The organism is Allobosea sp. WAO (assembly GCF_001509835.1).
Taxonomy (GTDB): domain Bacteria; phylum Pseudomonadota; class Alphaproteobacteria; order Rhizobiales; family Beijerinckiaceae; genus Allobosea.
The window spans coordinates 509720-565531 of the sequence record NZ_JXTJ01000003.1 but is presented as its reverse complement, the minus strand read 5'-3'; the positions used below and the strand labels follow the sequence as shown (position 1 = coordinate 565531).

The window sequence follows — 55812 nt, the reverse complement described above, 5'->3', positions numbered from 1 at the left end:
CAGGCGATCATCACCTCGCCGAGGAAAACCGCGCCACCGACGAGATCGCTCCCGAAATTGCTGACCGCCTTGCCGATATTGACGAGCACGGCAACAAGGCCGGTAGGCCGCGCCGGCGGCTCGTACTCGGTGGCACGCAGATTGACCTCGCCCAGCAGCACCCCATGCTCGGGGCGGCGGCTCGCGAGCTCGACGCCGGCCCCCGCCGCCTCGCCGTTCTCCTTGAGGCGGGCGAGGAGATAGGCGCCGAGCGTGTCGAGGCGCTCGATGGCGGAGAGGTCGAGCCGGGCCTGCCGGACCGCGGCGACGCGCGCTCCCATTTCGGCAACCAGCTCTTCGAGACGCGGCGCGCGATCGGCGCTCCAGCTGCCGGCCAGGGCGACCGCCAACACGCCGTCATCATCGCGATAGATCGCCTGCGGTTCAGCGTCGTCGACGACGGCCATGAGGGTTTTCCCGCCCCTTTGCGATCGATTCTGTCACCCCCGGCCTGTATCGCTGCGCAACCTTGCAATGGCAAGCACTGCGAGCCCCGCGCCGACCAGCGCGACGGGCACCATGGCCAGGAAGACACCAGGGCCGAGCAGCCGATAGAGATAGCCGGACAGCACCGTCAGCGTGCCCATTGCGAGAGCGCCCACCGCCACCAGCCGGCCCTGTGCCGCAGCCCGGCGCGTCTCCGGCGCCAGGGCCGAGACCGCGGCGAGCGCGCCGAGATGGGCGCAGGCGAAGCTGATGCCGTGCAGCAACTGAAGCCCGATCGTGGCGGAAAAGCCCGGATCGAATGCCATCGCCCCGAAGCGCAGGCCCGCGGCCAGAGCGGCGACGATGATCCAGCGCAGGCCGCCGGCACCGCGCGCGGCGATGCTGCCGACGAACAGGAAGACGCCGATCTCGGCGACGACCGCGATCGCCCAGAGAAAGCCGATCCGTTCGTCGCTGAAGCCGAGGCTGCGCCAGTGCAGCGAGCCGAAGGCATAAAGCGCGGCATGGGTGGCGTTGACGCAGGCGGCGGCCGTCACCGCCAGCCAGAAGGTCGGCGAGAAGCCGCGCACCGATGCCCCCTGCCCGCTCGCCACTGCCGCCACTGCGGGAAGCGGCGGTGCCTGCAGGGCCGCCAACGCCGCCATCAGGCTGCATCCGGCCAGCACGAGCGGGATCGGCCAGGCACCATGGCGCGCCACGAGATAGCCGCCGGCGATATTGCCGAGCACGAAGGTGACCGAGCCCCAAAGCCGCACACGGCCATAGTCGCGCAAGCGGCCGGCGCGGACCTGCGTCGTGGTCAGGATATCGGCGAGCGGCACGACGCCCGAGAGCGCGACGGCCGCGAGCGTCGTCACGAGCGCGATTGGAACGAGCGTGTCGAGCCTGGACAGCCCGAAATAGGCGGCCGCCCCACAGGCGTTCAGCAGCGCCAGCAGCAGCACCGGCGGGATATGCCGGTCGGCGAGACCGGTGATCCAGGACGCCGCCAGCACGCGCACCAGGATCGGGGTTGCGAGGACATAGCCGATATCGACGTCGCTCAGCCCTTTCGAGCCGAGCCAGATCGGAAAGAACGGCAGGTAGAAGCCGATGCCGACGAAGTTCAGCCCGTGCATCAGCGACAGGCGTGCGGCAAGCCAGCGCCTGGAGCCGAACCCGGGAGGGGTGGAGGAGGACATGCGCTTGGCAGCGATTTCTTAAAGAATCACCAGCAGATTGCCGGGCGGGCATCTTCGATCGGCGAGATACGATTTGACCAGCCCATGGAGAGCAGCCTTGCCATGAGCGACGCGCGTTCGCTGACCCCGCTGAGCGAGGCGGACTACGAGGCCATCGCTGCGGCGGTGATGGAAACCGGCCGGGGCCGTTGGTTCCTCGCCGAGTATGGCAAGCGCAACCGACAGGCCGACACCGAGCAGGTGCTCGCCGCCATAGCAAGGCTCGAAGGTCTTTTCGCAGCACCGAAACCGGCCTTCGACACCGGTATCGGCTTTCCCGAGGCAGCGCGGGCGATCGCCGAACTGCGCGAGGATCTCGACCGCGCCGGCGTCGGCAACCTGTCGTCGTCGCGTCTGTCCGGGCGAATCCACGAGGCCGCCTCGAACATCATCGCCGCCGCCGAGGGCATTCAGGAAGCGGCCTGGACGCTGCGCGAAAGCGGGGCCGCCGCGGACATCTGCGACCGGCTAGACCGCCACGCAACCGAGATCTACAGCGCCACAGCGACCGTCGAGGCCTCCGCCGACCAGATCGAGAAGATGTCCGACACCGTCGCCATGCTCGATTCGAGCCTGCGCGCGGTCGTCGACGGGGCGAGCTTCGCCCTGGAGCAGCCGGCCGCGTCGGCGCATGACGAACCGCCGTCCGAACCAAGGGCGCTGCCGCTGACACGGCCGTCACTGACCGATCCAGGCGATATCGACATCGTCGAGATCGACACCCACAAGCGCGCGCCGCTGGCTCAGGATGGCACCTTGTCCGGCAAGGCACCGGGGCTGCGGCGGTTCGCCCGCCGTCCGATCGTCGACGAGGACATCGTCTTCAGCGATATCGGCTCGCCGGCCGAAGCGGTGCCGGCGAAGCCGGCGGTCAGCTCGGCCCGGCTCGAAATCAGCTACTCCGAGGCGGATCTGCGGGCGATCGATTCACTGCCAACCGAAGAACGGCTCAGATTCTTCGCCTGAACGGCAGCCGTTGGACCGCCAGGCGCCCACGTCCGCGCAAACTGGCGCTCCGTTGCGTTGCAGCGGCCCCTCAGCTCTCGCGCTTCAGCGCACTCTCGTGCCAGCGCCGCAGCAGGAGATGCGAGATCCAGCTCGTCACCAGGAAGATCGCGACGCCCGTCAGCGAAATCATGATCAGCGCCGCGAAGACCCGCGGGATCTTGAGCTGGTAGCCGGATTCGAGGATGCGGTAGGCGAGCCCAGAAGCGCTGCCGCCGGTGCCGGCGACGAATTCGGCTACGACGGCGCCGATCAGCGCCAGCCCGCCCGAAATCTTCAGCCCGGCAAGAAAATACGGCAAGGCCGCCGGCAGCTTGAGATAGCGCAGCGTCTGCCAGCGAGTCGCGCCATGCAGCTTGAAATAGTCGACCAGGTTGTGGTCGGCCGAGTTCAGACCGAGGATGGTGTTCGAGAGGATCGGGAAGAAGGCGACGATCCAGGCGCAGATCAGCAGGGACAGGTCGATATCGCCGGCCCAGATGATGATCAGCGGCGCGATCGCGACGATCGGCGTCACCTGCAGGATCACCGCATAGGGCAAGAGCGCCATCTCCAGCCATTTCGACTGGGTGAACAGCACGGCGAGCGTCACGCCGAAGAACACCGCGGCGGCCAGCGCCATGAAGGTGATGCGCAGCGTGATCCAGAGCGAGGCGGAGAGCGTCGCCCAGTCGGCGATCAGCGTCTGGCCGATCAGCAGCGGCCCGGGCAGCACATAGGACGGCACCTCGTTCCAGCGCACCAGGAACTCCCAGAGCCCGAGTGCCAGGGCACCGATGCACAGCGGCGCGAGCAAGCGCGGCCAGGCGCTGGCCGGCAGACCGAGCAGATGCGGCTCCCGGTCGAGGACCGGACGCGCCTCGGCATCGGTGCCGTCATGGGCCGGAGTGGCTGTGGCGGGGGCGCTCATGAGCCGATCGCCTCCTTGAGGCGGCCGGAAGCGAGCCTGCAGAGGCTGGCATAGTCGGCCGAGGTACGGAACAGATCGTCGCGCGGATAAGGCGCGTCGACCGCAAAATCGGCCATGACGCGGCCGGGGCGCGCCGCCATCACGACGATGCGCTGCGAGAGATAGACCGACTCGAACACCGAATGGGTGACGAAGACCGCGGTGAAGCGCTCCTTCCACCAGAGCTGGAGCAGGTCGTCATTGAGACGATGGCGGGTGATCTCGTCGAGCGCGGCGAAGGGCTCGTCCATCAGCAGGATCTTCGGCCGCATCACCAGCGCACGGGCGATCGAGACGCGCATCTTCATGCCGCCGGACAATTCGCGCGGATAGGATTTCTCGAAGCCTTTCAGGCCGACCAGCGCCAGCATCTCGGCGGCGCGCTCGGCCGCCTCGCGCTTCGGCACATGCTTCAGCGTCAGCGGCAGCATGACGTTGCTCAGGGCGTTGGCCCAGGGCATCAGCGTCGGGTCCTGGAAGACGAAGCCGAGATCAGGGCGGCCACCCGCCGCGCCATCGGAGGCCGCGCTGTTCCATTCGATCGTGCCCGTGCTCGGATTGGCGAGGCCGGCGATCATGCGCAGTAGGGTCGACTTGCCGCAGCCCGACGGGCCGAGCAGGCTGATGAACTCGCCGGCGCCGAGGTCGAGATCGACATCGCGCACGGCGAGCGTGCCGTTGGCGAACTGCTTCGAGACCCGGCGGACGCTGACCAGCGGATTTGCGCCGCTCGCCGAGGCCGCCGGGGATGTGCTCAGATAGGCCGTGTCCAAAGCCTGACAGTCCAATCGGTAAGGGCTTGTTTGGAATGGCGATAACCCGGATGAGCCGCGGCGCAAAGCGCGCTGCGGTCATGCCGGGCTGTCATCCCCAGAAGGTTCCCCGCTCCGGCTTGTAACCGTCGCAGCGGCGGAACCGGGCGGTCGCGGCGATCAGGCCTTGCCGACGCCCTTGTTGACGAATTCCAGGCTGTAGGCCTTGCGGAAGTCGACGCCGGCCGGAAGGACCCCGGCCTGGGTCATGCTGTTGTAGAAGCGCTCCCAGCGCGCATCGGTCATGGCGCCGATGCCGAGGGTGAGCGCGTCGCCCGACAGGACGATGCCGTTCTCGCTCATCGCCTTGAGGGCGTAGTCGAGCTTCTCCTGGTCGATGTCGGGGTTGTCCTTGAGTATCCGGGCATTGGCCGCGGCGATGCCCGGCCCGCCCTTCATGTACTCGGCCCAGCCCTCGAGCGAGGCGGTGACGAAGCGCTGGACCAGGTCCTTCTTCTCGTCGACCATCTTCTTCGAGATGGTGATGGTGGTGTTGTAGTTCTCGAAGCCGGCATCGGCGAGCAGATGCACAACCGGCTCGACGCCGGCCTTGCGGATCGCGAAGGGCTCGGACGAGAGGAAGCCCTGCTGCGAGAGCCGCTTATCCGCCAGGAAGGGCGCCATGTTGAAGGTGTAGGGCCGCACCTGCTCGTCGCGATAGCCGAACTTCAGCTTGAGGAAGGGCCAGAAGGCCACCCTGCCCTGCGCGCCGATCAGGATCGGCTTGTCCTTCAGGGCCGCGAGCGAATCATTGCCCTGGCCGGGATGCGAGATCAGGACCTGCGGATCCTTCTGGAAGATCGAGGCGATGCAGAGGAAGGGAATGCCTTCCTGCGCGAAATGCAGCGCTTCCAGCGAATTGCCCATGATCATGTCGACGCGGCCGCCGAGCAGGAGCTGCGTCGGGTTCTGCTGCGGGCCGCCCGGGCGGATGTCGACGTCGAGGCCGTACTTCTTGTAGATGCCGTTGGCTGCGGCGAGATAGAAGCCGCCATGCTCGCCCTGGGCGCGCCAGTTGGTCTGGTAGCTGACCTTGTCGAGCGTCTGCGCGTTGACGCGCGCACCGGGAACCGGGATCAGCACCGAAGCGGCCGAACCACCGATCAGACCAAGCGCGGCGCGCCGATCCAGGCGATACTTCATCGTCATGTCTGAAATCCCTTCCGCAACTGACCAGGGTGGCGGCTCGCGGCGGGCGACGCACGAGCGCTGGGCGGCGACGGGCGGAGAATGCCTCCTGCCCGGCCGGCGCACAAGCGCCAGACAGCGGCTCCGGCAGCGCTTGTCCATGCATGGCGCCGCCTGAACCGGCGCGATCCACAGCTAAGCCGCCTGCCCCGCCTCCCCGGCCTTCACGAAGGCGGGTTCCCGCGCGGGCTTTGCGATGTAGAAGACAGCAGCGGGACGGAACCCGAGCCTAGCAAGGACCAGACGAGATGAGCGCGCGCTTCTGGGGCGATCTGAACACCACCGATTTCCAGGGGCTTTCGCCCGACTCCACCATTGCCGTCCTGCCGCTGGCGGCGATCGAGCAGCATGGCCCGCATCTGCCGGTCTCGGTCGACACCACCGTCATGAATGCGATGCTGGCGCTGGCGATGCCGCAGGTTCCGGCCGGGCTCGACGTGTTGGTGCTGCCGACGCTGGCTATCTGCAAGTCGAACGAGCACCTGCATTCGCCGGGCACGCTCACCCTCTCCTGGGAAAGCGCGATCCGCAGCTGGATCGAGATCGGCGAGAGCGTGAAGCGCGCCGGGCTGCGCAAGCTCGTCCTCGTCACCTCGCATGGCGGCAATGTCGACCCGATGAAGGTCGTCGCCCGCGAGTTGCGGGTCAGCCACGGCATGCTGGCGGTCTCGACCTCCTGGAGTAATTTCGGCCTACCGCCCGGCCTGTTCGCGCCGCTGGACGCGCTGCACGGCATCCATGGCGGCGATGTCGAGACCTCGCTGATGCTGCATTTCCGGCCCGACCTCGTCGACATGAGCAAGGCCGGTCGCTTCGAGCCGCTGACAGTCACCATGGCCGAGGACTACAAATGGCTGCGGCCGACCGGGGCGCACCCCTTCGCCTGGATGGCGCAGGACGTGAACCCCTCCGGCGCGGTCGGCGATGCCAGCCTCGCCACCGGCGAAAAGGGCAAGACGACGGCCGAGTTCCAGGCGAAAGGCTTCGTCGAGCTCCTGGCGGATGTCGCGAAGCTTCCGCTGGCGACGCTCCACAAGGCGGGGTGAAATCCAGCCTTCACAGGAAGCTCGCGTAGCGAAGCATCCAGAATCCCCAAGCGACATCGACTAAACGCGTCATGCTCGCCCTTGTGGCGAGCATCCACCTCTTGAACACCGGACTTCGCCAAGGAAGACGTGGATGGTCGGAACAAGCCCGACCATGACGGTGGAGGCGCCGCGCCTCAGAGACGGCCGCAACCTCAATCCGGATCGAGCAATCTTGGCCCCGGCCCCTGCTGGCCGAGCTCGTCCCAGGGATTGTGTAAGGGGCAGCTCTTCACCGAGAGGCAGCCGCAGCCGATGCAGTCGGTGAGATGGTCGCGCAGATTGGTCAGGCGCTTGATGCGCCGCTCCAGCTCGACCTTCCATGCCGCGGAAAGCCGGCTCCAGTCCTCGGCCGTCGGGGTGCGCTCGGCCGGCAGGGTCTGGAAGGCCTCGCGGATCGTCTTCAGCGGAATGCCGGTCCGCTGGGCGACCTTGATGATCGCGACCCGGCGCAGCACCTCACGCGCATAGCGGCGCTGGTTCCCGGCACTGCGGCGGCTGCGGATCAGCCCCTCCGCCTCGTAGAAATGCAGGGCCGAGACGGCAAGGCCGCTGCGGCGCGCCACCTCGCCGACGCTCAGATCCTCGGCAAAAACCTTGCTTGCCTTTGCGACCATGGCACTTGACCTCAACCTTGGTTGAGGTCTTATACGAGGTGCTCCGCTGGTTCGCCAGCCCAAGGAGCGCCTTCCATGCATCGCCGGCTCACGCCCGCCATCCACCTTGCCGTGATCTACGGCAGCTCACGCGAAGGCCGCCTTTGCGACAAGGTCGCCGGCTGGACGCTGGCGCAGGTCGAAGGCGAAGGCCCGTTCTCGGCCGAAGCGGTCGATCCGGCTGTGCACGATCTTGCGCAGGTCAAGACGCGGCTCGCCCGCGCCGACGCCTTCATCGTGGTGACGCCCGAATACAATCGCAGCTTTCCGGCGCCGCTGAAGGCGATGATCGACGATACCGGCCCGGAATGGCGCGGCAAGCCCGTCGCCTTCGTCTCTTATGGCGGCGTTTCCGCGGGGTTGCGCGCCGTCGAGCAGCTGCGCCTCGTCCTCGCCGAGCAGCATGCCGCGACGATCCGCGACGGCGTCTGCTTCGCCAATGCCTGGAACCAATTCGACGAGACCGGCCGGCTCGCGGACGCCGAGCGCGCCGAGCGGGCGATGGCGACGATGCTCGGGCAATTGCACTGGTGGGCGAGCGCCTTGCGCAGTGCCCGCGCCGACGTGCCTTACGGCCAGTTCGCCGCCTGATTCTCCTCTCGACCTCATCCTGAGGAGCCGCGCAGCGGCGTCTCGAAGGATGTTCCAGAGAGCTCGGGAGACAGCTGGACCATCCTTCGAGACGCGCCCGGCGGGCGCTCCTCAGGATGAGGAGTGAGGGAGGTCGATGGCGTTTGCTAACGCCGCGATGCAGTTTCCTTCACAAATCCGAACTGGTCGCGGCGGCGCTTTGGCGGAAGGATCGGCAGGGACCGATCCACCTGCCTAGGAACCGCCATGCAGATCCAGCTCCTGCGCAACGCCCTGCTCAAGCTCACCTATGCCGGCAGGACGCTGCTGATCGACCCCGATCTAGGCGCCAAGCACAGCCGGCCTTCCTTCACCGGCCGCTCGCAAAATCCGATGGCCGACCTGCCTGAGCCGATCGAGAGCATCCTTGCCGGCGTCGACCAGGTCATCGTCTCGCATCTGCATGCCGACCATTTCGACGCGGTCGCGAAGGAGCGGATTCCGAAGGAGTTGCCGGTGCTTTGCCAGCCAGGCGACGAGGAGACGATCCGGGCCGCTGGCTTCACCAACGTGACCCCGCTCGAGCATTTCCTGCGCCTCGGCCCGATCGTGATCACGCGCCAGCCAGCCCAGCACGGTACCGGCGCGGTGGTCGCGAAAATGGGCCAGGTGATGGGGCTGGCCTTCGAGGCACCGGGCGAGCCGACGCTGTACTGGTGCGGCGACAGCGTGCTCTACCCGCCTCTGCGCGACGCAGTCGCGGCAACGGCGCCCGACGTGATCGTAACCCATTCCTGCGGCGCGAAATGGGACGACACGCCGATCGTGATGGACGCGGAGCAGACGCTGGAGCTCTGCGAGGCGCATCCGGGCGCCGTCGTGATCGCGACCCATATGGAAGCGCTGGACCACGCGACGGTCGACCGCGCCGCCCTGCGACAGGCGGCCGAGGCCCAAGGAATCGGGGCGGATCGGCTGCGCATCCCAGCCGATGGCGAGACGATCGAGATCAGGTGCCCGGCGCCGGCGGGTGCCTGAGCAGACTTTTCGTCATCCCGGACAAGCCGCCCCAGCGGCGCCGATCCGGGATGCACGGCTGAACCGTTCCGGCATGGATCCCGGGTCGGACGTCGTCCGCCCGGGATGACCTGGCTTGAATCCGGGGTTTCCCCCGTCCTCGGCTACTTGGCGTAGATGTCCTTGTAGGTGTCGCGCAGCAGGTTCTTCTGGACCTTGCCCATGGTGTTGCGCGGCAGTTCGGCGACGACGAAGACCTGCTTGGGCTGCTTGAACTTCGCGAGCCTCTGCTCCAGTGCCTTGGCGATGCCCTGCGCCGTGATGTCCGCACCGGGTTTTGCGACAACGACCGCGGTCACGCCCTCGCCGAAGTCAGGATGCGGCACGCCGATCACGGCGCTTTCGATCACGCCCGGCATCTCGTCGATCTCGGTCTCGACTTCCTTCGGGTAGACGTTGTAGCCGCCGGTGATGATCAGGTCTTTGCCGCGCCCGACGATATGGACGTAGCCGGCCGGGTCGATCTTGCCGAGGTCGCCGGTGATGAAGAAGCCGTCCTCGCGGAACTCGGCCTTGGTCTTCTCGGGATTGCGCCAATAGCCCTTGAAGACGTTCGGGCCCTTGACCTCGATCATGCCGATCTCGTCGCGGGTAAGCTCCTTGCCCGTCTCGGGATCGACGACGCGGGCCGAGACGCCCGGCAGCGGGAAACCGACCGTGCCGGCGACCCGATTACCAGCATAGGGGTTGGAGGTGCTCATATTGGTCTCGGTCATGCCGTAGCGCTCGAGAATGGCGTGGCCGGTGCGCTCGCGCCATTCGCGATGGGTCTCGGCCAGCAGCGGCGCCGAGCCGGAGACGAACAAGCGCATATGGGCCGTCGAGTCCTTGCCGAGGCGCGTGTCCTGGAGCAGGCGGACATAGAAGGTCGGCACGCCCATCATGCAGGTCGCCTGCGGCAGGTATTTGAAAACCTGGTCGGGGTCGAACTTCGGCAGCAGGATCATCGAGGCGCCGGAGAACAGTACCGTATTGGTCGCGACGAACAGGCCGTGCGTGTGGAAGATCGGCAAAGCGTGCAGCAGCACATCGTCCTTGCCGAAGCGCCAATAATCGACCAGCGCCAGCGCGTTGGACGAGAGATTGTCATGGCTGAGCATCGCTCCCTTGGAGCGGCCGGTCGTGCCCGAGGTGTAGAGGATCGCGGCGAGATCGTCGGCGCCGCGCGCGACATCGGCGAAGTCGGCGGATGCGGCAGCGGCCTTGTCGAGCAGGCTACCGGTGCCGACGCCGAGCGTCTCGAGCTTCGCGCCGGCCTTTTCGGCATAGGGGCGCAGCGCCTCGGCCCTGCCGGGGTCGCAGACGAAGACAGCCGGCTCGGCATCCCCGAGGAAATACTCGATCTCGGCCGGGGTGTAGGCGGTATTGAGCGGCAGGAAGACGGCGCCGGCGCGGACCGTGCCGAGATAGAGCATCAGCGCCTCGATGCTCTTCTCGACCTGCACGGCGACGCGATCGCCCGGCTTCACGCCGAGCGCGACGAGCGCGCCGGCATAGCGGCCGGAAGCCGCCACCATGTCGGCATAGCTGAAGACCCGGCCGTCATCGATCAGCGCAAAACGGGCTTCCGGCGCCGGAATCCGCGCCCGGACGAGATCGAAGAGGTGGTTACCCATGAGTGCGGGTCCTTTCAGGCAATGTCGGTTCGTGGTGTTCAGGCGCCGGCCGGGCGCAGGAGCTTCTTCACGGCGGACGAGGCGACGACCGTGCTGCGGCTGGCGAAAGCTTCGTGATTGGCCTCGATATCGGCGAGGTCGTAGCGGTAGTTGACCATCACCCCATGCGATTCGCGCAGGCCGCGCTCCGCCAGGTTGCCGCCGACATTGATACGCTCGAGCCTCGCGCCATTGCCGAGATGGAAGCGCGCGACGGGGTCGATCACCCGGCCCGAGCTGGTGCGCGCCCGCAGCATGTACTGCGCCATCATCTGGCCGAGCAGCTTGTCGCGCCGGGCGCGGCCGGCATCGTCGAGCGCCGCGATCTCGGCGGGCTTCGCCATCAACGCGGAGGCCTCCTCGTTGCCGAGGCCGAGCGCAGCCGGCTCGGCCAGCTCCTTGCCGAGCCAGCGCGCGAAACCGGGCACGGGCGAGAGCGTCACGAAGATGTCGAGCCCCGGCAGTTCGCGCTTCAGGTCCTCGGCCACCTGCTTGATCAGGAAATTGCCGAAGGAAATGCCGCGCAAGCCTTCCTGGCAGTTCGAGATCGAGTAGAACACCGCGGTGGTCGCGGCCGAAGCCGGCAGGACCTCGCGCTGGTCGCTGAGCAGATCGTCGATACGCTTGGGAATCTCGCCGGTCAGCGCCACCTCGACGAAGATCAGCGGCTCGTCGACGAGCTGCGGGTGGAAGAAGGCGAAGCAGCGCCGGTCGGCCGGCTCGAGCCGGCGACGCAGATCGTCCCAGTCCTCGATGGCATGGACCGCCTCGTATCGGATGATCTTCTCGAGCACATTGGCGGGGGTGTGCCAGTCGATCCGGCGCAGGACCAGGAAGCCGCGGTTGAACCAGGAGGCGAAGAGGTGCCGGAAATCAGCGTCGACCACCGACAGCCCCGGCTCGGTCGCCAGCATCGCCAACAGGCTTTCGCGCATCCGGACCAGCACATGGGTGCCGCCGGGCGCCAGGTTGAGCCGGCGGAAGAGTTCCTGCCGGCGCGGTTCGGAGGCGAGGTGAAGTTCCGACACGGCGCTTGCGTCCGGCGTCTCGCGATAGCGCGCGATCGCGGCTTCGAGCCGGTCATGATCGGGCCCGAAGCGATCCTGCAGCATCTGGAAGAAGGCGAGCCGGCCGGCAGCGTCGAGCCGTTCCCATTCCTCCAGCACCGCCTGCGCCAGCGCCATGCCCGAGGCCTCGCCGCGCCCCGAAAGCAGATGCTCGCAGAGCTTGGCCAGCGGCTCGCGGCGGCCGGACGAAAAGCGCTCGAAATTGATCAGCGCCCGTCCGCGATCCGCGACGCTCGTCAGGAGATCACCGAGAAACGCCATGTCCATGCCTGCCCCCGCTCCGATCTACCCGTATCCTATACGAGTTTCCCGCAGTGCAAACGCGCGCGCCGCCCTGCCTCAGCGCAGCAGGTCCCAGGCCTTGAGGAAGAAGTCCGGCGCGCCGAAATTGCCCGACTTCAGCGCGACCACCAGCTCGGGACCGTCGACGACGCGGGTCCAGGGCACGCCCGGATCGATCTCCGGCCCGATCTCCAGGGTGCGCACATCGAGCCCCTGCACCACCGCGCCCGAAGTCTCGCCGCCCGCGACGAGCAGGCGGGAAACGCCGCCCGCGATCAAGAGACGCGCCATCTCCGCGAAGGCGTGCTCGACGGTCTCGCCGGCCTTCTCGCGACCAAGCTTGTCCTGGACGGAGGCGACCTCGGCCGGATCGTCACTGGAATAGACCAGGAAGGGTTTGTCGGCCGGCTGGGCGAGCGCCCAGGCGGCGAGATCGGCCGCCTTCTGCGAGCCGTCGGCCAGGGCGAGCGGGTCGACCTTCAGCGCGGGAATGCCGGCGGCGCGGGCCGCCGCGATCTGGCCGCGGGTCGCGGTCGAGCAGCTGCCGGAGATGATGCCGGCGCGCCCGGCCGACGCGGAGAGATGCGTCGCGGTCTCGCGCCAGGGCAGCAGCCCCGCCTTGCGGAAGTTCTCGGGCAGGCCCATCGCGATGCCCGAGCCGCCGGTGAGCAGAACATGGTCGGAGATCGCCTCGCCGAGTACCATCAGATGGCCGTTGTCGAGCGCGTCGGTGACGACATAGCGCACGCCGTCGGCGGCGAGCTCGGCCAAGCGCTTGCGGACGGCGCTCGCCCCCTGCGAGACGGCCGAATAGGCGACGAGGCCGACCGGATGCTGCGTCTGCGCGCCCATCAGGCGCATCAGGTTGGAATCGCGCATCGGCGTCAGCGGGTGGTCCTTCATCGAGCTTTCATGCAGCGGCACGGCGCCGACGAAGAGATAGCCCTGGAAGATCGAGCGGCCGTTGGCCGGGAAGGCCGGGCAGACGATCGCCTGGCTGGCGCCGAGGCGCTGCATCAACGCGTCCGCCACCGGGCCGATATTGCCTTGCGCGGTCGAGTCGAAGGTCGAGCAGTATTTGAACAGGATCTGGCGGGCGCCGGCGGCGAGCAGCGCCTCGCAGGCGGCAAGCGAATCGGCGACGGCCTCGGCGACCGGATTGGTGCGCGACTTCAGGGCGACGACGACGGCGTCGGCCTCGGGCAGCTTCGCCCCTTTGGCCGGCGCACCGATGACCTGGAGAGTGCGCATGCCGGCGCGGTTTAGCATCAGCGCGACATCGGTCGCCCCGGTCATGTCGTCGGCGATCACACCCAGCAGCATGGTCTTGCGCTTCCTCGTCGGCTCTTCAGGTCGTTGGCGTCGCCCGGAGGATCGCCGAACGCGCGCCTGAATAACAGAGTTCCTCCGCGATGCGACAGACCTGACCGCGCCTCAGCCATGCATGCCAGGGCAACGCCGTGGAATGGCCACTTACTTGCATCCGCCGTCACCGCCGGGGCAGGATGCATGCAAGCTTGAAAAAAGCGCGAGGGGTCAAGGCGATGCTATCGGCGGCGATGCTATCGACGCGGACCGTGGAATGCGCCACGCTGGTTCCGCGTGGGACCAATCTGCATGGCTGACCGGAACGAAGCTGAGCAGGAAACGGCAAGCCGGCCGGGGCCGGCCGGTGCGCCGGTGCTTGCCGTCGATGATCTGTCGATCCGCTTCGACGGCCTGCCGGAAGGGCTTTCGCTGGTCGACGGCTTGAGTTTTTCGGTGGAGGCCGGACGCACGCTCTGCCTCGTCGGCGAATCCGGCTGCGGCAAGAGCCTGGTCTCGCTGGCGATCATGGGCCTGCTCGCCTCCCCTCCGGCACGCATCACCTCCGGCTACGTTGCGCTGGAGGGCGAGGCGATCCTCGGCGCCCCGGCGGAACGGCTGATGCGGCTGCGCGGCAACCGCATGGCGATGATCTTCCAGGAGCCGATGACCTCGCTGAACCCGGCCTTCACCATCGGCGACCAGCTGACGGAAGCCGTGCTCTGCCACCAGCGCATCTCCCCCGAAGAAGCCCGCCGACGCGCGATCGAGATGCTGCGCAAGGTGCGCATCCCGGCACCGGAATCCCGCATGAGCGCCTATCCGCACCAGATGTCGGGTGGCATGCGCCAGCGCGCCATGATCGCGATGGCGCTCGCCAACAGCCCGAAGCTCCTGATCGCGGACGAGCCGACCACCGCGCTCGACGTCACCATCCAGGCCCAGATCCTCAAGCTGATCCGCGACCTCCAGAAGGAGGCCGGCACGGCTATGATCCTGGTGACGCATGACCTCGGCGTCGTCGCCGAGGTCGCGGACGAGGTCGCGGTGATGTATGCCGGGCGCATCGTCGAGCAGGGGCCGGTCGAGCGGATATTCGAGGATCCGCAGCATCCCTATACGCTCGGGCTGATGGGCTCCCTGCCCTCGCTCGGGCCGCGGCAGGGCAAGCTCGCAGCCATCCCCGGCGCGGTGCCGCCGCCGGCGCGCTGGCCGCAGAGCTGCCGCTTCGCCTCGCGCTGCCCCTTCGTCGCGCCCGAATGCACGCAAAGCCGCCCGCCGCTGCGCGAGTTCGGCGGGGGGCACAGGGCCGCCTGCTTCCGGGCGCCGGTCGAGGACCTCGCCATGGTGGCGGCATGAGCGGTGCGGGCGCGGAGACGATGGTCGAGGCCGTTGGCCTCACCCGTCATTTCAAGGCGAAGAAGCCTTCGCTTTTCGCCAGGGCGCCGCTGGTCCGGGCGGTCGAGAACGTCTCCTTCCAGGTCCGGCGCGGCGAGACCTTCGCCATCGTCGGCGAGTCCGGTTGCGGCAAGTCGACCCTGTCGCGCCTGCTGCTGCGGTTGATCGAGCCAACCGCGGGCGCGATCCGCTTCGAGGGCCGGGACATCACCGTCCTTCCGGCCGAGGAGATGCGCCGGCTCAGGCGGCGCATGCAGATGATCTTCCAAGACCCTTACGCCTCGCTCAACCCGCGCATGAGCGTCGGCGAGCTGATCGGCGAGCCGCTGTCCGTGCATGGCATCGCCAGCGGCAAGGAGAAGGCGGCGCGCGTCGCCGAGCTGCTCGCCAAGGTCGGCCTGCTGCCGGACCATGCCAACCGCTACCCGCACGAATTCTCCGGCGGCCAGCGCCAGCGCATCGGCATCGCCCGGGCGCTGGCCTGCGGCCCGAGCCTGCTGATCGGCGACGAGCCGGTCTCGGCCCTCGACGTCTCGATCCGGGCGCAGGTGATCAACCTGCTCGAGGACCTCAAGGCCGAGTTCGGGCTGACCATCATCCTCGTCGCGCACGACCTCGCCGTGATCCGCCACACCAGCGACCGGGTCGCGGTGATGTATCTCGGCGAGATCGTCGAGCTGGCGGATGCGGCGACACTGTTCTCGCGTCCGCTCCACCCCTACACCCGCATGCTGATGGCGGCGATCCCGGTGCCGGACCCGCGCGCCCGCAGCGCCGAGCCGATCACGGAAGGCGACCTGCCGAGCCCGACCGATCCACCGCCCGGCTGCCGCTTCCATCCGCGCTGCCCGCATGCCCGCGAGCGCTGTCGGCAGGAGCATCCGGCGCTGCGGGAGAGCGCCGCCGGCCATGCCGTCGCCTGCCATTTCGCCGAGGAGATCGCCGCCGGCCAGCCCCCCGGGCTGGCGCTACCGCCGGAGAGCCAGAACCGCCGCCGCCGCATCGCGCTGTTCGCCGCAGCGCAGGCCGCAGCGCAGGCCGCAGGAGGCGCGGCACCACCGCAATAGAACGACAACAAGAGGGGACGTTACGATGAAACGCTTCGCATTGCTCGCTTCCGCCGCCCTTATCGGCCTCGCCGCCCTGCCGGCGCTGGCCCAGTCGCCCTCGACCCTGCGCATCGGCCTGCAGGAAGACCCGGATGTGCTCGACCCGCACAAGGCGCGCACCTTCGTCGGTCGCATCGTCTTCAAGGGCCTGTGCGACAAGCTGCTCGACATCACGCCCGAGCTGAAGATCGTCCCGCGGCTCGCCACCGAATGGTCGTTCTCGGCGGACGGGCTGACGCTGACGATGAAGCTGCGAAGCGACGCCAAGTTCCATGATGGCGAGGCCTTCGACGCTACCGCCGCCAAGGCCAATCTCGAACGGGCGATGACGCTGCCGGATTCCCTGCGCAAATCCGAGCTCGCCTCGATCGAGAGCATCAGCGTGGTCGATCCCACCACAATCGCGCTGAAGCTGAAGCGGCCTGACGCAACCCTGCTCGCGCAGCTCACCGACCGCGCCGGCATGATGCTGTCGCCCAAGAGCCTCGGCGCCGATATCGGCGCCAAGCCAGTCTGCTCCGGCCCCTACCAGTTCGTCGAGCGCGTCCAGAACGACCGCATCGTGCTCGACAAGTTCAAGGGCCACTGGGAGGCGGCGAACTACCATTTCGACCGGGTGGTCTACCGCGCCATCCCCGACACCACCGTCAGGCTCGCGAACCTGCGCGCCGGCGAGCTCGACATGCTGGAGCGGCTCGCCCCGACCGACGTGAAATCGGCGCAGGGCGACAAGACGCTCAAGGTCGCGAGCATGCCCAATCTCGGCTACCAGGGCATCACCATCAACACCAACCACACCGACGCCGCCAACCAGCCCATGGGCAAGGACAAGCGGGTGCGACAGGCGCTGTCGCTGTCGATAGACCGCAAGGTGCTGAGCCAGGTGGTGTTCGAAGGGCTCTATGCCCCGATCATGCAGCCCTTCCCGCCGACCAGCACCTTCGTCGACGCCAAGCTTCCGGTGCCGGAGCGCGACGTCGCCAAGGCAAAGGCCCTGCTCAAGGAAGCCGGCCAGAGCAAGGTCTCGGTCGAGCTCTTCGTCACCAACAACCCGGTCGACGCGCAACTCGGGCAGGTCATCCAGGCGATGGCGCAGGAGGCCGGCATCGACGTCCAGATCCGCTCGACCGAATTCGCCAGCCAGCTGCGCGACCAGCAGCAGGGCAAGTTCCAGATGAGCCGGATCGGCTGGTCAGGCCGCATCGACCCCGACGGGAACATCCACCAGTTCGTCACCACCAAGGGCAACCAGAACGACGGCCGCTACTCGAACGCCGAGGTCGACAAGCTGCTCGACGAGGCCCGGACCATCTACGACGTGGCCGAGCGCAAGAAGCGCTACGATGCGGCGCAGAAGATCCTCTCGGACGAGCTGCCGATCGTCTATCTCTACAACCAGACCGTCTTCTTCGCCCTGCGCTCGAACATCGAGGGCTTCGTGATCAACCCCGACGGGATGATCCGGCTCGCCGGGCTGAAGCGGTCGTAACGGCCTTGCTCCTGCCAGCATCAACTGCGCCGTCATCCCGGTGCGACCTTCGGTCGTCCGGGATCCATCGAAGGGCCTCGCGCCCTATCATGGATCCCGGCGCTCCGCGGAGCTTGTCCTTGGGCCGACCGAAGGTCGGATCCGAGGGCTGCGGCCGGGATGACGGCGAATCCGGAAGCGTCCCATGCTCGCCCTGATCGGCCGGCGCGTCCTGATCGCGATCCCGACGCTGTTCCTGGTGTCACTCTTCGTCTTCGCCCTACAAAGGGCGCTGCCGGGCGATCCGTTCCTCGTCATCGCCGGCGAGGAACGCGATCCGGAGGTGATCGCGCGTCTGCGCGAGATCTACCGCATGGACGATCCGATCGTCGTCCAGTTCTTCGCCTGGCTCGGACAGGTCGTGCAGGGCGATTTCGGTCGCTCGCTGCGAACCGGCGAGCCGGTGCTGAACCTGATCCTGCAGAAACTGCCGGTGACGATCCAGCTCGCCACCGCCTCGATCATCATCGCGATCGGCATAGGCATTCCCGCCGGCATCCTGGCGGCGCGGCGCAAGGGCACCTTTGTCGACTACTCGACGAGCGCACTGGCACTGTCCGGGCTGTCGATCCCGAATTTCTGGCTCGGCATCATGCTGATCCTGCTGTTCTCGGTCGAGCTCAAGCTGCTGCCGCCCTCGGGCTATGAATCGATCTTCAGCAATCCCTGGGGAGCGATCGAGCGGCTGATCATGCCGGCCTTCGTGCTCGGCGGCGGGCTCGCCGCCTTCATCATGCGCCATACCCGCTCGGCGATGCTGGAAGTGCTGCGCTCCGACTATATCCGCACTGCCCGCGCCAAGGGGCTCGACGAGAGCAAGGTCGTCAACAAGCACGCGCTCGCCAACGCGCTGGTGCCGATCATCACGCTCTCGACGCTGCTGTTCGGCGAATTGCTGGCCGGCGCGGTGCTGACCGAGCAGATCTTCACCATTCCCGGCTTCGGCAAGCTCATCGTCGATGCGGTCTTCAACCGCGACTACGGCGTCGTGCAGGGTGTGGTTCTGTGCACCGCCATCGGCTTCATCTTCATGAACCTCGTCGCCGACGTGCTCTATGTCCTGGTCAATCCGCGCCTGAGGACGGCCTGATGGCGGACGCTGCGCTTCCTGCCGGCGCCGCCGGCCGCTCCGCGGGCGCCGAAACGCCGCTGCGCCGGGCCTGGCGCAAGCTCCGGCGCAACCGGGCCGCGCTGATCGGCGGCACGATCGTGCTCGTCTTCGTGCTGATGGCGCTGCTGGCGCCATTGCTGCCGCTCGCCGACCCCTTGAAGTCGAACTTCCTCGCCATCCGCAAGCCGCCCTCGGCGCTGCACTGGTTCGGCACGGACGAGCTCGGCCGCGACCAGGTTTCGCGCCTGTTCTTCGGCGCCCAGGCCTCGCTGCTCGCCGGCATCGTCTCGGTGCTGATCGCGCTCGGTGTCGGCGTCCCGGTCGGGCTCGCCGCCGGCTGGTACGGCGGCTGGGTCGATGCGGTGATCTCGCGCATCACCGAGGCGCTACTCGCCTGCCCCTTCCTGATCCTCGCCATCGCCTTCGCTGCCGTCCTCGGCCCGTCCTTGACCAATGCGATGATCGCGATCGGCCTGTCGGCGGTGCCGATTTTCATCCGGCTGGTCCGCGGCCAGGTGATCAGCGTCAAGACCGAGGATTTCGTCGAGGGTGCGCGCGCCGTCGGCGTGCGCGATTCCGTCATCCTGTTCCGCCATGTCGCGCCGAACACGCTGCCGCCGATCGTGGTGCAGTCGACGTTGTTCATGGCGCAGGCGATCATCCTGGAAGCTGCCCTCTCCTTCCTCGGCCTCGGCCAGCAGCCGCCCTCCCCGTCCTGGGGGCAGATGCTCAACGTCGCCAAGAACTTCATGGAGCAGGCGCCCTGGATGTCGGTGGCGCCCGGCGCCGCGATCTTCCTCGCCGTGCTCGGCTTCAACCTCCTCGGCGACGGGCTGCGCGACGCGCTCGATCCGAAGGAGAGCTGATTGCGCCCCTCCCCCTCAGCCCTCATCCTGAGGAGCCATTCCACTAGGAATGGCGTCTCGAAGGATGCTCCAGATGTTTCCAGAGCCTCCTGGTCCATCCTTCGAGACGCCGCGTCACGGCTCCTCAGGATGAGGGCTGTGGTGCGCCCTGGCCGAGCCGCAAGAGGGGCGTCGCTGGAGATGCGAGAGCATGATGGATGCTGGCTCTACATCCTGCGCTGCAGCGACGGCAGATTCTATACGGGAACGACCAGAGCCAGCGTCGAGACGCGCATTGGGCAGCACAATGCCGGCGTCTATCCGGAGAGCTACACTTTCAGGCGGCGTCCAGTGACGCTGGTCTTCGCAGAGCACTTTCCCAGCATCACCGACGCGATCGCGATGGAGCGGCGGATCAAGGGTTGGTCGCGTCGCAAGAAGCAGGCGATCATCGACGGGAACTGGGAAGCCCTACCCGAACTGGCCAGGCGCAAAACATGAAGCTTACTGCGCGGTTCCCGAAGCTTCTAGATCATCCTTCGAGACGCGCCTGCGGCGCTCCTCAGGATGAGGGCTGAGATCAGGAACACAGCCGATTTCCCGCCTCAACTGCTCTTCCCGATAAGCATTGGATACCCCCATGTTCACCACACGCCCCGAAATCCTCGGCACCTTCGGCGTCGTCACCTCGACGCACTGGCTCGCTACCGCCTCGGGCATGGCGATGCTGGAGAAGGGCGGCAACGCCTTCGACGCCTGCGCGGCGGCCGCCTTCGTGCTGCAGGTGGTCGAGCCACATCTGGTCGGCCCCGGCGGCGACATGCCGGCAGTGTTCTATTCGGCGAAGACAAAGAAGGTCGAGGTGCTGTGCGCGCAAGGGACAGCGCCGCAGGCGGCGACGATCCAGGCCTACAAGGCGCTCGGCCTCGAGATGATCCCGGGCGACGGGCTGCTCGCCACGGTGGTGCCGGGCGCCTTCGGCGGCTGGATGGCGCTGCTGCGCGACCATGGCCGGCTCAAGCTGCGCGAGGTACTGGAGCCGGCGATCGGCTATTTCGAGAACGGCCACCCGATGCTGCCGCGCGTCTCCGACACCATCTCCGGACTGACCGAGCTGTTCAACGGCGACTGGCCGACTTCCGGGGCGGTCTACCTGCCGGGCGGCAATGTGCCCGAGGGCCGCGAGCTCTTCCGCAATCCGGCGGCCGCCGAGACCTACAAGCGCATCCTCGCCGAGGCCGAAGCCGCCGGCAGCGACCGGCAAGAGCAGATCCAGGCTGCTCATGACGCCTGGTACAAGGGCTTCGTCGCTGAGGCGATGGATGCCTTCTGCCGCGGCGAGGCCGTTCTCGATTCCTCGGGCCGGCGCCACAAAGGGTTACTCACCGCCGACGACATGGCGCGCTGGCAACCGCGCTACGAGGCGCCGGCGAGCACGACCTATCATGGCTGGGAGGTCTTCAAGACCGGGCCCTGGGGCCAGGGGCCGGTCTTCCTGCAGACGCTCAAGATCCTGGAGGGCATCGACCTCGCCGGCATGGGCCCGGCCAGCCCGGATTATGTCCACCATGTCGTCGAGGCGATGAAGCTCGCCTTCGCCGACCGCGAGGCCTATTACGGCGACCCCGATTTCGTGAAGGTGCCGCTGGCGACGCTGCTTTCGGAGGATTACGCCAACGGCCGGCGCGCGCTGATCGGCGAGCGGGCCTCGCATGAGCTGCGCCCCGGCATGATCGCGGGCTACGAGCGCCAGGTCGAGACCATGCTCGGCAATCTGCGCATCGCCGGCCAAAACGGCGGAACGGCCAGCGCGACCGTCGGCGAGCCGACCTTGGCCTCTATGGTCGCCGCCTCGCGCCGCGGCGACACCGTGCATATCGACGTGATCGACCGCTGGGGTAACATGATCGCGGCGACACCTTCCGGCGGCTGGCTGCAATCCTCGCCCGTCATTCCCGAACTCGGCTTCCCGCTGAACTCGCGGGCGCAATCCTTCTATCTCCAGGAGGGGGTGCCCTCCTCGCTGGCACCGGGCAAGCGGCCGCGCACCACGCTGACGCCGAGCCTTGCCTTCGAGAATGGCGAACCGCGACTCGCCTTCGGCACACCGGGCGGCGACCAGCAGGAGCAATGGCAGCTCGGCATGTTCCTGCGCCGGGTCCACCATGGCCTCAACCTGCAGGAAGCGATCGACCTGCCGCTTTTCCACACCCAGCATTTCCCATCGAGCTTCTATCCGCGCGAGGCGCGGCCGGGGCAGATCACTGTCGAGGAGAGCCTGGGCGAGGCCGCGCTGGCCGAGCTCGTCCGGCGCGGCCATGCGGTCGAACGGGCTCCGGCCTGGACGGTCGGGCGGCTGACGGCGGCCGAACGCAGCGCCAACGGGCTCTTGCGCGCGGCCGCAACCCCGCGTCTGATGCAAGCCTACGCAGCCGGCCGCTAGGAGTTCTGCATCCATGACATGGTCAATCGTCGCGCGCGATGCAGCGACCGGCGCCTATGGCGTCGCAGTCTCGACCTGTGCCTTCGCCGTGGGATCGCGCGTGCCCTATGGCTGCGGCCGTGTCGGCGCGATCGCGACGCAGGCCTTCGTCAATCCGCTCTACGGCGTCGACGGCTTGCGGCTGCTGCAGGAAGGGCGCTCGGCGGTCGAGATCATCGCCAGCCTCACCGCCGCCGATGAGGGCCGCGCCCACCGCCAGATCCACCTGATCGACCGCAACGGCAAGACCGCCTCCTACACCGGCAATGCCTGCATCGACTGGTGCGGCGCCGTCGACGGGCCGCAGGTCTCGGTGGCCGGCAACATGCTGGCCGGGCCGGAGGTCGTCCAGGAGACGCTCAAGGCCTATGTGCAGAATTCGGGGCTCGACTTCGACGAGCGCCTTTTGGTCGCGCTCGAAGCCGGCGAGAAGGCCGGCGGCGACAAGCGCGGCCGGCAATCCTGCGCCATCCGGATCTGGGCCGACGACCCGGTGCCGAGCTTCGACATCCGCGTCGACGACCATGCCGACCCGCTCGCCGAGCTGCGGCGGATCTGGCGCATCGCGCATCAGCGCTATGTGCCCTTCCAGAAGGCCTCGCCCTCGCGGACGCGGCCCGCAGGCGTGACCGACCGGGCGGAGCTCGATCGGCTGTGCTCGGAATATGCCGCCGCCTGGAACGAGCGGCATCCGGAATAGGCTCAACCTGTCACCTCTCCCCTTGCGGGAGCGCGTTAGGGTGAGAAATCGGACGACGCTTCATCGTCATGGTCGGGCTCGTCCCGACCATCCACGTGTTCCTTCGGCCCGCGCGGTGTTCAAGACGTGGATGCTCGCCACAAGGGCGAGCATGACGGAGAGACCTGAGCGACCCCTCATCCGGCCCTTTCGGGCCACCTTCTCCCGCAATGGGAGAAGGGAGGCGCCTGCCTCAAGCCGCCTTGGCGGCCCTGCCCTCGCCGGCCCAGTTGGCGTACCAGCTCTTGAAGCGGCGCCATTCGGCCTCGACGAAATTGCGCTGAGCCAGCGATAGCGCGTCGCTCTCGTTGAAATGCAACGCGTAGGCCGCGTGGCCTTCGAGCACCATCAGGTGCTTGTAAAACAGCACGAGGTCGACGCCCTCGTCGAATTTCGAGAGGACATAGAGCGCGCGCTCCAGCTCGAGCGCCCGGCGCTCGGCCTCAGGATCGCCCGCCGCCGCCTTCTCGCTGAGGGCGACGAGGTGGAGCACCTCCTTCGGCAGGGCATTGCCGATGCCGGTGATAGAACCGGTCGCGCCGCAGCGGATGAAGCCGTGCGTCACCTGCGTGTCGACGCCGACCATCAGGGTCAGGGCGCGGTCCTTGCTGGTGATGTGCTCGGCCGCGTAGGAAAGCGCCTCGCCGCCGCCGAACTCCTTGAAGCCGAGCAGGTGCGGATAGCGCTCGCGCAGCGCGAAGAACAGGTCGGCCCGGGTCTCGTAGCCGTAATGCGGGCTGTTGTAGATCACCGAAGGCAGGTCGACCGCCGCCTCCAGCACCGCCTCGAAATGAGCGCGCTGGGCCGGGACCGAGGAGCCGCGCGAGAGCACGCGCGGGATGATCATCAGGCCCTGCGCGCCGACCTGCTTGGCATGGGCGGCGAGCGCGGCGGCCCGCTTCGGGTTCTGCGCGCCTGTGCCGACGATCAGCGGGATGCCGGCCTCGACCAGACGCCGTACGCCTTCCATGCGCTGCTCGTCGGTGAGCAACGGCCAGTCGCCCATCGAGCCGCAATAGACCACGGCCGACATGCCGGCGCTGATCAGGTGGCGGCCGGTGCGGACGAGCTCGTCATAGTCGACGTCGCGCGAGGGGGTGCAGGGGGTCATCAGAGCGGGAATCGTCCCGCTGAAGATATTCTGGGTCATGACAAAAAAGGTCCGCTTTGAGGGGGCAGACGGCCGCCGGGCGCGGCGGCCGCAACATTAGCTCGGGATCAGGCCGTGATCGACTGGCCGGCCTTGCGCAGCTCGGCCAGGACCGGCGCCTTGGGCAGCCAGATCTTGTCGAACTCCGCGACAACGGCCTCCGCATCCTTGGGGTTGGCGAGCTTGAAGTTGGCGCCGGCCGCCTTGAACTGCTCAACGAGCTTGGGCTCGTTGACGGCCAGCTCGTCGATCTGCTGGTCGAGCGCGGCGCGCGTAATCTTGGTGATCAGCTCGCGGTCGGCCGCCGGCATGCCCTGCCAGACGCGGCCAGAGGCGAGCGCGATCACCGGCATGAAGATGGCATTCATCTGGAGGATCGTCTTCGAGACCTTGTCGAAGCGCTGGTTCCAGGAGAATTCGAGATCGGCCTCGAGTCCGTCGACCTGGCCGTTGGTCATCGCGTCGAAGACCTGCGGCGTCGGGATCGGGGTTGGGGCGGCGCCGAGCAGCTGGTAGAAGTCGCGATAGACCGGGGTCGGGTTGATGCGCAGCTTCATGCCCTTGATGCCGGCGACGCCGTCGATCTCCTTGGCGGCGAAGACGGCGCGCATGCCGGTGATGCCCCAGGCAAGGCCGACGCAACCGGTCTCGCGGGGCAGCACGTCGAACAGGCTCATCGCGACCGGGTGGCGGACGAGCTTGGCGATCTTGGCGGTGGAATCGACGATGTAGGGCGCGGTGATCGCGCCGATCGCCGGGACGCGCGAGCCGAGCTCGGCCGCCATGATCCAGCCCATGTCGAGCGCGCCGGACTGCATCTGCTGCAGCATCGCCGCCTCGTTGCCGAGCTGGCCGGAGTGGAAGACCGTGAGATTCAGCCGGCCATTGGTCTCGGCCTTGAGCACCTCGCCGACCTTCACCGCGGCGCGGTTCCAGGGGTGGCCGTTCGGGGTGAGGATGCCGAGGCGCAGCTCCTTGGCCTGCGCGCGCAGCAGCGCGGGCTTGGCGACGGGCAGGACGGCGGCAGCGGCGAGCAGATGACGGCGCGAGATGGTCATGAGGAACTCCCCCTTATTGGATGACAGGCGGTTTCACTTCACCAGGGCCAGCGAGAGCCATGGGTAGATCGAGAGCAGCACCAGGACGACGCAGGAGATGAGGAAGAAGGGCAGCGTCACCAGGAACATCTTGCCAGGCTTGGCGCCAGTCACCGCCGCGGCGACGAAGAAGCACAATCCCACCGGCGGCGAGAGCAGGCCGAGCACGAGGTTGACCACCACGACGACGCCGAAATGGCGGGGATCGATGGCGTAGACCTCGGTCGCGATCGGCAGCAGGATCGGCACCGTCATGATCAGGCCGGGAATGCCGTCGATCACCGTGCCGATGATCAGCAGGATCGCGTTGACCAGCAGCATGAAGGTCACCGGGTCCTTGGCGATCGCCTGGATCGAGGCGGCGACGTTCTGCGGGACCTTGCCGTAGACCAGCACCCAGGAGAACACGGCGGCCGCGGCGACGAGGAAGAGCACGATCGCCGAATAGACGCCGGCGCGCAGCATCATCTCGGGCAGCTTCGCGAAGCTGAATTCCTTGGTCCAGTAGCGCCCGATCAGCGCCGCCGCGACGGAGCCGACGGCCGCGGCCTCGGTCGCATTGGCGAGGCCGCCGAGGATCGAGCCGACGATGACGATCGGGATCAGCAGGGTCGGCGCGGCGCCGAGCACGGTCATGACGCGCTCGCGCAGGGTCTGCTTCTCGCCGGCCGGATAGTTGTAGACGAACCCCATGGCGGCGATGACGAGGAAGAACATCAGCGTCAGCAGCAGGCCGGGCACGATGCCGGAGATCAGCATGTCGCTGACCGAGACCTGGGCGAGCACGGCATAGACGACGAACATCACCGAGGGCGGGATGATCGGCCCGAGCATGCCGCCATAGGCGGTGAGGCCGGCAGCGAAGTTCTTGTCGTAGCCCTTGCGCTCCATCTCCGGGACCATGACCTGCGCCATGATCGCGACCTGGGCCGTGGCCGAGCCGAGGATCGAGGAGACGAACATGTTGGCGAGGATATTGACGTAGGCCAACCCGCCGCGAAGCGAGCCGACGAAGGCCATGGCGAGGTCGACGATGCGCCGGGTGATGCCGCCGCCATTCATGATCTCGCCGATCAGGATGAAGAGCGGGATCGCGATCAGCCCGTAGCTGTCGACGCCGCCGAACATCTGCAGCGGGTAGTTGGGCAGCAATTGCATGCTGCCGGTGGCGGCGATGAAGATCAGTGCGCCGAGGCAAAGGCAGAGCGCGATCGGCACGCCCGCCAGCATGATCCCGAGGAAGGCTCCAATCGTGAGTGCCATCAGTTCACCACCCCGTCTGCATTGGCGGCAAAGCCGGGCAGGTCTTGCTTCGCGACGAGGCCGAGATCCTCGAAGAGGTTGGCGAGCGCATGCAGGCTCATCGTGAGCGCGAAGAGCGGCATGATCAGGTAGATCACCCAGGTCGGCCAGTTCAGCGTCTGGGTCCGCTCGGTGTAGATGAAGTTGAAGGACTGGCCGGCGTATTCCCTGGCATCGAAGCCGGCCTGCGCGATCCCGACCGGGTCGAGCCAGAGCCAGCACATCACCAGAAGAGCGATGCCGAACAGCAGCACGCCGAAGGTTGCGACCGCCCGGAAGATCGCGGCGCCGCGCTCGGAGAAGCGCTCGGTCAGCATGGTCACCGCGAAATCGAGCCGCATGCGGGTCATGGCCGAGGCGCCGATGAAGGTCAGCCAGACCACGCTGTAGACCGCGGATTCGTCGATCCAATAGATCGGATGCCCGGCATAGCGTGTCGCGACATTGAGCAGGATCAGGGCCGAGAGCAGGAACATCAGCCCCTGGATCGCCTTGTGCTCGAGCCGTAGCCAGCGCCCTGAGAGCGCGACCACCACCTCCGGAACAGCCATCGCACGGCTTTTCGCCGCCATCGCCTGGTTGATCATTTTTGTGTCCCCTTGCGATATTTGTAGATTGTATAAAATCTACATGTCAATGGCTTTTCGCCACGCGGCCCGCTAGGATGCCCCGGCCATGTCAACCACTCTGAAGCACCGGACGCTGTCCTCGGCGATCGTCGACCAGCTCCGCCAAGCCATCCTCGACGGCAGCTACCCGGCCGGGTCGCAATTGCGGCAGGACGCGCTGGCGCAGGCCTATGCAGTCAGCCGCATCCCTGTGCGGGAGGCGCTGTTCCAGCTCGAGGCGGAAGGTTTCGTGAAGATCGTGCCGCACAAGGGCGCGATCGTCTCAGGACTGTCGCTGGACGAGATCAACGACGTCTTCGAGCTGCGCAAACTGCTCGAGCCGCGGCTATTGGCCAGCTCGATACCGGCGATGACGGCGGCTGATTTTGAGGCGGTTGCCGGCATGGAGGCCGCCTTCGAAGCTGCGATGTCGGCCGGCGACATCAGCCGCTGGGGCCTGCTCAACGCCGATTTCCACATAGCGCTCTATGCCCGCGCGGCGCAGCCGCGCACGCTTTCGATCGTCTCGGGGCTGCTGCAGACCAGCGACCGCTATACCCGGCTGCAACTCCAGCGCGGTTCCTCGATCGAGCGGGCGCAGGCCGAGCACAACGAGCTGATCCAGCTCTGCCGCGGTGGAGAGCTCGGCGAGGCCGAGCGCCTGCTGGTCGACCATATCGAGCTGGTCCGGCGCGATCTGGTGGAGTTTCTGGAGGCCGGCGGGAAGGGCTGAATTGGGCCCGGCGTCATTCTCGGGTGGCGCGAAGCGCAGACCCAGATGACTGACGCAGTGCCGTCATGGTCGGCTGGTCCCGACCATCCACGTCTTCGCTTCACTGATGGCTTGCAGTGTTCAAGACGTGGATGCTCGCCACAAGGGCGAGCATGACGGTGTGGTACTGAACAGGCGTCTTTCAGGTCAACTTGCCGCGGGCGGCGACCGGCAATTCGCCGATCAGCTTGTCGCCGCGCACCGTCACCAGACGGTCGACCATGTTGACGACGACGCAGACATGGTTCGGCACCACGCGCACGATCTCGCCGACATTGGGCCGCTCATTGCTGCCGGAGAGGTCGAGGAAGCCGTGTTCCTCGGCGAACTGGGCGATCCGGGCCAGCGGGTACTCGAGAATATAGCCGTGGCCGTCGAGATTGCCCTTGTCGCTCGTCAGCGTCTTCGAGCCGGAATCGAGGATGCCGCGCTCCGGCCCTGCCCGGCTGACGACGGTCGCGTAGACGGTCAGCGCGCAGTCCTCCAGCCCCGCCACCCCGGCCGCGATCTGCATGCGGTCATTGAAGATCGAGGTGCCCGAGCGATGCTCGGTCGAGCCCTTGAGCTTGCCGATATTCGGGATGTTGGGCGAGCCGCCGGTCGAGACGATGCCGGCTTCGAGGCCGGCCTCGCGGAGCCCGGCATTGGCGGTGTCGAGGAAATCCTGCGTCGCCGGCCAACCGGTCTCCGGCGGATACATCAGGAAGCCGGCGAAGGTCAGGCCCTTGGACGCAGCGATCTGTTTCGCCAGTTCGACGGCCTCGCCCGGCGTCTCGACGCCGGCGCGCTTGCGGCCGGTGTCGCACTCGACCACGACCTCGAGATTGCGCCCGGCGATCTCGGCGGCCTTGGGCAGGCCGGCGATGGTGACGGGATTGTCGGCGGCGACGATCATGCGGACGCGTCTTTGCAGCGCGCCGAGGCGCCCGAGCTTCTCCTCGCCCAGAATGTTGTAGCTGATCAGGATGTCGTCGATGCCGCCATCGGCCATGACCTCGGCCTCGCCGAGCTTCTGGCAGGTGATGCCGCGTGCGCCGGCCGCGACCTGCATGCGCGCCAGCTCGGGCGACTTATGCGTCTTGATGTGCGGGCGGTTGGCGACGCCGGCAGCGTCGCAGGCGGCCTGGAGCCTGGCGATATTGGCCTCGACCTTGTCGAGGTCGATGACGACGGCCGGCGTGCCGTAGACGCGAGCGATTTCCTCAGCGAGCGCAGTCGTCATGGCAGCACCTTGATGATCACTTCGATCTCGACGGTCATACGGTTCGGCAGCGAGCCCATGCCGACGGCGGAGCGGGCATGGCGGCCATTGTCGCCGAGCACGGCGACGAACAGGTCCGAGCAGCCATTGATCACCTTGGGATGATCCGAGAAGTCGGGCGCTGCGTTGACCATGCCGAGCAACTTGATGACCTCGACCTTATCAAGCGATCCGGCCGCCTTCTGCATCGCCGCGAGCAGGCCAAGGCCGGTCTGCTTGGCATGCTCATAGGCTTCCTCGATCGAGACGTCGGCGCCGACCTTGCCGGTCGGATAGCTGCCGTCGGCGCGCTTCGGTCCCTGCCCCGAAAGGTAGACCATGTCGCCGACCCGCTTGAAGCTGACATAGGTCGCAACCGGGCTCGGCACGTCCGGCAGGCTCAAACCGAGATCCTTGAGCTTCTGTTCGGCACTCATTTGCATTTCCTCCAGGCAGATTCCGGCGCCGTCTCGGCACCGGCCATCAAAGTTCGCGAGTCATGTAGCGGGCGTCATCGTCATAGCTCGCCAGCTTGCGATCAAGCGAGGCGTCATGCGTCAGGCGAAAGCCATGGCGCTGCCAGAAGCCGGCCGAGCGGTTGACGGCGATCAGCGCCATCCGACGAAGCGCGGCCCTGCGCGCCTCCTCTTCCAGCAGCGCGACCACGCGCGACGCCGCGCCGCTGCCCTGCGCACGGGGCAGCAGAGCAAGGTCATGGATGTAGTAGGCGTCGGCATCAGGCGGAATCGCGCCGAGCAGGCTGTTCAGCGCCGGCGCTTGCAACAAGGGCCAGGGATGGCTGACGACATAGCCGGCGAGGCCGCTATCGGCATCGACAAGCGACAGGCACCCGGCCGGCGACAGCACCAGCCGCTCGGCGAAGACCGCCTCGTCCTCGGGAAAGCCCGGATGGACTTCTGCCGCGACGCTCATCACGCCCGGCAGGTCGGCTGGCGCCATGGGGCGCCAAAGGAGAGCAGTCGCAGTCATCGTCTTCTTCTACCCGGAACGATCCCCGGAGGCACCGCTCAGCGCCGCGTCCGGGGAAGTCGTTCCGGGTGTAGCAGGAACGCTCGGGCCGCGGCTATGCCGCCGCGACCTTCCTGAACTTGTTGCTGCGCTTCGGGTGCCACCAGGCGCCCTTCAGCACCACGCCTTCGGAAACGATCTTCCTGTCGCCGATCAGGTGCTCGCCGACGACGTCGACATAGTCGAACTTGCCTTCCTTCACCGTCAGGATCGTCGCGTCGCCGAGCGAACCGACGCGCAGGGAGCCGTATTCCGGCCGCTTCAGCGCCATGCCGGCGTTCAGCGTCGAGGCGGCGATGACGTTGTTCAGGCTCATGCCCATGCAGAGGAACTTCGACATGGTGGTGACCTGGTCATAGGCCGGACCGTCGATGCAGAGCTTGTGCACGTCCGAGGAGATCACGTCGGGCTCGAAGCCGTTGGCCAGCATGGCGCGCGTAGTCTTGAAGGAGAACGAGCCCTTGCCGTGGCCGATGTCGAAGATGACGCCGCGCTTGCGGGCGGCGAGCACCTCAGGCTTCACCGTGCCCTGCGCCGTCGAGGGCGCGTTCGGGAAGGGGCGGAAGGCGTGGGTCAGCACGTCGCCCGGCCGAAGCATGCCGATGACTTCCTCATAGGATGGCGGCGGATGGTCGATATGGCACATCAGCGGCATGCCGACCTCGTTGGCGACCTGCAGCGCGATGTTGAGCGGCACCGTGCCGGAGGTGCCCGAGGCGTGCAGGCCGACGCGGACCTTGATGCCGACGATCAGGTCGCGGTTCTTGTCGGCGACCTCGACGCAGTCGATCGGGTTCATCATCCTGAGGTCGCCGCTCTCGCCGACCATGACGCGGTGGTCGAAGCCGTAGATGCCGGCATGTGAGACGTGGAGATAGGCGAGGATACGCGCCTGGCTCTTCTCGATGACGTGCTTGCGGAAGCCCGGCCAATTGCCGGGTCCGGCCGAGCCGGTATCGACCGAGGTCGTGACGCCGGAAACCCGGCAGAACTCGTCGGCGTCGATGCCGAGCGAGGTCCCACCCCAGTAGACATGGGTGTGCAGGTCGATCAGGCCAGGCGTGACGATGTAGCCGGAGACGTCGCGGATCTCCTTGGCGCCCTTCAGGTCCTTGCCGAAGCCGGAGACCTTGCCGTCGGTGAAGGCGACGTCGAGGACGCCGTCATGCTTCTGCGAGGGGTCGATGACCCGGCCGCCCTTGAGAATAAGATCGTGGGTCATGCGGTCGTCTCCGGCATACTGACAATAATCTGGGATAACTGCTCGATCAGGGCTGGGAGGTAGCTCTGATCTATATCGAGATTGTACGAGAACACCCGTTCGCGCTCGCCGATATCGGCAAGCCTGATGGCGACGCGAACGTCGCCGCGAATGTCCCCGCTAAACTCAAGTCGCAACTCACCGTCACACGAATTCCAGCTCTGCTGAAGCGTCGGCTGCGCGTGCTGGGTCCGCAAAATTGTGCTGAGAGCGCGGAGGTCATGCGCCGAGGTATGGCAAACGATCTCGGCCGAAAACCTGCCGCTACGGGCGCCGACTTCCGTGTGCCCCCAACCAAACTCGTCCACTTCCAAGACAGGCCCGAGCTTCAGGTAGTCCCCGACGGAGCCAAGCAGGACATGTCCGGCAGCGGATTCCATCATGCTAACCCGGCCCCACCGCGCCCTTGCGCTCTACGATCATGCCGTAGGTCTGCGGCTCGCGGTGTTTCGCGAAATTGAAGGTCGAGTTCTTGTAGCTCTTGCCGAGATCGAGATCGCAGCGGGCGATGACGAGCTCGTCGCCCTCGGTGACCGCCTGCGCCACCACCTCGCCGGTCGGCGCGATGATGCAGGAGCCGCCGATCTGGTCGACACCGGCTTCGAGGCCGGCCTTGGCTACGCCGACGACCCAGGTCGCGTTCTGGTAGGCGCCGGCCTGCATGACGAGCTGGTTGTGGAAATTGCCGAGCCGGTCATGGTCGGGCGCCGGCGGGTTGTGCTTGGGCGTATTGTAGCCGAGCACGATCATCTCGACGTCCTGCAGGCCCATGACGCGGTAGCTCTCGGGCCAACGCCGGTCGTTGCAGATCATCATGCCGATGCGCCCGCCCATGGTCTCCCAGACCGGCCAGCCGAGATTACCGGTCTCGAAATAGCGCTTCTCGAGATTCTGGAAGACCGCATCGGGGCGGTGCTCGGGATGGCCGGGCAGATGGATCTTGCGGTACTTGCCGACGATCGCGCCCGATTTGTCGACCAGGACCGCGGTGTTGAAACGGCGCTTGCGGCCGTCCTCGTGAGCGAGCTCGGGATAGCCGAGATGGAAGCCGATGCCGAGCTTCGCAGCTTCGGCGAAGAGAGGCGCGGTCTCGTTCGAGGGCATGGCGCTCTCGAAATAGGAGTCGATCTCGGCCTCGTCCTCCATCCACCAATGCGGGAAGAAGGCGGTCAGCGCCGCCTCCGGGAAGACGACGAGGTCGCAGCCATTGGCCTTGGCCTGGCGCATCAGCGCGATCATCCGGGCGACGGCCGAGGCGCGGCTCTCATCGCGGTGGATCGGGCCGAGCTGGGCGGCGGCGACGGTCAGGATACGGCTCATGCCCAGCCCCTCCTTAGGGCTACTTCGAAGATGACACGGGGCTGCTCCGGCGCCGCTTCTGCGCCGATTGCGGGGCCATGGAGGCGGGCGTAGCATCGCCTTGTCGCTCGCCGGCACCGCCGCGAATGGTCGCCTCGCGGTTTCCGGACGGTCGCGACGCCGGGGACATTGCGATGACGACGTTCAATGTCGTGCGGTTCCGCATCAAGCCGGGCCGCGAGGAGGAATTTCTCGCAGCGCATCGCGGCGGCAATGCCGCCTGGCCGGGCCTGGCCGAAGGGCACATGATCCGCACCGGCGAGCGCGCCTATTGCCTGATCGGCCGCTGGCGCGACGCGGAGGCGCTGAAATCGGCGCGGCCGGAGATGATCGCCACGCTCAACAGTTTCCGTGACACGCTGGAGGATCTGGGCGACGGGCGCGGCGTCACCGATGCCGCCTCCGGCGAGAGCGTCGTCGACCTGCTCCGTTGATCGCGGGGCAAGACCGCGCGCCGCCGCTCCGCCCTCAGGCAGCACGGCCGACCTCCTCGGCGCTGCGGCCGACGATGGCACGGTAGACGTCCGGATCGGTCGCGCCCTCGGTGCCGTAGCAGAGCACGCGGGACGAGGCGTCGAGGCCAAGCGCGCTGCGCAGGGCCGGATCGCGCGCCGCCTTGATCAGGCCGGCGAGCCCGGCGACACCGGATTCGCCGCCGACCACGCCAAGCATCGCGAGCTGGCGCATCGCATCGGCTGCGGCCGCATCGCGCACCGTCATGAAGGCGTCGGCACCAGGCTGGAGGATGCGCCAGGCCAGGATCGAGGGCTCGCCGCAGGCAAGACCGGCCATGATCGTCTCGAGATCGCCGCCAACCGCGGTGACCGCCCCGGCCCTGGCCGACTCAAGCAGGCAGGCAGCATTCTCCGGCTCGACCACCACGAAGACCGGCCGCGCGGCGCCATGGCGCTCCCAGCTATCGGACAGCACGGCCGCCGCGATGCCGCCGACGCCGCCCTGGACGAAGACATGGGTCGGGCGCGCGCCCTGCGCCTCGACCTCGTTGGAAAGGACAGAATAGCCCTGCATCACGTCCTTCGGCACCTGCTCATAGCCGGGCCAGGAGGTGTCGGAGACGATCTGCCAGCCATTGGCCTTCGCAGCCTGCGCGCAGGCGCGAACGCTGTCGTCGTAATTGCGGCCCTCACGGACGACGGTGGCGCCTAAGGAGCGGATCGCCTCCGCCCTGCCCTCGCTGACGTTCCCGTGGATGTAGATCACCGCCTTGACGCCGGCGCGGCGGGCGCCCCAGGCGACCGAGCGGCCGTGATTGCCGTCGGTCGCGCAAGCAACCGTCAGTCCCTCCGGGCCACGCGCCGCCAGCAGCCGGTCGACTGCATAGGCGCCGCCGAGCGCCTTGAAGCTCCGCAAGCCGAAGCGGCCGCCCTCGTCCTTGTAGAGGACCTGCCCGAGATCGAGCGCATCGGCGATGGCCGGAAGATCGCGCAGCGGCGTCGGCGCATAGCCGTCCCAGGCAGAGATCGCCTTGTGGGCGGCGCGGCCCTTCTCAAGGGAGAGGATCGCGCGCAGATCCTCGCCGTAAGGCGCCCTCCGATCGAGCCGCGGATTGATGAGGAAATCGGGACCGGAGGGGTCTGAGCTGGGGTCTGGCATGGGCGGATCGTCGGCCTCGCGCGGCCTCTCGGTCAAGCGTCGGCGAGCGCAGGCGCGGCCTGCTTCAGGAGCGGGTTATCCGCGGCCGGCAGGTCGTGCAGATGGCAGGCCGCGACATGGCCCTGCGCCATTGGCCGCAGGGCCGGCTCCTCCGAACGGCAGCGGTCGAAGACGTAAGGACAGCGCGTGTTGAAGCGGCAGCCCTTGGGCGGATTGATCGGGCTCGGCACGTCGCCCTTGAGCAGGATGCGCTCGCGCCGCACCTTCGGATCCGGCACCGGCACCGCCGAGAGCAGCGCCACCGTATAGGGATGACGCGGCGCGCCGAAGATCTGCTCCTTGGTACCCATCTCGACGATCTTGCCGAGATACATCACCGCAACGCGGTGGGTCATGTGCTCGACGATGGCGAGGTCGTGGCTGATGAAGAGCAAGGCCAGGCCGAGCTCCTTCTGCAGGTCGCAGAGCAGGTTGACGATCTGCGCCTTGACCGAGACGTCGAGCGCCGAGACCGCCTCGTCGCAGATGATCAGCTCCGGCTCGGCGGCGAGCGCCCGGGCGATGCCGATGCGCTGGCGCTGGCCGCCGGAGAACTCGTGCGGCCAGCGATTCACCGCGTCCCGTGGCAGGCCGACCTTGTCCATCAGCGCCATGGTGCGCTCGGTGACAGCCTCCTTGCCCTGAACGATGCCGAAATTGGTGATCGGCTCGGCCAGGATGTCGCGGACGCGCATGCGCGGGTTGAGGCTGGAGAACGGGTCCTGGAACACGACCTGGACGCGCTGGCGCAGCGGCCGGAGCTTGCCGGTGGAAAGCTGGTCGATGCGCTGCCCGTCAAGCACCACCTCGCCGGAGGTGATGTCGAACAGACGCAGGATCGCCTTGCCGACCGTCGACTTGCCGCAGCCGGATTCGCCGACCAGCGACAGCGTCTCGCCCTTGGCGATCTCGAAGGAGACGCCGTCGACGGCGTAGACATTCGCCGTGATCCCGGAGAGCAGGCCGCCGCGGATCGGATAATGCTTCTTGAGGTCGTTGACCTGGAGGATGGGCTGGGTCGTGCTCATGCCGCGACCGCGTCCTTCGGCGCATAATGGCAGGCGGCGATATGACCGGCGGCCTTGAGTTCGAGGCCGGGCGCGACCTGGCGGCAGAGATCGGTGGCCTTCGGGCAGCGGCCGGCGAAGACGCAGCCGTCGATCCGCTTCTTCAGGCTCGGCACCAGGCCGGGGATTTCGGAGAGGCGCTCGGTATGCCCCGTGAGCGAGGAGCCCAGCTTCGGCACGGCGCCGAGCAGGCCTTGCGTATAGGGATGGCGCGGATTGGCGAAGAGCTCGCCGACCGGCGCTTCCTCGACCTTGCGGCCGGCATACATCACCACGACCTGGTCGGCGACCTCGGCGACGACGCCGAGATCATGGGTGATCAGCATGATCGCGGCGCCGACGCGGGCCTTGAGATCGCGCATCAGGTCGAGGATCTGGGCCTGGATGGTGACGTCGAGCGCCGTCGTCGGCTCGTCGGCGATCAGAAGCTTGGGCGAGCAGGCGAGTGCGATCGCGATCATCACGCGCTGGCGCATGCCGCCGGAGAGCTGATGCGGGTACTCCGCGACGCGTCGACGGGGCTCGGGAATACCGACGAGCTGCAACATCTCGACGGCGCGCTCGGTCGCCTGCGCCTTGGACATGTTCTGGTGCAGCCTGAGCGTCTCGCCGATCTGGCGGCCGACGGTCAGCACCGGGTTGAGGCTGGTCATCGGCTCCTGGAAGATCATCGAGATCTCGTTGCCGCGGATCTGCCGCATCTCGGCATCCGAGCATTCCAGAAGGTTCCGCCCCTGGAATCGGATGGCGCCGGCCATCTTGCCGGGCGGCTCCGGGATCAGCCGCAGGATGGACATGGCGGTGACCGACTTGCCGCAGCCGGACTCGCCGACCACGGCGAGCGTCTGCCCCGCCTCGATGGAAAAGGAGACCCCGTCGACGGCGCGGTTGATGCCGTCTGGCGTGCGGAAATGGGTCTGGAGCTTGTCGATCTCGAGCAGGGCCATCGTCAGAGCCTTTTCGCCATGCGCGGGTCGAGCGCGTCGCGCAGGCCGTCGCCGAGCATGTTCACGGCAAGGACGGTCAGCGAGAGGAAGATGGCGGGGAAGAGGATGATGTGCGGACGGACCTGCCAGAGCGCACGCCCCTCCGCCATGATATTGCCCCAGGACGGCGTCGCCGGCGGCACGCCCGCCCCGATGAAGGACAGGATCGCCTCGACGATCATCGCGCTGGCGCAGATATAGGTCGCCTGCACGCTCATCGGTGCCAGCGTATTGGGCAGGATGTGGCGGAAGACGATCATCGGCGTGCGCGTGCCGGCGGCGATCGCCGCATCGACATAGGGCTGCTCGCGCAGCGACAGCACGACACCACGCACTAGGCGCGCGACGCGCGGAATCTCGGCGATGGTGATGGCGATGATGACGTTCTGCACCGAGCCGCGGGTCAGCGCCATCAGCGCGATGGCGAGCAGGATCGGCGGGATCGACATCATGCCGTCGATGATCCGCATGATGATGCCGTCGGCCCAGCGGACGAAGCCGGAGAAAAGGCCGATGATCAGCCCCGCCACCGAGGCCAGGATCGCGACGCTGAAGCCGACCAGCAGCGAGACCCGCGCGCCGTACATGACGCGCGAATAGATGTCGCGGCCGAGCATGTCGGTGCCGAACCAGTAGAGCTCGGAGGGCACGCGGGTACGCCGCGCCGTCGAGATCGCTGTCGGGTCGACGGTGCCGAGCCAGGGCGCGAACAGGGCGATGAAGAACATGATCAGCAGCAGGAAGCCGCCGATAGTGATGGACGGGTTCTTGCGCAGGAAGCCGGTGAAGCCGGTCAGCGGCTTCCTGGGCTTGAGCACGTCGGGCAGTTCGGGAGCGACCGCGAGGTCGCCCGGAACCGGGGCGGATTGCTGCACGGTCAATAGCGTATCCTCGGGTCGACGAGCGTGTAGATCAGGTCGATGGCCAGGTTCACCAGCACGTAGACGAAGGAGAAGATCAGCACGACGCCCTGGATGACCGGGTAGTCGCGACGCAGGATCGCATCGAGCGTGAGGCGTCCGAGGCCGGGAATGGCGAAGACGCTCTCGGTCACCACCGCGCCGCCGATCAGCAGCGCGACGCCGATGCCGATAATGGTGATGATCGGTACAGCCGCGTTCTTCAGCGCGTGCAGGAAGAGGATGCTGTTCTGAGCCACGCCCTTGGAGCGGGCGGTGCGGATGTAGTCCTGCTGCAGCACGTCGAGCATGGTGGCGCGGGTGATGCGGGCGATCAGGGCGATGTAGACGGTGCCGAGCGTGATCGCGGGCAGGATCAGATTCTTGAACCAGGGCCAGAGCCCCTGCGAGATCGGCGTGTAGCCCTGCACCGGCACCCAATCGAGCTTCAGCGCGAAGGTGTAGGCGAGCAGGTAGCCGATCACGAAGACCGGCACGGAGAAGCCGAGCACCGCGAAGCCGACCACCGCCCTGTCAACCCAAGTACCGGCCTTCCAGGCAGCGACGACGCCGAGCGGCACGGCGATCGAAACCGCCAGGATCAGCGTCAGCACCATCAGCGAGAGCGTCGGCTCGATGCGCTGGGCGATCAATTGGGTGACGGGGAGCGAGGTGAAGATCGAGGTTCCGAGGTCGCCCTGGAGAACCCGGAAGAACCATTCGCCGAAGCGGACGAGATAGGGCCGGTCGAGGCCGAGACTGGCGCGGATGCGCTCGACATCGGCAGGCGAGGCCTGGTCTCCGGCGATCACGGCGGCGGGATCACCCGGCGCGATATAGAGCAGAGAGAAGACGAAGAGCGCCACGAAGGCCATGACGGGGATCGTCGTGATGATACGTCGGACGATAAAAGCGAGCATTGCGAACTTTTATTCGAGTGCGGGCGCCGGGCCGGCTGGAACTGGAGAAATTCCAACCGGTCCGACGAGCGGCATTCTGACGTCTGCCCCGGGCGACGAGCCGGGCGGGGTCGGCGGCGGCCTAGGCCTTCGCGACGTTCCAGAAGAAGGGCAGCGGGCCGCTGACGACACCGGTGACGTTCTTCCGCCAGGCCTGGTAGCCGAGATAGAAGCCGGTCGGCGCGTAGACGACGTTCTCGACGGCGGCCTTGTTCAGGCGGGCCATCGCAGCCTTCTCCTCGGCCACGTCCTTGGCGTTGAACCAGTTGGTGACCTCGGTCTCGACCGCCGGCACGTCCGGCCAGCCGAACCAGGCCTTGTCGCCATTGGCGCGGATCGCGGTGTAGGAGGACGGGTTGAGGCAGTCCGCCCCGGCGTGCCAGGTGTGGAACATGCTCCAGCCGCCCTGCCCCGGCGGGGTCTTCTGGGCGCGGCGCGCCCCGACCGTGCCCCAGTCGGTGGCGACGAACTCGACCTTCATGCCGATGCTCTTCAGCAGTTCGGCCGTGACGTCGCCCATCGACTTGGTCGCCGACATGTCCTGCGCGACGACACAGATCACAGGCTCGCCCTTGTAGCCGGACTCGGCCAGGAGCTTCTTGGCGGCCTCGATGTTCTTCATCTTCAGCATCGCCCCGCCCTCTTCGGTGTAGAGGGGCGTGCCAGGGGTGAAGAAGCCGGGCAGCGGCTTCCAGAGCTTGTCGTCGTCGCCGACGATCGAGCGCATGTAGTCTTCCTGGTTCATCGCCGTCAGGACCGCCTGGCGCACCTTCACATTGTTGAAGGGCGGGTGCAGGTGGTTCATGCGGAAAGCGCCGATATTGCCGAGCGGATCGCCGATATCGACATTGATGTTGGCGTTGGCCTTCAGGATCGGCACCAGATCGGAGAGCGGGGTCTCCCACCAGTCGACCTCGCCGTTCTGCAGCGCGGCGGCGGCCGTCGCCGCGTCGGGCATGATCACCCATTCGATGCGGTCGACCAGCATCTTCTTGCCGCCGGCGAGCCAGTCGGCTGGCTCAGAGCGCGGCACGTAGTCGGCGAACTTCTCGAACACCGCCTTGGCGCCGGGAACCCATTCGCCGCGGGCGAACTTCATCGGGCCGGAGCCGACATATTCGGTGATTTGCGTGAACGGATCGGTCTTGGCGATGCGCTCCGGCATGATGAAGGAGCACGGCGCGTTGTTCTTGGCGAGCGCCAGCAGCATCTTCGGATAGGGCTGCTTCAGCACCCATTTCCAGGTCCTGTCGTCGACGGCGGTGAGCTCGTTCTCGATCGCCCGGATCATCAGGCCCATCGGATCGCGGGCCTGCCAGCGCTTCAGGCTCTGCACCACGTCCTTGGCGAGGACCGGGGTGCCGTCATGGAATTTGAGGCCGGGGCGGAGCTTGAAGGTCCAGGTCAGGCCGTCGGCGGAGACCTCCTCGGCCTCGACCATCTGGCGCTGCGGCTGGAACTTGGAATCGATGCCGTAGAGCGTGTCCCAGACCAGCGCGGCAGCGTTGCGGACGACGTATTGGGTTCCCCAGATCGGGTCGAAATTCGCGAGGTTGGCTTGCGGCACGAAGCGCAGGGTCTTGGCGGCGGCGCCCTGAGAGAGGGCCGGCATTGCGAGCCCCCCGGAAGCGGCAAGCACGCCCGTCCCTGCGGCAGACTTCAGAAAACTTCTGCGGTCCATCAATCTCTCCCCTGATACGGCCACCTCTTGCGGGCGACCTTGGGGCGAGTGTGTGCGGAAAAATCCGCTCTGACAACACGCTCCGCGAACCGTCCGCGACGGCAAGAGAGCCTGCAGGGTTCGTGCCAGAGCGCAGATATCGGCGCCTCGCAGCGCCGACATCGCGGAATAATGCGCAAGCCAGATACTATCCGGCAAAAAATTGCGCGAAGCCTACCTAAACCGTTTCAATCGGCGCATCGACGCGTGCGAAGGGGCGTAGGGCCTCGAATGCAGCCGCCGCCTGCATCACCAGAAAATCGCTTCCGTAGGGTCCGATGATCTGCAAACCGGCAGGCAACCCGGCCGTGGTGAGGCCGCAGGGCACCGAAGCAGCCGGGGCCTGGGTGATGTTGAACGGGTAGGTGAACGGGGTCCAGCGGGTCCAGTCCTCGCCATAGGCGCCATCGGCCGGCGTGTTTCGCCCGACGGCGAAGGCGGGCAGCGGCAGGGTCGGGGTCAGCAGCAGGTCGAAGCGTGCATGAAATTGCGCCATGTGCAGCGCCAGCGCATTGCGGCGGTTGAGCAGCACGTCGACATAGGTGGCGCCATCGATGCGCTCGCCGGCTTCCGCAACCGCAACAAGGCCGGGATCCATCTGCGCGCGTGCCTCTGGTCCGGCGCTGCGCAAGGCGAGCGCTGCGCCAGCCGACCAGAGCGTCATCAGCGTATCGATCGGATCTTCAAAGCCCGGATCGACCTCCTCGACGCTGGCGCCTAGTTCGCGAAAGGCCAGGGCTGCGCTGTGCGTGAGCGCCGCGATCTCCGGATCTACAGGCACGTCGATCCCGAGCCTGGGCGACCAAGCGATACGCAGCCCGCGCACGCCGGCCTCGAGGCCATCGGTGAAATCAGACGGCATATCCGGCATCGCAGTCATGTCGCGTTCGTCCGGCCGGCCGATCGCGTTCATCGCCAGCGCGGCGTCGCGCACCGTGCGCGTCAGCGGGCCGAGATGGGCGAGGAATCCCATGACCGAGATCGGCCAGGCCGGGACCCGGCCATAGCTCGGCTTGAGGCCGAAGACGCCGGTGAAGGCGGCAGGGATGCGCACCGAACCGGCACCGTCAGTGCCGAGATGAATGCAGCCGAGATTGAGCGCAGCTGCCACGGCCGCGCCCGAGGACGAGCCGCCCGGACCGGTCGCAATGTCCCAGGGATTGCGGGTGATGCCCGAGAGCGGCGAATCGCCGACGCCCTTCCAGCCATATTCCGGCATGCTGGTCTTGCCGAGGAAGACGCAGCCGGCCTCGCGCAGGCGGGCGACGGCAGGCGAATCGGCGGCAAAAGGCGCGTCCGAGGCGACCGCCGAGCCACGGCGCATCGGCCAGCCAGCGACGCCGAGATTGTCCTTGATCGTCACCGGCACGCCATCGAGCGGCCCGAGCGCCTCGCTCTTCAGCCAGCGCGCCTCAGCAGCCTCGGCCATGGCGAGCGGAACCTTGTCGTCGCGCACGACGAAGGCGTTGACCTGCGGCTCGAAGCGCTCGATGCGCGCCAGCGCCTCCCTGGCGACCTCGACGGGTGAGAGCTCGCGGGAGGCGTAGAGCGGCCCGAGTTCGGCGGCGGAAAGGGAGGCGATGGCGGTCATGGCAATACCCGTTAGAAGGATCGAATCGAAACCTCACCGTCATCCTGGGCAAGCGGCTTCAGCCGCGCAGACCCGGGATCCATCGTAGAACTCGGCGCTCTACGATGGATCCCGGAACTCCGCTTCGCTGCGTCCGGGATGACGGAGGAGAGCATGAACAATCTGGCAATCAGGCGTTGGCGGCGCGCCATGCGGCGCTGAGCAGGACATTGGCGCCCGCGACCATGTCCTCGTCGGTGCTGAGCTCAGCCGGGTTGTGCGAGAGCCCGCCGATCGAGGGGATGAAGACCATCGCCGTCGGGCAAAGCCGCGACATCATCTGCGCGTCATGGCCGGCGCCCGAGATCATCCGGCGGATCGGCAGGCCGAACTCGGCGGCGCTCGCCTCGACGCTGGCGATCAACTCCTCGGCGAAGGGCGTCGCCGGGAAGCGGGCGAGATCGCGGAAGCTGATCGCGATGTCGTCGCGCGCCGACAGTTCGGCGCAGAACTTCCGCACGGCTGCCTCGGCCTCGGCGAGCGGCGCATCCAGTGGGTTGCGCAGATCGAGCGTCATCACCACCGTCTCGGGCACGACGTTGACGTTGCCGGGCTGGACGCGGATCACTCCGGAATTGGCGAGCTGGCCGGGAATGGTGCGGGTCAGCTCATTGGCGAATATGTTGATCCTGGCGGCTGCGAGGCCGGGATCCTTGCGGTAGCGCATCGGCGTGGTGCCGGCATGGCTAGGCCGCCCGGTCAGGGTGAGTTCGAGCCAGGTGATCGCCTGGATGCCGGTGACGGCGCCGAGTCCGCCGCCCTCGCTCTCGAGGACCGGGCCCTGCTCGATATGCATCTCGAGATAGCAATGGGCCTTCAGGAAACCCGGCTGCTCGGGGCCGTGATAGCCGATGCGCGCCAGCTCGGTGCCGAGCACCGCCCCGTCCGCGTCCTTCTCGGCATGAGCTGCCGCGACGCTCATGCCGCCGGCCCAGACATAGGAGCCGAGCATGTCGGGATGGAAGCGGGCGCCCTCCTCATTGGTGAAGGCGATCACCGCCATGTCGCGTTTCGGCTGCAGGCCAGCGTCGCGCAAGGCCGCGAGCACCTCGACGCCGGCGATCACGCCGAGCGCCCCGTCGAAGCGCCCGCCGGTGCCGACTGTGTCGATGTGCGAGCCCATCACCACGGCCGGCCCGTCCTCCTGGCCCTTCAGGATGCCGACGATGTTGCCGATGGCGTCGACCTTCACGTCGAGCCCGAGCGCCTGGAGCTGGCCGACCAGCCAGTCGCGCCCCTGCTTGTCCTCGTCGCTGAGAGCCAGGCGGCGGCAGCCACCCTCTGGCGTCGCGCCAATGCGCGAAAGCTCCGCCAGTCGCGACACCAGCCGCTCCCCATCGATCCGCAGGTTGGTGCTCATCTCGTCGGCGCTCCGTGGCAGGCATGGCATCGGTTCGGACATGCAGCAGGCAGGAAGCGGGCCGCGCGCGCAAGAGGCTGAATCGGCGACGTGGCGCGGAGCGAAGGCGCGTCACGCGCAAGGCGCCGCCTGCCACGGCACCAGAGGGGCTGTTAAGCGGCTGGCTGCCCAGATAAAAGGCAGCCATGTCACAGATCGCGCTTCCGATGCGGCCGGCGAGCCCCTGGCTCACCGAGGTCAAGGCCATGCTGGCGTTGAGCTGGCCGATGGTGCTGACCAATGTCGCGCAGACGGCAATGACGGCGACCGACGTGATCATGATGGGCCATCTCGGCCCCGACTCGCTGGCGGCTGGCGCGCTCGCCTCCAATCTCTATATGGCCTTCCTGATCTTCGGGATCGGTGTGATGGCGGCTGTCGCGCCGATGGTCGCTATCGAGCTCGGGCGGAACCGGCATTCGGTGCGCGATGTGCGCCGCACGGTGCGCCAGGGCTTCTGGGTCGCCGCGACCATGGCCGGGCCGATGTGGCTCTGCCTCTGGCAGGCCGAGACGATCCTCACCGCGATGGGCCAGAACCCGGCGCTGGCGAAGGCCGCCGCCTCCTATCTGCATACGCTGCAATGGGGCCTCCTGCCCTTCTATCTCTACCTTGTGCTGCGCGGCTTCCTGGCGGCGCTGCAGCGCCCGTTCTGGGTCTTCGTGACCGTGCTCTTCGCGGTCTGCTTCAATGCCTTCGCCAACTGGGTGCTGATGTTCGGGCGGCTCGGTTTTCCGGCGCTCGGCCTGCCCGGCTCCGGAATGGCGACGGCGTTGGCCTCGACCCTGATGTTCGCCGGCCTCGCCATGGTGGTCTCGCTCGACCGGCGCTTTAGGCGCTACCACCTGTTCGGGCGCTTCTGGCGGCCGGACTGGAGCCGCTACCGCGCCTTCTGGCGGATGGGCCTGCCGATCGGGATCACCGTCGGCTTCGAGGTCTGGATCTTCAACGGCGCCGCCTTCCTGATGGGACTGCTCGGCCCGACCTCGCTCGCCGCCCATGCCATCGCGATCCAGATCGCCTCGCTGTGCTTCATGGTGCCGATGGGCATCGGTCAGGCCGGAACGGTCAGGGTCGGGCATGCCTTCGGCGCCGGCGACAGGGAGGGCATTGCCCGGGCCGGCGCGACCGCGCTCGTGCTCGCAACCGCCTTCATGTGCTTCACCGCGCTGCTGATGCTGCTGGTCCCGCACTGGCTCGTCGTGCCGTTCCTCGACGCCAGCAAACCGCGCGCCGCCGAGGTGGCGCAGCTCGCCATGCTGTTCCTGTTCTATGCAGCGATCTTCCAGATCGTCGACGGCATCCAGGTGGTCGGCGTCTCGATCCTGCGCGGGCTTCGCGACACGCGCGTGCCGATGCTCTTCGCCGGCCTCGGCTATTGGGGCATCGGCCTGCCGCTCTCGGCGGCGCTCGGTTTCCTGACGCCACTCGCCGGCATCGGCATCTGGATTGGTCTCGCGACCGGTCTTGCGATCGTCGCCGTGCTGATGCTGACGCGCTGGTTCGCCCGCGAGCGCCTCGGCCTGGTCCGGGCGGCGACGGCCACCGACGCTAGCTGATCCTGCGGCGAGGCCGCCTCCCCTGCGGCGCTGTCCTCGGCGATAACGACGAGACTCGGCCGGGGTCAGACAGCCGGCACGGCTTCCAGCATGAAAAAAAGGCCGCTCCCGGTGGGAGCGGCCCTCGATCAGCTTTTGCTTGAGGCTTGGGCCGGCTCGATCAGGAACCGGCCTGTCGCACCTCAGAATTCTTCCCAACCGGCATCGCCCTGGCGGGAATTGGCGACCTTGCGCATTGGTGCGGCCGGACGCGGCTCGCGGCGCGGAGCCACCTTCTGCTGGGCGAAGGCGGCCTCGGCGAGCTGACGCAGGCGCTGCGGCTCGCTATCGGTCTCGCTCGCGGCAGCGGCTGCAGGGCGGGACTGCGGCGCCGCGAATGGCGCTACCGAGGCCGACCCGCCGGTGCGGAAGCTCGCGACCAGGGCGTTGAGCTCGCCGATCTTGCCCGAGAGCGAGCCCGCCGAAGCCGCGCTCTGCTCGGCCAGGGCGGCGTTCTGCTGGGTCATCTCGTCCATATGCGCCACGGTCTGGCTCATTTCCTCGATACCGTTGGCCTGTTCCGCCGAAGCGGCCGCGACTTCCGACACCGTGGCCTGGACCTTGCGCGAGGCCTCGACGATGCGGGTGAGCGCATCGCCGGCCTGGCGCACCAGCTTCACGCCGGCCTCGACTTCGGCGTTCGAGGAGGAGATCAACCCGGAAATATCCTTGGCCGCCTCGCCCGAACGCTGTGCCAGCGTACGCACCTCCGAGGCGACGACCGCAAAGCCCTTGCCGGCATCGCCGGCCCGCGCTGCTTCCACCGCGGCGTTGAGCGCGAGCAGATTAGTCTGGAAGGCGATGTCGTCGATCACTCGGATGATGTCCGAGATCTTCTTCGAGGCCTCTTCGATGCGCGCCATCGCCGACACCGCCTCGTTGACGATGCCGCCGCCGTCCTGGGCGACCTGCATGGCCTCGCCCGCCAGGACGACGCCCTGCTGGGAGGCCTGCGCCGAGGCCTTGACGGAAGCCGCGAGCTCTTCGGTCGTGGCGGCGCTCTCCTCCAGCGACGAGGCCTGCTCCTCGGTGCGCTTCGAGAGATCGTCCGCCCCGGTCGCGATCTCGCGGGCAGAGAGCCCGACATCCCCGGCGGTCGCCTGGATGGTGCGCAGCGTCTGCGAGAGCTTCTCGCCGGTCTGGTTGATCGCGTCCTTGAGATCGGCGAAGCGGCCGCGATAGGCGCTGTCGACCCGGTGGGTCAGGTCACCGGCGGCGATCGCCTGCAGCGCCTCGGCGAACTCGGTCGTCGCCGCGTCGACAACGCGGTTGATCTCATTGATCCCTGCGACGAGCTTCGCCATCTCCGCATCGGCGTCGTCGAGCGCAAGGCGCGCCGAGAAATCGCCGGCCGCCGCAGCAGCGACCACGGTGCCGACATCCGAGACGACGAGAGCCATCGATTCGGCCCGCGCGAGGCGCTCTTCGGCGGCCGCCCTCTCCTGCGCCTGCAGGAGCGCGACCTGCTCGGTGCTCTGGCGCAGGACCGCGAGGGCGCGCGCCATGGCGCCGATCTCGTCCGCACGCTTGGTATGAGGAACCTCGATCTGCGTGTCGCCGGCCGTGACGCGGTCCATCGCGCCGCCGAGATCGAGCAGCGGCCGCGTGATCGAGCGCTGCGCGAAGAGCATGGCGGCAGCGAACGAGGCGAGCAGGGTCGAGAGCAGTACCACCGGCAGAATCCACTGGACCTGCCGGGTGAAGCTCGCCGCTTCCTCGGCAAGTGCCTCACCGACCGCCTCGTTGCGCTTGGCGAAGGCGACGAGATTGTCGTTCAGGGCCCGACGATTGGCACGGTTGAGGTCGTTATTGCCCTGTTCGTCCGCCGCAGCGGTCGAAACCTCACGTCCGAGCCTGATCGTCTCGGCACGGAAGGCGATGAACTCGTCGACCGACTTCTGAACCTTCAGGGCGCCTTCCTTTTCGGAAACCGGCACGCGGGCGACGAGATCGGCGGCGAGCTTGCGCATCACCGGGAAGCGCGCCTCCTTCGTCTTGGCGAAGGGCTCGGCCTCCTTGGCAGTCTTCGACATGTAGATGCCGCGGGAATCCATCACCACGGCGAAGACATTCGTGTTGATTCGTTCGGTCAGCAAGGTGATCTCACCCTGCACGTCAGACCGCGCATTGAGGTCCTGGGAGCGCGAAAGCGCATAGAGGCTGAGGCCAGCCGAAAGCACCGAACCCAAGGCTATGATGCCGAGCATGGCCAGTATCTTGAAGCGGATCGATTTCATCGCGTCTTACGTCCCCAGCCCGAGCTCGCCGTGCCCGAGAAACAACAGCATTTTGGACGCGGAATGCGCCTAACGTCCAAACGGCGAAACAAAACATTGCCGGAAACGCTTAAGTTCAGCTTAAAATTGCTTACATCTTGGGCAATTCAAGTCGGAGCAGCCCATCTTCCTCGCAATACGGTTCAGCTCGCCCGTCTGGCCTTGGCAATGGCGTCAGCCTCCCGCTCGGTCATGCACTGAGCGCATGCACGACTGTTGCAACGAAGACACGCATTGCAGCCGCCTTGATTTCGCCATCTCGTCTTCACCCGAGCGCCATGCGAAGCCGTGAAGTGAAAGACGTCCGCCGGCCGTAGTTCGTTGGAACCAGCCGGCAAATCGAATGTTATCGCCCGTAGTTTCGCACCAAGAGCCGAGTTCATGCCCTCCCGCCAGCCTGCCGCCTCCGCCCTGCTCTCCCGCCGTCGGTTCGTTACCCTCGCCTCCGCGTTCGCGCCGGTCGCGCTGACTGGTTGCATCAGCACGTCGCAGCAGCCCTATGAAGTGAAGGGAGCGATCCATCACAACGCAGCTTTCCTGTCGATGTATGATGAGCGGCCGGACGAGAGCTTTCCGCTGCCGGCAACCGATATTTCCGAGGTCGAGACCCGCTTTCTGCGCCAGGAAGTGAACTACCGCACCAATGAGGCGCCCGGCACGATCATCGTCGACACCTCCGCGCGCTATCTCTACCTCGTGCGCGAGAACGGCCGCGCCATCCGCTACGGCATCGGCGTCGGCAAGCAGGGCATGTCCTGGCGTGGCCGCGCCACCGTCGCGCGCAAGGCGGCCTGGCCGCGCTGGACCCCGACGGCGGCGATGATCAAGCGTGAACCGGAAAGGAATGCGCGCTGGGCCGGCGGCATGGCCGCCGGGCTGGAGAATCCACTCGGCGCGCGCGCGCTCTACCTCTACCAGGGCAGCCAGGACACGCTCTACCGCATCCATGGTACCAGCGAGCCGTGGTCGATCGGCAAGGCCGTGTCTTCCGGTTGCATCCGCCTGTTCAATCAGGACATCATCGACCTGCACAGCCGGGTGCCGACCGGCACGACGGTGGTGGTGCTGAACCGCAACCCATCGAACGAACCGCTCCTGGAGACGGATGCTCCCGCACCCGACGACGACTTCATCTGATCGCTCGCTGCCCGACGGCCTTGCGCTGACGCGGCTCGACCCGGCCGATTACGGGCGCGCGCCCTGGAAGAACGGCGGCGGTGTCACGATCGACATCGCCGCGCGCTATCGCGACGATGCGGTCGCCGGCTCCTGGAACGGGCTGGTCTGGCGGCTCGGCCGCACGGCGATCGTGACGCCGGCGCCCTTCTCCGACCTCACGGGCCATGATCGCCAGCAGGTCGTGGTCGCCGGCCGGGGGCTGGTGCTCGACACGCCCGGCGGCGAGATCGACCTGCGCGAGCCGTTCCGTCCGATCGCCTATGATGGCGGCCTCAGCATCGTCAGCCGGCTCGAGGACGGGCCGGTGGAGGTCGTCAACCTGATCGCCGACCGCAGCCTCGCCAGGATCGGGCTCGCTGTTCTGCAGGAAGGCTCGGCGCTCTTCCTCCAGCCAGGCACGCATATCATCTACGCGGCGGCCGGCCCGCTCGCCTTCGAGGTCGAGGGCAGCCCGACCCCGCTCGCGCACGACCAGGCGCTGCGGATCGACGCGGCGCGGCCGCTCAAACTGCGCGGCGAGGCCGGGCGTGGACTGATCGCCTCGATCTATCCGACGGCCGAGGAAGCGCCTTCGGCCTGAGCCTCGCGCGCTGCGCGTTTTGCCAGGCGGCGGATTTGCTATAGGGGCTGCGCCAGCCGGCGGGCCTGCCGGTCAACAGGGTGAGTGTGCGCCGCATGCGCGTGACGATGATCGGTTCGGGCTATGTCGGCCTGGTTTCGGGAGCATGCTTCGCCGATTTCGGCCATGAGGTGATCTGCGTCGACATGGACGCCGGGAAGATCGCGGCGCTCAATCGCGGCGAGATCCCGATCTTCGAGCCGGGCCTCGACGATCTCGTCGCGAGCAATGTCCGCGCCGGCCGGCTCTCCTTCACCACCGAGCTTGCGGCCTCGGTGCGCGGTGCCGAGGCCGTCTTCATCGCTGTCGGGACGCCCTCGCGCCGCGGCGACGGCCATGCCGACCTATCTTACGTCCATCAGGCGGCGCGCGACGTCGTCGCCGCGATCGAAGGCTTCACGGTCATCGTCACCAAATCGACCGTGCCGGTCGGGACCGGCGACGAGGTCGAGCGGATCATGCGCGACGCCCGGCCGGATGCCGATTTCGCAGTGGTCTCGAACCCGGAATTCCTGCGCGAAGGTGCCGCGATCGCCGATTTCAAGCGTCCGGACCGGATCGTGATCGGGACCGAGGACGAGCGCGCCCGCAAGGTGATGGAAGAACTCTACCGGCCGCTCTATCTCAATGCCGCGCCGCTGCTGTTCACCGCGCGGCGAACCTCCGAGCTGATCAAATACGCCGGCAACGCGTTCCTTGCGACCAAGATCACCTTCATCAACGAGATGGCGGATCTGTGCGAGCGGGTCGGCGCCAATGTGCAGGAAGTCGCGCGCGGCATCGGCCTCGACAATCGCATCGGGTCGAAGTTCCTGCATGCCGGCCCCGGCTATGGCGGCTCCTGCTTCCCGAAGGACACGCTGGCGCTGATCAAGACGGCGCAGGACATGGAAAGCCCGCTGCGCATCGTCGAGACCGTCGTCGCGGTCAACGACCAGCGCAAGCGCGCCATGGCCCGCAAGGTCGTCGCCGCCTGCGGCGGCTCGGTGCGTGGCAAGCGCATCGCCGTGCTCGGCCTCGCCTTCAAGCCGAACACCGACGACATGCGCGAAGCGCCCTCGCTCGCCATCATCACGGCGCTGATCGATGCCGGAGCGCACGTCGTCGCCTTTGACCCGGAAAGCATGGAGAGCGCCCGTCCGCTCCTGCCCGAGATCGAATACGCACCCGACGCCTATTCCTGCCTCGAAGGCGCCGATGCGCTGGTGATCGTCACCGAATGGAACGCCTTCCGCGCGCTTGATCTGGAGCGCGTCAAGGCGGCCTTGCGGCAGCCGGTTGTGGTCGATCTGCGCAATGTCTACCGCTCCAGTGAGATGCGCGAGCGCGGCTTCGACTACGTCAATATCGGCAACGCCTGAGCCGAAAATTCCCCGGGGTCGCCTTGATAACGTCATAGGGCTCCACCACCTCTCGCATGGCAGGGCAACCGCCCTGCCCAACACGAGAGGAGATGACGATGACGCCGCAGGAACGCGACGTGATCGCCGGGATTTTCGACCGCCTGCGCCAGGCGGCCAATCAGCCCCGCGACCCCGAGGCTGAGAACTTCATCGCCGAGCGGCTGCGCGAACAGCCCTACGCCGCCTATGCGATGGCGCAGTCGATCTATGTCCAGGAACAGGCCCTCGCCAACCTGCAGGCCCAGGCCCAGCAGCTTCAGGCCGAGGTCGAGGAACTGCGCCGCCAGCCGGCCGCAGCCCCCGCGCCGGCACAGTCGGGCGGCTTCCTGTCCGGGATCTTCGGCGGCGGCGCGAGCCAGCCGGCCCGCAGCGGCTCCGTGCCATCCTTCCCGCAGCGCGCCGCGCCGCAGCCCGCCTCCCCGATGCCGGCCTCGCCGCCCTGGGGCGCCCAGCCGGGCCAGCAGGGCATGGCGGCCGCGCCTGCTCCCGGCCCCTGGCAGAACCAGCAGGCTCAAGCGCCGGCGCGCGGCGGCTTCATGGCGAGCGCGCTGACGACGGCGGCCGGCGTCGCCGGCGGCATGGTCGCCGGCAACATGCTGATGAACGCCTTCGGTGGCAGCAAGCCCGCAGCATCGGAGGCGAAGCCGGCTGAGGCCAACGCGACGCAGCAGAACGAGACCGCCACGGCTGAGAATGCACAGCCGGCCTCGAACCAGTCCTATGAGGATCCCGGTCACAGCTACCAGGAGCCGAGCTACCAGAACGCCAGCAACGAGGGCTATGACGACGGCTCGAGCGGCTTCGGCGACGACGAGTGGGCGTGAGCCGTGGCTTCGTAGCCGTTAGATGAAACGGAGAGGCCCGCCCGGCAACGGGCGGGTCTTTTCTATTGTGCTGACGCGCCCGGACGGCCGATGCGGCGAATGCTCGGGATGGGGGCCGAACAGACAACTTTTGGGCTGGCGGCGTGCAAAGCTGCCACTCGATGTCGGTTCCGGCCGATATCGAGATAGGCACGGCAACGCGGCTTACTGCGATGAACGCTCGCCAATGCCTTCAACCACGATACGGATGAGGCGTCTGATCTCGTCCTCGGCGAAGCGCCGTCCGGCGAGAACTGAAAGCATCGCTTGCCCATAGATGCCAAGCAGGACGAGCGCCATGAAATTGGGGTCATCATCCCTGCGAATGACCCCTTGGCTCTGGCCGAGCACCAGGATGTCCCTGACAAGCCGCTGGAACGATGGCCGGTCGGGAGGCGGCTCGAGGGCTGGCCTTTCGGCAGGAGCGAGCGCCAGCTTTGCAAGCGAAGGATTCGCCAGGCACCAATACGCGCTGTCGAGGAGGACACCTTCGAGCAAATGAAGCACGCCTTCTCCCGCCTTCATGCGATCGCGGTAGGGCGCATCATTTGCTTCCACGCGGGCTATGAGCTGCGAGGCGATTTCGTCTTTCGAGGCGAACAGGTTGTAGACCGTCTTCCGGGTCAGGCCGGCACGGTTTGCGATTGCCTCAACCGAGGTAGCAGGAAACCCCATTTCCCGAAACGCCGCGTTGGCCGCATCGAGGATGAGGAGCCGGGATCGCTCGGTTCGTTTGGGGGTTGCCATACTTATACAATTGTATAAATTTATACCGATGTAAATATTTATCAGGAGCCCCACGTGTTGAAGGCGTTCGGTCCGAACATCTGGATCGCGGAGGGGCCGATGGTAGAGGCGGCGGCCGGATTTCACTATCCAACGCGAATGGCCGTCATCAGGTTGACCAATGGTGATCTGGTTCTTTGGTCGCCGACCGCGCTCTCGGATAATCTTCGCGCCGAGGTCGGGGCCTTGGGGACGGTGCGGTATCTGGTTGCACCCAACTCCCTGCACCACACATTCCTTGGGGATTGGCAGCGGGCATATCCTGACGCCAAGGTCTACGCGCCGCCAAGCCTGCCAGAGAAACGCACGGATATCAGGTTCGACGCCATATTCAGTGATGGCCCGGTTGCGGAATGGGCGGGGGAGATCGACCACGCGATCATGTGGGGCAACCGGATCACCACAGAGGTTGTTTTCTTCCACCGTGAGAGCAGAACGGCGATCTTCACCGATCTTATTCAGCAGTTTCCGCGCGGATGGTTCAGGGGGTGGCGGGCCCTCGTTGCCCGGCTAGACCTGATGGTCGCGGAGGAGCCGGCGGTGCCACGCAAATTTCGGGTCGCCTTCACGGACCGCCGTGCCGCTCGCCAGTCTCTCCAGCGCGTTCTGACATGGCCCACGGACAAGGTGGTCATTGCCCATGGCCCGCTGATCTCCAATGACGGGCAGGCGTTCCTGCGCCGGACGTTTCGCTGGCTGGCTGATTAGAAGACGCCCGACGGCTGGCCGCGAGATCTTCTAATTTGCACACCCCATTGGTTGCTCAATGTCCGCTTTCTGCTTGAGCTCTCGAACCCGCAATGGCCGCAATGGTCGAAATCCGACCGCTATTCTTCGAGCAGAAGGCCGCGCTCAATTCCCTAATGCATCGCCGACGCCGTGCCAGATCTGGTCCTTCAGCGCGATGAGCGGCGGCGCGGGGATAGCCGCAGGCGGCTCGGCGCGCCTCACGCCGTCAGCTACCAGGGTGGCGATGTGGATCTCGCCATCGGTGTAATAGGGATCGCCTTCGCCATTGCGGCCGAACAGTGTCGGGCCCACCCCGGAGATCTGGAAGACGTTCTGGACCATGCCGGCCTTGCCGAGATCCTGCATCAGCAGGTCGCGCTCGGCGTCAATGTCGGGCGCGATGTGGTGCGTCACCTGTCCGGTATCATGGCTGAAGCCGACGCCGCGGTCGAAAGTAATCGAGCCGAGCCAGACAGGCCGCCCGTCGCTCCCCTTCTCGAGGACCATCCAGAAGCGCACATGGTGCCGGCGATCCGCGCTGGTGCCGGCGGGCTTCTCGAAGGCGAGCTCTTCCTTCTTCCCCTGATAATAGAGCGGGCTGACGGGCGCATCGCGATACGGCCGATCGAGCACCACGCTGCCGACGATCTCGAGGCTCGTGCGCAAGGTGATCGGGTCGGCCGGGTACCAGCCCGCCGCATGCATCGCGCGCAGACCATCTTCCTTGGTACCGACGAAGCCGACATTGAGCGCGTCGCCCGGAATGCCGCTCGCAGTGCGCGTCACCATGGGCAGCGTGGCAAGGCCGGGCTCGCGCTCATAATGGCGCCACAGCAGCGGCAGCAGCAGATAGGCGAGCAGCAGGTAGCCGGCCAACGAAGCCGCCAGAACGCGCCACCAGCGTCGCCTGCGCCTGATCTGTCCCATGTCCGGCATCAGCTCGATGGCAAATGTTGCATTCAGCGCCCCCAGCGGAGGAGGCTCGCTGGCTGCTCAGGCTAATCCCCGGCGCGCCGCGCCCGCAATCAGCAGACGCGGCTTTCGAGAACCGCCGGCCTCAGATCACCAACACCTTGGCGCCGACGCGGACCCGCCCGTAGAGGTCGACCACGTCGTCATTGGTCATCCTGATGCAGCCGGAGGAGACCGCCTGGCCGATGGTGTTCGGTTCGTTGGTGCCGTGGATCCGGTAGAGCGAGGAGCCGAGATAGAGCGCGCGCGCGCCCATCGGGTTGTCCGGCCCGCCATTCATGAAGCGCGGCAGGTCGGGGCGGCGCTTGAGCATCTCGGCCGGCGGCGTCCAACTCGGCCATTCCGCCTTGCGACTGACCGTCTTCATGCCGGCCCAGGAGAAGCCGGGACGGCCGACGCCAATGCCGTAGCGCAGGGCGCGCCCACCGGGCTGGACCAGGAAGAGGAAGCGGCGCGGCGTGTCGATTATGATGGTGCCGGGCTTGTGCGGGCCGTCATAGGCGACTTCCTGCTTCTGGAAGCGCGGATCGACGACGCGCTCGATCGGCCGCTCGGCGGGCATGGGCTGGCCGAGGGCGGCGCTGCGGCGCTCCTGGCGTTCTTGGCGCGGCTCGAGCGGATCGCCATAGACGGGCACGGCCGGCTCGTAGTCGGAAAGCCGGCGGGTCGGCTGCTGACCATAGGCGCCGCGCGCCGGCCGGTTGTAGACCGCCCCGCCCCTGCCGTACTCGGTCGGGTCGCGGCCGGTCATCATCATCTCGATGAAGCCACCGCCATAATTGCCGCCGCCCCGGGCCGCCGCCACCGTCGGATCGGCCGGGCGCCAATAGGTCTGTGCCTGGGCCTGGCCGGCGCTGTGGACCACCCCTCCGACCAAGGCGAGGGAAACGAGACGGATCGAACGCATGACGCAACTCTCTCGACACAATGTCCGAAGGAGCCTGGCCAAGGCCTTGCAACGAATGGTGAATTGTTGCCTCTGACGCACCGGAATGCCGGTAAAAGCAGGCAATTCCCCATATTAACCTTAGCGATCGCCAAGGGAACGCGGTGAATCAAATCTTGCTGCCGTTCAGCCCTCGATGCCGCCTTTCGCCACCGCGCGGCGCATCTTGCGCGTGACGAGCCAGAGCTTCAGCAATGTGCGGCAGCGGGCGATGTCGAAAGCCAGCACCAGCCCGCCATAGACCAGCGCGCCAATTACCCCCTGCATGAGCAGTTCGAGTGCCGGCGGGAAGCGCCCGGAGAGCGGCCAGACGAAGGCCGCCATGACGGCGGCGGCAACGAGGGTGAGCCCGATGTCGCGTCCGGGCGGCCAGACCGGCAATGCGCGCAGCGCCGCCCAGCCGGTGATCGCGAGCACGACGACGAAGCCGACCGCCTGGCCGAGTGCGAAGCGCTCCGGCCCCAGCACCGCGGCAGAGCCGAAGACGATGGCGAGATTCACCGCGAGCCCGAAAGCGGCAGCGAGCGTCGCCATGCCGGTGCGCTTGCCGAGCAGGAAGACCGGATAGAGCCCGGCGACGAAGATCGTCAGCGCCAGGAAACCCGGCAGCAGCAGCACCATATAGGCCGAGAAGTGGCCGTGGAAATTCGCGGGGACGAGCAGTTTCTCGAAAGCCGGCAACACCAGAAAAAGCCCGACCGCCACCGGCAGCGCCACCATCAGCACGATGATAAGGTTGGCGGCGATGCGCTTCTGCGCCGCCCGCCGGCCCTTGGTCTCGTCGAGCCTGAGGATCTCGCGCAGCAGTACGATCTCGAGCGTCGCGCCCAGCGTCCCGAACAGGCGCAGCCCCATATCGGCGGCGAGCGAGAAATAGCCGGCCTCGGCGAAGCCATAGGCATCGGCGAGCAGCGAGCGGTTGAGCAGCGGGATCAGCGAGTAGATCGCGTTCGCCCCGACCAGTGGCAGCGCGTAAACCGCAAAGCTCCAGGCGAGGTCGCGCCGTGCCGCCGACCAGGCGAGCGGCGCATCGGCCAGTTGCCGGCGCACCGCCAGCAGGGCGGCCATGACGCTGATCACGCCGCCGAACATCACGATGGTGGCATCGCGCATCCACCAGGCGCCGCCGACCATCAGAAGCAGCGCCAGCACGTTCTTGACAATGATCAGCCTTGCATAGGCGGCATCGAGGAAGCGGGCACGCGCGATGGCGCCATGATAGTCGAACAGGCCGGCGCAGATGCCGCCCGCAACCGAGGCCGCAACCAGCATCGCCGGCAGTTTGAAGTCGATCCCGACGACGAAGGCCGCGACCAGCAGGCCGGATAGCGCGATGGTCATCCCGGCCGCCAGAACGTCGAGCGTCGCGCGGATTTCGGGCTGGGTCTCGCGCGTCTTCAGCGAATAGAAGCGGACGGCCGACAGCCGGATCCAGTCGAGCAGCGCGGTGTTGAGCAGCACGATCAGCGCCGCCCCGATGGCGTAGCGCCCGAACTCGGCCGGCCCGAGAAAATAGGCGATCAGCAGGCCGAGAGCGAAGTTCAGCCCGGAATTGATCACGAAGGGCAGAAGAACGGTCATGACGCCATCGCCAGGGGCTGAGCCGACTCAACGCCGGATGCGCAGCGGCGCGCCCTTCCCGCCTAGAGCATGTTCCGCCAAAGTGGAAACCACTTTTGCGGCCGGGACAGGCTCAAGACATTGATTTGGCGCGCTTTCCAAGCCAAAGCCGCATCCGCGG

General features: G+C 67.1%; 52 protein-coding genes (1 of these 52 running past the window's edge). 20 read left to right on the top strand and 32 right to left on the bottom strand.

The genetic code is table 11. The features are described 5' to 3' along the window. Positions 1–446 carry the 5' end (the start) of an MlaE family lipid ABC transporter permease subunit gene (locus DK26_RS04230; protein WP_066468576.1) on the bottom strand. It extends 700 nt beyond the left edge of the window, so 446 of the gene's 1146 nt are visible here — the first part of the coding sequence; its start codon is at positions 444–446; the stop codon falls past the left edge of the window. A gap of 33 nt (positions 447–479) precedes the next feature. After that, entirely contained in the window at positions 480–1667 is a 1188-nt protein-coding gene (locus DK26_RS04225; protein WP_066468575.1) for an MFS transporter, read from the bottom strand. Positions 1668–1769: 102 nt separating this feature from the next. Here DK26_RS04225 and DK26_RS04220 point away from each other — a divergent pair, with 102 nt between their 5' ends. Continuing rightward, complete coding sequence (locus tag DK26_RS04220) at positions 1770–2672, top strand: hypothetical protein (protein ID WP_066468574.1); 903 nt, start codon at positions 1770–1772, stop codon at positions 2670–2672. A 70-nt stretch (positions 2673–2742) separates the two neighbouring features. Here DK26_RS04220 and DK26_RS04215 read toward each other — a convergent pair whose 3' ends face one another. From DK26_RS04215 to DK26_RS04205, 3 genes are all read right to left on the bottom strand, one after another. Beyond that, a complete protein-coding gene (locus DK26_RS04215) occupies positions 2743–3621 on the bottom strand; it encodes an ABC transporter permease (RefSeq protein ID WP_066468572.1) in 879 nt (292 codons plus the stop codon). Further along, positions 3618–4433, bottom strand: a complete 816-nt coding sequence (locus tag DK26_RS04210; RefSeq protein WP_066468570.1) for an ABC transporter ATP-binding protein — start codon at positions 4431–4433, stop codon at positions 3618–3620. The genes DK26_RS04215 and DK26_RS04210 overlap by 4 nt, the downstream gene beginning before the upstream one ends. A 159-nt stretch (positions 4434–4592) precedes the next feature. Then, positions 4593–5621: an ABC transporter substrate-binding protein gene (locus DK26_RS04205; protein ID WP_066468568.1), complete on the bottom strand. Its 1029-nt coding sequence runs from the start codon at positions 5619–5621 to the stop codon at positions 4593–4595. Between the two features lie 287 nt (positions 5622–5908). Between DK26_RS04205 and DK26_RS04200 the strand changes: the two genes are divergently transcribed. After that, a complete protein-coding gene (locus DK26_RS04200) occupies positions 5909–6706 on the top strand; it encodes a creatininase family protein (RefSeq protein ID WP_066468566.1) in 798 nt (265 codons plus the stop codon). Between the two features lie 194 nt (positions 6707–6900). Here DK26_RS04200 and soxR read toward each other — a convergent pair whose 3' ends face one another. After that, positions 6901–7362, bottom strand: coding sequence for a redox-sensitive transcriptional activator SoxR (gene soxR, locus DK26_RS04195; protein WP_066468564.1), 462 nt, complete (start codon positions 7360–7362; stop codon positions 6901–6903). A gap of 75 nt (positions 7363–7437) precedes the next feature. Between soxR and DK26_RS04190 the strand changes: the two genes are divergently transcribed. Both DK26_RS04190 and DK26_RS04185 read left to right on the top strand, forming a co-directional pair. Further along, the gene (locus tag DK26_RS04190; protein ID WP_066468560.1) at positions 7438–7992 is read left to right on the top strand and encodes an NAD(P)H-dependent oxidoreductase; all 555 of its coding nucleotides are present in this window, start codon (positions 7438–7440) and stop codon (positions 7990–7992) included. A gap of 246 nt (positions 7993–8238) precedes the next feature. Next, on the top strand, positions 8239–9009 hold the full coding sequence (locus DK26_RS04185) for an MBL fold metallo-hydrolase (RefSeq protein ID WP_066468558.1): 771 nt from the start codon (positions 8239–8241) through the stop codon (positions 9007–9009). A 143-nt stretch (positions 9010–9152) separates the two neighbouring features. Here DK26_RS04185 and DK26_RS04180 read toward each other — a convergent pair whose 3' ends face one another. The 3 genes from DK26_RS04180 to otnK form a co-directional block, all read right to left on the bottom strand. After that, positions 9153–10664 carry a malonyl-CoA synthase gene (locus DK26_RS04180; RefSeq protein ID WP_083532949.1) on the bottom strand — a complete coding sequence of 504 codons (1512 nt, stop codon included), beginning with the start codon at positions 10662–10664 and terminating at the stop codon, positions 9153–9155. A gap of 38 nt (positions 10665–10702) precedes the next feature. Then, positions 10703–12037 (bottom strand): malonyl-CoA decarboxylase, encoded by a 1335-nt coding sequence (locus tag DK26_RS04175; RefSeq protein WP_066468556.1) that lies wholly within the window; start codon positions 12035–12037, stop codon positions 10703–10705. Between the two features lie 72 nt (positions 12038–12109). After that, on the bottom strand, positions 12110–13375 hold the full coding sequence (otnK, locus tag DK26_RS04170; RefSeq protein WP_066468554.1) for a 3-oxo-tetronate kinase: 1266 nt from the start codon (positions 13373–13375) through the stop codon (positions 12110–12112). Positions 13376–13669: 294 nt separating this feature from the next. Between otnK and DK26_RS04165 the strand changes: the two genes are divergently transcribed. The 8 genes from DK26_RS04165 to DK26_RS04130 all read left to right on the top strand — a co-directional run bounded on the left by DK26_RS04165 (position 13670) and on the right by DK26_RS04130 (position 22530). Continuing rightward, positions 13670–14716 carry an ABC transporter ATP-binding protein gene (locus tag DK26_RS04165; RefSeq protein ID WP_066468552.1) on the top strand — a complete coding sequence of 349 codons (1047 nt, stop codon included), beginning with the start codon at positions 13670–13672 and terminating at the stop codon, positions 14714–14716. A 20-nt stretch (positions 14717–14736) separates the two neighbouring features. Then, positions 14737–15822 carry an oligopeptide/dipeptide ABC transporter ATP-binding protein gene (locus tag DK26_RS04160; protein ID WP_282568022.1) on the top strand — a complete coding sequence of 362 codons (1086 nt, stop codon included), beginning with the start codon at positions 14737–14739 and terminating at the stop codon, positions 15820–15822. A 25-nt stretch (positions 15823–15847) separates the two neighbouring features. Continuing rightward, positions 15848–17353 carry an ABC transporter substrate-binding protein gene (locus DK26_RS04155; protein WP_066468549.1) on the top strand — a complete coding sequence of 502 codons (1506 nt, stop codon included), beginning with the start codon at positions 15848–15850 and terminating at the stop codon, positions 17351–17353. Positions 17354–17537: 184 nt separating this feature from the next. Further along, positions 17538–18482 (top strand): ABC transporter permease, encoded by a 945-nt coding sequence (locus DK26_RS04150; RefSeq protein WP_066468547.1) that lies wholly within the window; start codon positions 17538–17540, stop codon positions 18480–18482. Beyond that, positions 18482–19369, top strand: a complete 888-nt coding sequence (locus DK26_RS04145; protein ID WP_083532948.1) for an ABC transporter permease — start codon at positions 18482–18484, stop codon at positions 19367–19369. The genes DK26_RS04150 and DK26_RS04145 overlap by 1 nt, the downstream gene beginning before the upstream one ends. A 180-nt stretch (positions 19370–19549) precedes the next feature. Then, positions 19550–19849, top strand: coding sequence for a GIY-YIG nuclease family protein (locus DK26_RS04140; protein WP_066468545.1), 300 nt, complete (start codon positions 19550–19552; stop codon positions 19847–19849). 139 nt (positions 19850–19988) lie between these two features. Beyond that, complete coding sequence (locus DK26_RS04135) at positions 19989–21791, top strand: gamma-glutamyltransferase family protein (protein WP_066468543.1); 1803 nt, start codon at positions 19989–19991, stop codon at positions 21789–21791. Between the two features lie 13 nt (positions 21792–21804). Further along, entirely contained in the window at positions 21805–22530 is a 726-nt protein-coding gene (locus tag DK26_RS04130; protein ID WP_066468542.1) for a DUF1028 domain-containing protein, read from the top strand. A 232-nt stretch (positions 22531–22762) separates the two neighbouring features. On the opposite strand, the gene DK26_RS04125 is transcribed toward DK26_RS04130, so the two are convergent. The 4 genes from DK26_RS04125 to DK26_RS04110 all read right to left on the bottom strand — a co-directional run bounded on the left by DK26_RS04125 (position 22763) and on the right by DK26_RS04110 (position 26705). After that, positions 22763–23719, bottom strand: a complete 957-nt coding sequence (locus DK26_RS04125) for a dihydrodipicolinate synthase family protein (protein ID WP_066468540.1) — start codon at positions 23717–23719, stop codon at positions 22763–22765. A 68-nt stretch (positions 23720–23787) separates the two neighbouring features. Beyond that, positions 23788–24777 carry a TRAP transporter substrate-binding protein gene (locus DK26_RS04120; protein WP_066468537.1) on the bottom strand — a complete coding sequence of 330 codons (990 nt, stop codon included), beginning with the start codon at positions 24775–24777 and terminating at the stop codon, positions 23788–23790. A 33-nt stretch (positions 24778–24810) separates the two neighbouring features. Next, complete coding sequence (locus DK26_RS04115; protein ID WP_066468535.1) at positions 24811–26079, bottom strand: TRAP transporter large permease; 1269 nt, start codon at positions 26077–26079, stop codon at positions 24811–24813. Continuing rightward, positions 26079–26705 carry a TRAP transporter small permease gene (locus DK26_RS04110; RefSeq protein ID WP_066468534.1) on the bottom strand — a complete coding sequence of 209 codons (627 nt, stop codon included), beginning with the start codon at positions 26703–26705 and terminating at the stop codon, positions 26079–26081. The genes DK26_RS04115 and DK26_RS04110 overlap by 1 nt, the downstream gene beginning before the upstream one ends. A gap of 88 nt (positions 26706–26793) precedes the next feature. Between DK26_RS04110 and DK26_RS04105 the strand changes: the two genes are divergently transcribed. Next, positions 26794–27459, top strand: a complete 666-nt coding sequence (locus DK26_RS04105; RefSeq protein WP_066468533.1) for a GntR family transcriptional regulator — start codon at positions 26794–26796, stop codon at positions 27457–27459. Between the two features lie 181 nt (positions 27460–27640). Here DK26_RS04105 and DK26_RS04100 read toward each other — a convergent pair whose 3' ends face one another. From DK26_RS04100 to DK26_RS04075, 6 genes are all read right to left on the bottom strand, one after another. Further along, positions 27641–28720 carry an alanine racemase gene (locus tag DK26_RS04100; RefSeq protein ID WP_066468529.1) on the bottom strand — a complete coding sequence of 360 codons (1080 nt, stop codon included), beginning with the start codon at positions 28718–28720 and terminating at the stop codon, positions 27641–27643. After that, positions 28717–29175, bottom strand: a complete 459-nt coding sequence (locus DK26_RS04095; protein ID WP_066468527.1) for a RidA family protein — start codon at positions 29173–29175, stop codon at positions 28717–28719. Before DK26_RS04095 ends, DK26_RS04100 begins: the two co-directional genes overlap by 4 nt. 46 nt (positions 29176–29221) lie before the next feature. Continuing rightward, complete coding sequence (locus tag DK26_RS04090; protein WP_066468526.1) at positions 29222–29728, bottom strand: GNAT family N-acetyltransferase; 507 nt, start codon at positions 29726–29728, stop codon at positions 29222–29224. A 94-nt stretch (positions 29729–29822) separates the two neighbouring features. Beyond that, the gene (locus DK26_RS04085; protein WP_066468524.1) at positions 29823–30989 is read right to left on the bottom strand and encodes an amidohydrolase/deacetylase family metallohydrolase; all 1167 of its coding nucleotides are present in this window, start codon (positions 30987–30989) and stop codon (positions 29823–29825) included. Next, on the bottom strand, positions 30986–31411 hold the full coding sequence (locus DK26_RS04080) for a hypothetical protein (RefSeq protein WP_066468522.1): 426 nt from the start codon (positions 31409–31411) through the stop codon (positions 30986–30988). Before DK26_RS04080 ends, DK26_RS04085 begins: the two co-directional genes overlap by 4 nt. Before the next feature lies 1 nt (position 31412). Further along, positions 31413–32348, bottom strand: coding sequence for an N-carbamoyl-D-amino-acid hydrolase (locus tag DK26_RS04075; RefSeq protein ID WP_066468521.1), 936 nt, complete (start codon positions 32346–32348; stop codon positions 31413–31415). Positions 32349–32521: 173 nt separating this feature from the next. Between DK26_RS04075 and DK26_RS04070 the strand changes: the two genes are divergently transcribed. Continuing rightward, complete coding sequence (locus DK26_RS04070) at positions 32522–32821, top strand: antibiotic biosynthesis monooxygenase (protein ID WP_066468808.1); 300 nt, start codon at positions 32522–32524, stop codon at positions 32819–32821. A gap of 34 nt (positions 32822–32855) precedes the next feature. Here DK26_RS04070 and DK26_RS04065 read toward each other — a convergent pair whose 3' ends face one another. The 8 genes from DK26_RS04065 to DK26_RS04030 form a co-directional block, all read right to left on the bottom strand. Beyond that, complete coding sequence (locus DK26_RS04065; protein WP_066468806.1) at positions 32856–34001, bottom strand: diaminopropionate ammonia-lyase; 1146 nt, start codon at positions 33999–34001, stop codon at positions 32856–32858. Between the two features lie 32 nt (positions 34002–34033). Beyond that, entirely contained in the window at positions 34034–35068 is a 1035-nt protein-coding gene (locus DK26_RS04060) for a dipeptide ABC transporter ATP-binding protein (protein WP_066468519.1), read from the bottom strand. After that, positions 35065–36054 carry an ABC transporter ATP-binding protein gene (locus tag DK26_RS04055; protein WP_066468517.1) on the bottom strand — a complete coding sequence of 330 codons (990 nt, stop codon included), beginning with the start codon at positions 36052–36054 and terminating at the stop codon, positions 35065–35067. Before DK26_RS04055 ends, DK26_RS04060 begins: the two co-directional genes overlap by 4 nt. 2 nt (positions 36055–36056) lie before the next feature. Further along, positions 36057–36974, bottom strand: a complete 918-nt coding sequence (locus DK26_RS04050; protein WP_066468515.1) for an ABC transporter permease — start codon at positions 36972–36974, stop codon at positions 36057–36059. Further along, a complete protein-coding gene (locus tag DK26_RS04045) occupies positions 36971–37912 on the bottom strand; it encodes an ABC transporter permease (RefSeq protein ID WP_066468514.1) in 942 nt (313 codons plus the stop codon). Before DK26_RS04045 ends, DK26_RS04050 begins: the two co-directional genes overlap by 4 nt. A gap of 121 nt (positions 37913–38033) precedes the next feature. Next, positions 38034–39632, bottom strand: a complete 1599-nt coding sequence (locus DK26_RS04040) for an ABC transporter substrate-binding protein (RefSeq protein WP_066468513.1) — start codon at positions 39630–39632, stop codon at positions 38034–38036. A gap of 217 nt (positions 39633–39849) precedes the next feature. Next, complete coding sequence (locus tag DK26_RS04035) at positions 39850–41262, bottom strand: amidase (RefSeq protein WP_066468512.1); 1413 nt, start codon at positions 41260–41262, stop codon at positions 39850–39852. 169 nt (positions 41263–41431) lie between these two features. Continuing rightward, on the bottom strand, positions 41432–42661 hold the full coding sequence (locus DK26_RS04030; protein WP_066468509.1) for a M20 family metallo-hydrolase: 1230 nt from the start codon (positions 42659–42661) through the stop codon (positions 41432–41434). Between the two features lie 185 nt (positions 42662–42846). Here DK26_RS04030 and DK26_RS04025 point away from each other — a divergent pair, with 185 nt between their 5' ends. Next, entirely contained in the window at positions 42847–44259 is a 1413-nt protein-coding gene (locus tag DK26_RS04025) for an MATE family efflux transporter (RefSeq protein WP_066468507.1), read from the top strand. 182 nt (positions 44260–44441) lie between these two features. On the opposite strand, the gene DK26_RS04020 is transcribed toward DK26_RS04025, so the two are convergent. Beyond that, positions 44442–46535 (bottom strand): methyl-accepting chemotaxis protein, encoded by a 2094-nt coding sequence (locus tag DK26_RS04020; protein ID WP_066468503.1) that lies wholly within the window; start codon positions 46533–46535, stop codon positions 44442–44444. 420 nt (positions 46536–46955) lie between these two features. Between DK26_RS04020 and DK26_RS04015 the strand changes: the two genes are divergently transcribed. The 4 genes from DK26_RS04015 (at position 46956) to DK26_RS04000 (ending at position 50599) form a co-directional block, all read left to right on the top strand. Further along, the gene (locus DK26_RS04015) at positions 46956–47711 is read left to right on the top strand and encodes a L,D-transpeptidase (RefSeq protein WP_083532947.1); all 756 of its coding nucleotides are present in this window, start codon (positions 46956–46958) and stop codon (positions 47709–47711) included. After that, entirely contained in the window at positions 47680–48333 is a 654-nt protein-coding gene (locus DK26_RS04010; protein ID WP_066468502.1) for a HutD family protein, read from the top strand. Before DK26_RS04015 ends, DK26_RS04010 begins: the two co-directional genes overlap by 32 nt. A gap of 95 nt (positions 48334–48428) precedes the next feature. Beyond that, positions 48429–49733, top strand: a complete 1305-nt coding sequence (locus DK26_RS04005; protein WP_066468501.1) for a UDP-glucose/GDP-mannose dehydrogenase family protein — start codon at positions 48429–48431, stop codon at positions 49731–49733. 98 nt (positions 49734–49831) lie between these two features. Next, positions 49832–50599 (top strand): DUF2076 domain-containing protein, encoded by a 768-nt coding sequence (locus tag DK26_RS04000; protein ID WP_083532964.1) that lies wholly within the window; start codon positions 49832–49834, stop codon positions 50597–50599. Between the two features lie 204 nt (positions 50600–50803). Here DK26_RS04000 and DK26_RS03995 read toward each other — a convergent pair whose 3' ends face one another. Continuing rightward, positions 50804–51385, bottom strand: a complete 582-nt coding sequence (locus tag DK26_RS03995) for a TetR/AcrR family transcriptional regulator (protein ID WP_066468800.1) — start codon at positions 51383–51385, stop codon at positions 50804–50806. 54 nt (positions 51386–51439) lie between these two features. On the opposite strand from DK26_RS03995, the gene DK26_RS03990 reads away from it, so the two are divergent. Beyond that, positions 51440–52132, top strand: a complete 693-nt coding sequence (locus tag DK26_RS03990; RefSeq protein ID WP_066468497.1) for a DUF4336 domain-containing protein — start codon at positions 51440–51442, stop codon at positions 52130–52132. A 144-nt stretch (positions 52133–52276) separates the two neighbouring features. Here DK26_RS03990 and DK26_RS03985 read toward each other — a convergent pair whose 3' ends face one another. From DK26_RS03985 to DK26_RS03975, 3 genes are all read right to left on the bottom strand, one after another. Further along, the gene (locus DK26_RS03985; RefSeq protein WP_157089496.1) at positions 52277–53080 is read right to left on the bottom strand and encodes an LssY C-terminal domain-containing protein; all 804 of its coding nucleotides are present in this window, start codon (positions 53078–53080) and stop codon (positions 52277–52279) included. Between the two features lie 130 nt (positions 53081–53210). Next, positions 53211–54032: a L,D-transpeptidase gene (locus tag DK26_RS03980; protein ID WP_066468493.1), complete on the bottom strand. Its 822-nt coding sequence runs from the start codon at positions 54030–54032 to the stop codon at positions 53211–53213. A gap of 165 nt (positions 54033–54197) precedes the next feature. After that, entirely contained in the window at positions 54198–55652 is a 1455-nt protein-coding gene (locus DK26_RS03975; protein WP_066468492.1) for a polysaccharide biosynthesis C-terminal domain-containing protein, read from the bottom strand. Positions 55653–55812 lie beyond the last annotated feature (160 nt).

Bases quoted from the DNA above. Each gene is read 5' to 3' on its own strand.
- DK26_RS04225 (WP_066468575.1), bottom strand. From the start codon at position 1,667: ATGTCCTCCTCCACCCCTCCCGGGTTCGGCTCCAGGCGCTGGCTTGCC.
- DK26_RS04220 (WP_066468574.1), top strand. From the start codon at position 1,770: ATGAGCGACGCGCGTTCGCTGACCCCGCTGAGCGAGGCGGACTACGAG.
- DK26_RS04215 (WP_066468572.1), bottom strand. From the start codon at position 3,621: ATGAGCGCCCCCGCCACAGCCACTCCGGCCCATGACGGCACCGATGCC.
- DK26_RS04205 (WP_066468568.1), bottom strand. From the start codon at position 5,621: ATGACGATGAAGTATCGCCTGGATCGGCGCGCCGCGCTTGGTCTGATC.
- DK26_RS04200 (WP_066468566.1), top strand. From the start codon at position 5,909: ATGAGCGCGCGCTTCTGGGGCGATCTGAACACCACCGATTTCCAGGGG.
- soxR (WP_066468564.1), bottom strand. From the start codon at position 7,362: ATGGTCGCAAAGGCAAGCAAGGTTTTTGCCGAGGATCTGAGCGTCGGC.
- DK26_RS04190 (WP_066468560.1), top strand. From the start codon at position 7,438: ATGCATCGCCGGCTCACGCCCGCCATCCACCTTGCCGTGATCTACGGC.
- DK26_RS04185 (WP_066468558.1), top strand. From the start codon at position 8,239: ATGCAGATCCAGCTCCTGCGCAACGCCCTGCTCAAGCTCACCTATGCC.
- DK26_RS04180 (WP_083532949.1), bottom strand. From the start codon at position 10,664: ATGGGTAACCACCTCTTCGATCTCGTCCGGGCGCGGATTCCGGCGCCG.
- DK26_RS04175 (WP_066468556.1), bottom strand. From the start codon at position 12,037: ATGGACATGGCGTTTCTCGGTGATCTCCTGACGAGCGTCGCGGATCGC.
- otnK (WP_066468554.1), bottom strand. From the start codon at position 13,375: ATGCTGCTGGGTGTGATCGCCGACGACATGACCGGGGCGACCGATGTC.
- DK26_RS04165 (WP_066468552.1), top strand. From the start codon at position 13,670: ATGGCTGACCGGAACGAAGCTGAGCAGGAAACGGCAAGCCGGCCGGGG.
- DK26_RS04160 (WP_282568022.1), top strand. From the start codon at position 14,737: ATGGTCGAGGCCGTTGGCCTCACCCGTCATTTCAAGGCGAAGAAGCCT.
- DK26_RS04155 (WP_066468549.1), top strand. From the start codon at position 15,848: ATGAAACGCTTCGCATTGCTCGCTTCCGCCGCCCTTATCGGCCTCGCC.
- DK26_RS04150 (WP_066468547.1), top strand. From the start codon at position 17,538: ATGCTCGCCCTGATCGGCCGGCGCGTCCTGATCGCGATCCCGACGCTG.
- DK26_RS04145 (WP_083532948.1), top strand. From the start codon at position 18,482: ATGGCGGACGCTGCGCTTCCTGCCGGCGCCGCCGGCCGCTCCGCGGGC.
- DK26_RS04140 (WP_066468545.1), top strand. From the start codon at position 19,550: ATGCGAGAGCATGATGGATGCTGGCTCTACATCCTGCGCTGCAGCGAC.
- DK26_RS04135 (WP_066468543.1), top strand. From the start codon at position 19,989: ATGTTCACCACACGCCCCGAAATCCTCGGCACCTTCGGCGTCGTCACC.
- DK26_RS04130 (WP_066468542.1), top strand. From the start codon at position 21,805: ATGACATGGTCAATCGTCGCGCGCGATGCAGCGACCGGCGCCTATGGC.
- DK26_RS04125 (WP_066468540.1), bottom strand. From the start codon at position 23,719: ATGACCCAGAATATCTTCAGCGGGACGATTCCCGCTCTGATGACCCCC.
- DK26_RS04120 (WP_066468537.1), bottom strand. From the start codon at position 24,777: ATGACCATCTCGCGCCGTCATCTGCTCGCCGCTGCCGCCGTCCTGCCC.
- DK26_RS04115 (WP_066468535.1), bottom strand. From the start codon at position 26,079: ATGGCACTCACGATTGGAGCCTTCCTCGGGATCATGCTGGCGGGCGTG.
- DK26_RS04110 (WP_066468534.1), bottom strand. From the start codon at position 26,705: ATGATCAACCAGGCGATGGCGGCGAAAAGCCGTGCGATGGCTGTTCCG.
- DK26_RS04105 (WP_066468533.1), top strand. From the start codon at position 26,794: ATGTCAACCACTCTGAAGCACCGGACGCTGTCCTCGGCGATCGTCGAC.
- DK26_RS04100 (WP_066468529.1), bottom strand. From the start codon at position 28,720: ATGACGACTGCGCTCGCTGAGGAAATCGCTCGCGTCTACGGCACGCCG.
- DK26_RS04095 (WP_066468527.1), bottom strand. From the start codon at position 29,175: ATGAGTGCCGAACAGAAGCTCAAGGATCTCGGTTTGAGCCTGCCGGAC.
- DK26_RS04090 (WP_066468526.1), bottom strand. From the start codon at position 29,728: ATGACTGCGACTGCTCTCCTTTGGCGCCCCATGGCGCCAGCCGACCTG.
- DK26_RS04085 (WP_066468524.1), bottom strand. From the start codon at position 30,989: ATGACCCACGATCTTATTCTCAAGGGCGGCCGGGTCATCGACCCCTCG.
- DK26_RS04080 (WP_066468522.1), bottom strand. From the start codon at position 31,411: ATGATGGAATCCGCTGCCGGACATGTCCTGCTTGGCTCCGTCGGGGAC.
- DK26_RS04075 (WP_066468521.1), bottom strand. From the start codon at position 32,348: ATGAGCCGTATCCTGACCGTCGCCGCCGCCCAGCTCGGCCCGATCCAC.
- DK26_RS04070 (WP_066468808.1), top strand. From the start codon at position 32,522: ATGACGACGTTCAATGTCGTGCGGTTCCGCATCAAGCCGGGCCGCGAG.
- DK26_RS04065 (WP_066468806.1), bottom strand. From the start codon at position 34,001: ATGCCAGACCCCAGCTCAGACCCCTCCGGTCCCGATTTCCTCATCAAT.
- DK26_RS04060 (WP_066468519.1), bottom strand. From the start codon at position 35,068: ATGAGCACGACCCAGCCCATCCTCCAGGTCAACGACCTCAAGAAGCAT.
- DK26_RS04055 (WP_066468517.1), bottom strand. From the start codon at position 36,054: ATGGCCCTGCTCGAGATCGACAAGCTCCAGACCCATTTCCGCACGCCA.
- DK26_RS04045 (WP_066468514.1), bottom strand. From the start codon at position 37,912: ATGCTCGCTTTTATCGTCCGACGTATCATCACGACGATCCCCGTCATG.
- DK26_RS04040 (WP_066468513.1), bottom strand. From the start codon at position 39,632: ATGGACCGCAGAAGTTTTCTGAAGTCTGCCGCAGGGACGGGCGTGCTT.
- DK26_RS04035 (WP_066468512.1), bottom strand. From the start codon at position 41,262: ATGACCGCCATCGCCTCCCTTTCCGCCGCCGAACTCGGGCCGCTCTAC.
- DK26_RS04030 (WP_066468509.1), bottom strand. From the start codon at position 42,661: ATGAGCACCAACCTGCGGATCGATGGGGAGCGGCTGGTGTCGCGACTG.
- DK26_RS04025 (WP_066468507.1), top strand. From the start codon at position 42,847: ATGTCACAGATCGCGCTTCCGATGCGGCCGGCGAGCCCCTGGCTCACC.
- DK26_RS04020 (WP_066468503.1), bottom strand. From the start codon at position 46,535: ATGAAATCGATCCGCTTCAAGATACTGGCCATGCTCGGCATCATAGCC.
- DK26_RS04015 (WP_083532947.1), top strand. From the start codon at position 46,956: ATGCCCTCCCGCCAGCCTGCCGCCTCCGCCCTGCTCTCCCGCCGTCGG.
- DK26_RS04010 (WP_066468502.1), top strand. From the start codon at position 47,680: ATGCTCCCGCACCCGACGACGACTTCATCTGATCGCTCGCTGCCCGAC.
- DK26_RS04005 (WP_066468501.1), top strand. From the start codon at position 48,429: ATGCGCGTGACGATGATCGGTTCGGGCTATGTCGGCCTGGTTTCGGGA.
- DK26_RS04000 (WP_083532964.1), top strand. From the start codon at position 49,832: ATGACGCCGCAGGAACGCGACGTGATCGCCGGGATTTTCGACCGCCTG.
- DK26_RS03995 (WP_066468800.1), bottom strand. From the start codon at position 51,385: ATGGCAACCCCCAAACGAACCGAGCGATCCCGGCTCCTCATCCTCGAT.
- DK26_RS03985 (WP_157089496.1), bottom strand. From the start codon at position 53,080: ATGGGACAGATCAGGCGCAGGCGACGCTGGTGGCGCGTTCTGGCGGCT.
- DK26_RS03980 (WP_066468493.1), bottom strand. From the start codon at position 54,032: ATGCGTTCGATCCGTCTCGTTTCCCTCGCCTTGGTCGGAGGGGTGGTC.
- DK26_RS03975 (WP_066468492.1), bottom strand. From the start codon at position 55,652: ATGACCGTTCTTCTGCCCTTCGTGATCAATTCCGGGCTGAACTTCGCT.